The 57671-nt window shown below is 44.8% G+C and carries 44 protein-coding genes (1 of these 44 running past the window's edge); 29 read left to right on the top strand and 15 right to left on the bottom strand.

Annotated features, from left to right (window positions below; genetic code table 11):
- On the top strand, positions 1-2874 hold the 3' portion of the coding sequence (locus tag CLC91_RS13940) for an amidohydrolase family protein (RefSeq protein ID WP_095499582.1). It extends 303 nt beyond the left edge of the window; the window shows 2874 of its 3177 coding nt (coding positions 304-3177); the start codon falls outside the window, past its left edge; its stop codon occupies positions 2872-2874.
- 68 nt (positions 2875-2942) lie between these two features.
- Here CLC91_RS13940 and CLC91_RS13935 read toward each other — a convergent pair whose 3' ends face one another.
- Positions 2943-3521 carry a DNA-3-methyladenine glycosylase I gene (locus tag CLC91_RS13935; RefSeq protein WP_095499581.1) on the bottom strand — a complete coding sequence of 193 codons (579 nt, stop codon included), beginning with the start codon at positions 3519-3521 and terminating at the stop codon, positions 2943-2945.
- 116 nt (positions 3522-3637) lie between these two features.
- Between CLC91_RS13935 and glyQ the strand changes: the two genes are divergently transcribed.
- Positions 3638-4552, top strand: coding sequence for a glycine--tRNA ligase subunit alpha (gene glyQ / locus CLC91_RS13930; protein ID WP_408634235.1), 915 nt, complete (start codon positions 3638-3640; stop codon positions 4550-4552).
- Position 4553: 1 nt separating this feature from the next.
- Positions 4554-6617: a glycine--tRNA ligase subunit beta gene (glyS, locus tag CLC91_RS13925; RefSeq protein ID WP_095500562.1), complete on the top strand. Its 2064-nt coding sequence runs from the start codon at positions 4554-4556 to the stop codon at positions 6615-6617.
- Between the two features lie 94 nt (positions 6618-6711).
- Here glyS and gyrB read toward each other — a convergent pair whose 3' ends face one another.
- From gyrB to dnaA, 4 genes are read right to left on the bottom strand one after another with little or no spacing between them, the layout of a single operon-like run.
- Entirely contained in the window at positions 6712-9132 is a 2421-nt protein-coding gene (gene gyrB / locus CLC91_RS13920; protein ID WP_095499579.1) for a DNA topoisomerase (ATP-hydrolyzing) subunit B, read from the bottom strand.
- A 2-nt stretch (positions 9133-9134) separates the two neighbouring features.
- On the bottom strand, positions 9135-10235 hold the full coding sequence (gene recF, locus CLC91_RS13915; RefSeq protein ID WP_095500561.1) for a DNA replication/repair protein RecF: 1101 nt from the start codon (positions 10233-10235) through the stop codon (positions 9135-9137).
- An 11-nt stretch (positions 10236-10246) separates the two neighbouring features.
- The gene (gene dnaN, locus CLC91_RS13910; protein WP_095499577.1) at positions 10247-11347 is read right to left on the bottom strand and encodes a DNA polymerase III subunit beta; all 1101 of its coding nucleotides are present in this window, start codon (positions 11345-11347) and stop codon (positions 10247-10249) included.
- A 23-nt stretch (positions 11348-11370) separates the two neighbouring features.
- Positions 11371-12747 carry a chromosomal replication initiator protein DnaA gene (dnaA, locus tag CLC91_RS13905; protein ID WP_095499576.1) on the bottom strand — a complete coding sequence of 459 codons (1377 nt, stop codon included), beginning with the start codon at positions 12745-12747 and terminating at the stop codon, positions 11371-11373.
- 443 nt (positions 12748-13190) lie between these two features.
- Between dnaA and rpmH the strand changes: the two genes are divergently transcribed.
- The 20 genes from rpmH (at position 13191) to glmU (ending at position 30745) form a co-directional block, all read left to right on the top strand.
- On the top strand, positions 13191-13328 hold the full coding sequence (gene rpmH / locus CLC91_RS13900) for a 50S ribosomal protein L34 (protein WP_095499575.1): 138 nt from the start codon (positions 13191-13193) through the stop codon (positions 13326-13328).
- Between the two features lie 19 nt (positions 13329-13347).
- Positions 13348-13704 (top strand): ribonuclease P protein component, encoded by a 357-nt coding sequence (rnpA, locus tag CLC91_RS13895; RefSeq protein WP_095499574.1) that lies wholly within the window; start codon positions 13348-13350, stop codon positions 13702-13704.
- On the top strand, positions 13671-13925 hold the full coding sequence (yidD, locus tag CLC91_RS13890; RefSeq protein ID WP_095499573.1) for a membrane protein insertion efficiency factor YidD: 255 nt from the start codon (positions 13671-13673) through the stop codon (positions 13923-13925). Before rnpA ends, yidD begins: the two co-directional genes overlap by 34 nt.
- Before the next feature lie 3 nt (positions 13926-13928).
- A complete protein-coding gene (gene yidC, locus CLC91_RS13885) occupies positions 13929-15551 on the top strand; it encodes a membrane protein insertase YidC (protein WP_095499572.1) in 1623 nt (540 codons plus the stop codon).
- Between the two features lie 56 nt (positions 15552-15607).
- Complete coding sequence (mnmE, locus tag CLC91_RS13880; RefSeq protein ID WP_095500560.1) at positions 15608-16978, top strand: tRNA uridine-5-carboxymethylaminomethyl(34) synthesis GTPase MnmE; 1371 nt, start codon at positions 15608-15610, stop codon at positions 16976-16978.
- 12 nt (positions 16979-16990) lie between these two features.
- Positions 16991-17422, top strand: a complete 432-nt coding sequence (gene mioC / locus CLC91_RS13875; protein ID WP_095499570.1) for an FMN-binding protein MioC — start codon at positions 16991-16993, stop codon at positions 17420-17422.
- A 442-nt stretch (positions 17423-17864) separates the two neighbouring features.
- Positions 17865-19754, top strand: coding sequence for a tRNA uridine-5-carboxymethylaminomethyl(34) synthesis enzyme MnmG (mnmG, locus tag CLC91_RS13870; RefSeq protein WP_095500559.1), 1890 nt, complete (start codon positions 17865-17867; stop codon positions 19752-19754).
- 86 nt (positions 19755-19840) lie between these two features.
- Positions 19841-20479, top strand: a complete 639-nt coding sequence (gene rsmG, locus CLC91_RS13865) for a 16S rRNA (guanine(527)-N(7))-methyltransferase RsmG (protein WP_095500558.1) — start codon at positions 19841-19843, stop codon at positions 20477-20479.
- Positions 20480-20483: 4 nt separating this feature from the next.
- Positions 20484-21275, top strand: coding sequence for a ParA family protein (locus CLC91_RS13860; RefSeq protein WP_095499568.1), 792 nt, complete (start codon positions 20484-20486; stop codon positions 21273-21275).
- A gap of 6 nt (positions 21276-21281) precedes the next feature.
- A complete protein-coding gene (locus CLC91_RS13855) occupies positions 21282-22166 on the top strand; it encodes a ParB/RepB/Spo0J family partition protein (protein ID WP_095499567.1) in 885 nt (294 codons plus the stop codon).
- Positions 22167-22387: 221 nt separating this feature from the next.
- On the top strand, positions 22388-22774 hold the full coding sequence (locus CLC91_RS13850) for an ATP synthase subunit I (RefSeq protein WP_095499566.1): 387 nt from the start codon (positions 22388-22390) through the stop codon (positions 22772-22774).
- A gap of 12 nt (positions 22775-22786) precedes the next feature.
- Complete coding sequence (gene atpB / locus CLC91_RS13845) at positions 22787-23578, top strand: F0F1 ATP synthase subunit A (protein ID WP_095499565.1); 792 nt, start codon at positions 22787-22789, stop codon at positions 23576-23578.
- A 74-nt stretch (positions 23579-23652) separates the two neighbouring features.
- The gene (gene atpE / locus CLC91_RS13840; RefSeq protein ID WP_095499564.1) at positions 23653-23904 is read left to right on the top strand and encodes a F0F1 ATP synthase subunit C; all 252 of its coding nucleotides are present in this window, start codon (positions 23653-23655) and stop codon (positions 23902-23904) included.
- 38 nt (positions 23905-23942) lie between these two features.
- The gene (atpF, locus tag CLC91_RS13835) at positions 23943-24413 is read left to right on the top strand and encodes a F0F1 ATP synthase subunit B (RefSeq protein ID WP_095499563.1); all 471 of its coding nucleotides are present in this window, start codon (positions 23943-23945) and stop codon (positions 24411-24413) included.
- Positions 24414-24427: 14 nt separating this feature from the next.
- Entirely contained in the window at positions 24428-24961 is a 534-nt protein-coding gene (atpH, locus tag CLC91_RS13830) for a F0F1 ATP synthase subunit delta (protein ID WP_095499562.1), read from the top strand.
- A gap of 14 nt (positions 24962-24975) precedes the next feature.
- Complete coding sequence (gene atpA, locus CLC91_RS13825; RefSeq protein ID WP_095499561.1) at positions 24976-26517, top strand: F0F1 ATP synthase subunit alpha; 1542 nt, start codon at positions 24976-24978, stop codon at positions 26515-26517.
- Positions 26518-26561: 44 nt separating this feature from the next.
- On the top strand, positions 26562-27422 hold the full coding sequence (gene atpG / locus CLC91_RS13820) for a F0F1 ATP synthase subunit gamma (protein ID WP_095499560.1): 861 nt from the start codon (positions 26562-26564) through the stop codon (positions 27420-27422).
- A 34-nt stretch (positions 27423-27456) separates the two neighbouring features.
- The gene (atpD, locus tag CLC91_RS13815; RefSeq protein ID WP_095499559.1) at positions 27457-28845 is read left to right on the top strand and encodes a F0F1 ATP synthase subunit beta; all 1389 of its coding nucleotides are present in this window, start codon (positions 27457-27459) and stop codon (positions 28843-28845) included.
- Positions 28846-28862: 17 nt separating this feature from the next.
- Positions 28863-29288 (top strand): F0F1 ATP synthase subunit epsilon, encoded by a 426-nt coding sequence (locus CLC91_RS13810; protein ID WP_095499558.1) that lies wholly within the window; start codon positions 28863-28865, stop codon positions 29286-29288.
- A gap of 95 nt (positions 29289-29383) precedes the next feature.
- Positions 29384-30745, top strand: coding sequence for a bifunctional UDP-N-acetylglucosamine diphosphorylase/glucosamine-1-phosphate N-acetyltransferase GlmU (glmU, locus tag CLC91_RS13805; protein WP_095499557.1), 1362 nt, complete (start codon positions 29384-29386; stop codon positions 30743-30745).
- A gap of 66 nt (positions 30746-30811) precedes the next feature.
- Here glmU and CLC91_RS13800 read toward each other — a convergent pair whose 3' ends face one another.
- Positions 30812-32971 carry a TonB-dependent receptor gene (locus tag CLC91_RS13800; RefSeq protein WP_408634234.1) on the bottom strand — a complete coding sequence of 720 codons (2160 nt, stop codon included), beginning with the start codon at positions 32969-32971 and terminating at the stop codon, positions 30812-30814.
- Between the two features lie 143 nt (positions 32972-33114).
- Here CLC91_RS13800 and CLC91_RS13795 point away from each other — a divergent pair, with 143 nt between their 5' ends.
- The 3 genes from CLC91_RS13795 (at position 33115) to glmS (ending at position 36873) form a co-directional block, all read left to right on the top strand.
- On the top strand, positions 33115-34176 hold the full coding sequence (locus CLC91_RS13795) for a PepSY-associated TM helix domain-containing protein (RefSeq protein ID WP_095499556.1): 1062 nt from the start codon (positions 33115-33117) through the stop codon (positions 34174-34176).
- A 78-nt stretch (positions 34177-34254) separates the two neighbouring features.
- Complete coding sequence (locus CLC91_RS13790) at positions 34255-35013, top strand: DeoR/GlpR family DNA-binding transcription regulator (protein ID WP_095499555.1); 759 nt, start codon at positions 34255-34257, stop codon at positions 35011-35013.
- 30 nt (positions 35014-35043) lie between these two features.
- Positions 35044-36873, top strand: a complete 1830-nt coding sequence (gene glmS / locus CLC91_RS13785) for a glutamine--fructose-6-phosphate transaminase (isomerizing) (protein WP_095499554.1) — start codon at positions 35044-35046, stop codon at positions 36871-36873.
- 56 nt (positions 36874-36929) lie between these two features.
- On the opposite strand, the gene CLC91_RS13780 is transcribed toward glmS, so the two are convergent.
- From CLC91_RS13780 to CLC91_RS13755, 6 genes are all read right to left on the bottom strand, one after another.
- Entirely contained in the window at positions 36930-37400 is a 471-nt protein-coding gene (locus CLC91_RS13780; protein ID WP_095499553.1) for a hypothetical protein, read from the bottom strand.
- Positions 37401-37461: 61 nt separating this feature from the next.
- Positions 37462-39081 carry a guanitoxin biosynthesis MBL fold metallo-hydrolase GntH gene (gene gntH, locus CLC91_RS13775; protein ID WP_095499552.1) on the bottom strand — a complete coding sequence of 540 codons (1620 nt, stop codon included), beginning with the start codon at positions 39079-39081 and terminating at the stop codon, positions 37462-37464.
- A 152-nt stretch (positions 39082-39233) separates the two neighbouring features.
- Positions 39234-39902 (bottom strand): response regulator, encoded by a 669-nt coding sequence (locus CLC91_RS13770; protein WP_158220750.1) that lies wholly within the window; start codon positions 39900-39902, stop codon positions 39234-39236.
- A 130-nt stretch (positions 39903-40032) separates the two neighbouring features.
- On the bottom strand, positions 40033-47289 hold the full coding sequence (locus tag CLC91_RS13765) for a beta strand repeat-containing protein (protein ID WP_095500557.1): 7257 nt from the start codon (positions 47287-47289) through the stop codon (positions 40033-40035).
- Positions 47290-47384: 95 nt separating this feature from the next.
- Entirely contained in the window at positions 47385-49529 is a 2145-nt protein-coding gene (locus CLC91_RS13760; protein WP_095499764.1) for a tetratricopeptide repeat protein, read from the bottom strand.
- 80 nt (positions 49530-49609) lie between these two features.
- Positions 49610-50503: a LysR family transcriptional regulator gene (locus CLC91_RS13755; protein ID WP_095499763.1), complete on the bottom strand. Its 894-nt coding sequence runs from the start codon at positions 50501-50503 to the stop codon at positions 49610-49612.
- A 165-nt stretch (positions 50504-50668) separates the two neighbouring features.
- Here CLC91_RS13755 and CLC91_RS13750 point away from each other — a divergent pair, with 165 nt between their 5' ends.
- Together CLC91_RS13750 and CLC91_RS13745 are read left to right on the top strand one after the other, a co-directional pair.
- On the top strand, positions 50669-52915 hold the full coding sequence (locus CLC91_RS13750) for a heavy metal translocating P-type ATPase (RefSeq protein WP_095499762.1): 2247 nt from the start codon (positions 50669-50671) through the stop codon (positions 52913-52915).
- A 98-nt stretch (positions 52916-53013) separates the two neighbouring features.
- Positions 53014-53298 carry a YihD family protein gene (locus CLC91_RS13745; protein ID WP_095499761.1) on the top strand — a complete coding sequence of 95 codons (285 nt, stop codon included), beginning with the start codon at positions 53014-53016 and terminating at the stop codon, positions 53296-53298.
- A 6-nt stretch (positions 53299-53304) separates the two neighbouring features.
- On the opposite strand, the gene CLC91_RS15190 is transcribed toward CLC91_RS13745, so the two are convergent.
- Genes CLC91_RS15190 through CLC91_RS13730 form a run of 3 tightly spaced genes read right to left on the bottom strand, consistent with a single transcriptional unit; the run spans position 53305 to position 55946 of the window.
- Positions 53305-53832, bottom strand: coding sequence for a prepilin-type N-terminal cleavage/methylation domain-containing protein (locus CLC91_RS15190; protein WP_095499760.1), 528 nt, complete (start codon positions 53830-53832; stop codon positions 53305-53307).
- A gap of 14 nt (positions 53833-53846) precedes the next feature.
- Positions 53847-55598: an ABC transporter transmembrane domain-containing protein gene (locus tag CLC91_RS13735; RefSeq protein ID WP_095499759.1), complete on the bottom strand. Its 1752-nt coding sequence runs from the start codon at positions 55596-55598 to the stop codon at positions 53847-53849.
- Entirely contained in the window at positions 55599-55946 is a 348-nt protein-coding gene (locus CLC91_RS13730; protein ID WP_095499758.1) for a hypothetical protein, read from the bottom strand.
- 89 nt (positions 55947-56035) lie between these two features.
- On the opposite strand from CLC91_RS13730, the gene ccoG reads away from it, so the two are divergent.
- Positions 56036-57460, top strand: a complete 1425-nt coding sequence (ccoG, locus tag CLC91_RS13725; protein ID WP_095499757.1) for a cytochrome c oxidase accessory protein CcoG — start codon at positions 56036-56038, stop codon at positions 57458-57460.
- Positions 57461-57671: the final 211 nt, after the last annotated feature.

Raw genomic sequence — 57671 nt, 5'->3', positions numbered from 1 at the left:
TCAATTGCCTTCACTTCCGATCAAGGCGGCGGTGACAACATTTGGGTCATGAATGCTGACGGAAGTGACGTCCGAGCGGTTACGGATGAAACCTTCAGATTGTTAAACAGCCCAGCATGGAGCCCTGATTCTCAGTATTTGATCGCTCGTAAACACTTTACAGGAACTCGCAGCCTCGGCGCTGGTGAAGTTTGGATGTATCACGTACAAGGTGGCAGTGGCGTTCGCTTAACTGAGCGCCCTAATGAGCAAAAAGACTTGGGTGAACCGGCCTTCTCGCCCGATGGCCGATACGTATATTTCAGTCAAGATGCGACACCTGGAAAAACATTCCACTATTCGAAAGACTCCGTAAAGGGCATTTATAAAATTAAGCGCTATGATCGTCAAACCGGCGAAATAGAAGTGTTAATTGAAGGAACTGGTGGCGCTATTCGTCCGACCCCAAGTCCCGATGGTAAGCGTCTAGCCTACATTAAAAGAGACGGCTTCCAATCAACGCTTTACGTAATGGATCTAGCTTCTGGTAATCATAAGAAAGTTACCGACAAATTAGACCGAGATATGCAGGAAACCTGGGCCATTCACGGTGTATATCCAACAATGGCCTGGACACCCGATAACAAAGAAATCCTATTTTGGGGACAAGGTAAAATACAAAAAGTTATTGTCGATAAAGGCAATGTAGAGCAAGTTCCATTTCACGTGAGTGTTGAGAAAAAAATTCAACCGGCTGTGAAGTTCAAACAGAATATCGACAAAGATGTGTTTGACGTAAAAATGCTCCGTCAAGCACAAGTAAGCCCTAACGGCAAACAGGTAGTTTTTGAATCCTTAGGTAAGCTTTGGATCAAAGACCTACCCAATGGCAAAGCAAAGCGCTTAACCAAGTTGGATGATAACTACGACGAACTTTGGCCGCAGTGGTCTAGAGACAGTAAGTCGATTGTATTCGCCAGTTGGAATGATCAAGAACAAGGCGCAATCCGCATTGCTACAGTTCGCAATGGTCGTACCAGTACACTAACCAAAGAACCCGGTAAATACGTAGAGCCAACCTTCTCTCCCGACGGTAATACCGTTGTATACCGGAAAGCTCGAGGTGGCTATTTGCTGCCAAAGTCTTGGTCTCAAGACCCAGGCTTATACAAAGTTGCCGTTAAAAAGGGAAATCCTCAACGTATCAGCAACTCAGGTTTTCAACCGCAATTTGGTGCCGATAACGACCGAGTCTATTTTATGGAAGGCGGAAAGGAGCAAAAATTAAGCTCTATCGGCCTTGATGGCTATGAACCACGAACTCATTACAAAAGTGCACTTGCGACAGAGTTTAGAGTTTCTCCCGATGGTAAACACCTCGCTTTTGCAGAACGATTTAAAGTATTCGTCACGCCATTTGCAAAGCATGGAGAAACCATATCCATAGGTCCTGGCGCTAATAATTTACCCGTACGTCAGCTGTCTACCCGAGCTGGGGAAAGCATCAGTTGGGGCGGAGACAACAGTAGCCTGCATTGGACATTAGGCCCTGAGTTATACAGTGCTAAAGTTGATTTGAACTATGCAAGCGAGCAATCGGAATCGTCGCAACAGCCAAAGATAGTAAACATTGGCTATAGCGAAAAGAGCTATGTTCCACGTGGAACAATAGCGTTTACCGGAGGCCAAGTTATCACCATGGACGGTGATAAAGTTTACGCTAAGGGAACGGTTGTAGTTCAGGATAATAAGATTGTAGCGGTTGGTGATGAAACAAATACTCGTATACCAGCCGATGCAACTATCATCGATATTACCGGTAAAACCGTGATGCCTGGACTGTTTGATGCACATGCGCACGGTGGTCAAGGTCGAAACGAGATCATCCCTCAACAAAACTGGATTAACTATGCAGGTTTGGCGTTAGGTGTAACCAGTATCCATGACCCATCTAATGACACCACTGAAATTTTCGCCGCCTCAGAACGCCAAAAAGCCGGTAAGATTGTTGGGCCGCGCATATTCTCTACTGGAACCATTTTGTATGGTGCGCATGGCGCAGGTTATACCTCCCATGTTGATAGTTTAGAAGATGCTAAGTTCCACCTAGAGCGTTTACAAAAAGTCGGTGCTTTTAGTGTTAAAAGCTATAACCAGCCTCGTCGAAATCAACGACAACAAGTGATTGAAGCGGCTCGAGAATTAGAAATGATGGTGGTTCCTGAAGGCGGTAGTTTGTTACAGCACAACTTATCTATGATAAGTGATGGACACACAACCATAGAACATTCACTACCCGTGGCGGCCGTTTACAGTGATATCGAACAATTCTGGAATCAATCGAAAACCGGTTATACGCCAACCTTAGTAGTCGCATACGGTGGCATTAGTGGTGAACACTATTGGTACGACAAAACCGATGTGTGGACTCACCCTCGCTTATCTAAGTACGTCCCTAATGAAATCCTCAACGCTCGCAGCATGAGGCGAACCACTGCGCCTGATGAACATTACAATCACTTTAATGTTGCTCGCGTTGCTGAACAGCTTCGCAAGGTTGGCGTGGTCAGTGCCATAGGTGCTCATGGGCAGCGTGAAAGTTTAGGTGCGCATTGGGAAATTTGGATGTTCGAACAAGGTGGTATGTCTCCTTTAGAGGCGCTAAAAACTGCAACCATAAACCCAGCAATACATTTCGCAATGGATCATCAACTGGGTAGTTTAACCCCTGGTAAGTTGGCTGACATTATTGTAATCGATGGCGACCCGCTTAAGGACATTCGCCAAAGCGACCGAGTTACCCATACTATGGTGAATGGACGCTTATTTGATGCTGAGTCTATGAATGAATTGAACGGCGATAAGCAAAAGCGTAAGCCTTTCTATTTCGAATAATAGATTGAGCTGATTAAAAAAGGGAAGCTTTAGAGCTTCCCTTTTTTAATGTTCCACGTGAAACATTATTAGTCTTTTTTCAAAATCGATGCCTGATAGGCCAAACAGTCAACTCTATGATCGTTCACCATGCCCACTGCCTGCATAAACGCATAACAAATCGTGGGCCCTACGAAGTTAAACCCTAGCTTTTTCAGTGCCTTCGACATGTTCCTTGATGCCTCAGTTTCAGTAGGTAATTGCTCTTCTCTACTCCACTGATTAACGATTTGTTTGCCATCTACAAATCCCCACAGAAACTCCGAAAAATCTAATCCTTGCTCTTTTATCGCGATAAAACCTTTAGCATTTCGAATGATGGACTCAATTTTCAAGCGGTTTCTTATAATGCCTTTATCATTTAGCAACCGTTCTACTTTCTCTTGATCGTATAGGGCTATTTTGTAAGGGTCGAAGTTATCGTAGGCCAGACGATAACTTTCTTGTTTTTTCAACACCGTTAACCAAGACAGGCCTGCTTGCTGACCGTCCAAGCAGAGTTTTTCGAAAAGCTCGTATTCGTCGAAGACCGCTCTACCCCATACCTTGTCATGATATTCAATATAAATAGGCTCTTTGGTAACCCAACTACAACGACACATATCCAACCTTTTGAAAATAATGCTGTGACTTAAAAATTAACCTACATTCAGGCCGGTTGACAAGGTATACTTTGTCGGATCATACATTCAGAAATTGTCAGTCTAGAATTAGCAGAGCCATCATGCCGAAATACGATATAAAGACTTTCCAAGGTTTTATCTTGACGCTTCAAGATTATTGGGCCGAACAAGGATGTGCAATAGTACAACCTCTAGATATGGAAGTTGGGGCTGGAACCTTTCATCCACAAACATTTTTACGAGCTATTGGGCCTGAACCCATGAGCAGTGCATACGTACAACCGTGCCGTCGCCCAACCGATGGTCGCTACGGGGAAAACCCAAACCGTATGCAGCACTACTATCAGTTCCAAGTCGTTCTAAAGCCCTCACCATCCAATATTCAGGAGCTGTATTTAGGTTCTTTGAAAGCGTTAGGTGTGGATCCAGAAATTCACGACATTCGCTTCGTAGAAGATAACTGGGAAAGTCCAACATTAGGCGCCTGGGGTTTAGGTTGGGAAGTTTGGTTAAATGGCATGGAAGTAACCCAATTCACCTATTTCCAGCAGGTGGGTGGACTTGAGTGTGCACCCGTAACCGGCGAGATAACCTACGGTCTTGAGCGATTAGCCATGTACATCCAGGGTGTAGATTCCGTGTACGACTTAGTTTGGACAGATGGTCCTATGGGTAAAATTACCTATGGTGATGTATTCCATCAAAACGAAGTAGAGCAATCGACGTATAATTTTGAACACGCTGATGTCGAGGTTTTGTTTGCGACGTTTGATCAATGCGAGCAGGCGTGTAATAAGTTGCTAGCGCTTGAGCCAGCTTTACCCCTACCTGCGTATGAGCAAGTAATGAAAGCAAGCCACGCCTTTAATTTGCTAGATGCACGCCACGCAATATCAGTGACCGAACGCCAACGCTATATTTTGCGTGTCCGAGCTATGTCCAAAGGTGTAGCACAAGCCTATTATAATGCTCGTGAAGCACTTGGTTTTCCTATGAACTCAAAGGAAGAGAAATAAGATGCAGAACTTCCTATTAGAACTCGGTACCGAAGAGCTACCGCCAAAGTCACTTCGCCAACTTGCACAAAGCCTAAGTGACAATATTGAAACGCAATTGGACGCTGCAGAACTTTCTTTTGAGACGATAACATGGCACGCGGCCCCCCGACGCTTGGCCGTTACCGTTACTCAGCTAGCCAATACGCAACCTGACAAGGTCGTTGAAAAAAAGGGGCCTTCAGTAAAAGCGGCATTCGACAGTGATGGTAACCCAACAAAAGCAGCACAGGGTTGGGCTCGCTCCAATGGCATAACGGTTGAAGAAGCTGAACGGGTAGCCACAGACAAAGGCGAATGGTTGCTTTTTAAAGCAGAGGTCCAAGGAAAAACCGTTGCTCAACTGCTTCCAGAAATCGTCAATACGGCCGTTTCTAAACTGCCAATTCCAAAGCCAATGCGCTGGGGAAGCAGTCGTACTCAATTTATTCGACCTGTCCACACCTTAACAATGCTTTACGGTGACCAACTAATTCCTGCCAAAGTTTTGGATATCGAGAGCGGTAGAGTCATTCGCGGCCATCGATTTATGGGAGACCAAGAGTTAACCTTAACGCATGCTGATGACTATCTAACTAGCCTAGAGAAACAAGGCAAAGTGATAGCCGACTACGAATCTCGCAAAGCATTTATTCTAAACGGAGTTACTCAAGCGGCAAACGCTGTTGGTGGCAAGGCCGATTTAGACGACGCTTTGGTCGAAGAAGTAACTTCGTTAGTAGAGTGGCCTGTTATTTTAATAGCAAGCTTCGATCCGGAATTTCTTACTGTACCTAGCGAAGCACTGGTCTACACCATGAAAGGCGACCAAAAGTACTTCCCAGTATACGATGAAGCCGGAGAGTTACTGCCTAAATTTATTTTCGTTTCAAATATCGAGTCGAAAGATCCTAATCAGGTTATCGATGGAAATGAAAAAGTTGTGCGCCCACGACTTGCAGATGCTGAGTTTTTCTTTAAAACCGACCGTAAACATTCATTGCAATCGCGCCTTGAAAGCCTTTCAGGTGTCACCTTTCAGAAGCAATTAGGAAGCTTGAAAGCGCGATCTGAACGCATTTCCGCGATAGCCGGGCAAGTTGCCGAGTTATTGGGTGCGAACGTAGCCGATGCTCAGCGTGCTGGCCTACTGTCAAAGACCGATTTAATGACCGAAATGGTAATGGAATTTACCGATACCCAAGGCGTAATGGGTATGCACTATGCTCGCCTAGATGGCGAAAGCGAAGCCGTTGCGGTTGCTATCAGTGAACAATACTTACCTAAATTTTCTGGTGACCGAGTTCCGAGCCACCCAGTTTCAATAGCGGTAGCTTTGGCAGAAAAACTAGACACGCTCACTGGAATTTTTGGCATTAATCAACCACCTAAGGGCGATAAAGACCCCTTTGCACTTCGTCGCGCCGCCATTGGTACCCTCAGAATTATCGTAGACAATCAACTTAAGTTGGATCTACAGCCCTTAATTAAGTATTCGGTGGCGCAGCATCAATCGAACTTGAGTAATGAAAATACCGCAAATGAGGTTATCGATTTTTTGCTTGGTCGCTTTAGAAGTTGGTATCAAGAACAGGGAATTAGTGTTGACGTTATTCAAGCAGTATTAGCGAGACGCCCTACTTCACCTACCGACTTTGATCACCGTGTTAAAGCAGTGAACCACTTCCGCGGATTGGAGCAGGCAGAAGCCCTCGCAGCAGCGAACAAGCGGGTTGGCAATATTCTGGCTAAAAATAGCAGCGAATTAGGCGCTGAGTTAACTGCTAGCTTACTGCAAGAGCCTGCAGAAATAGCGTTAGCTGAGCAGCTGCAACAAGTTAGTAAGGGACTCGATGTGCTAGCAGCTAAAGGCGAATATCAGCAAGTGCTCACTAGTCTTGCTGAATTGCGAGCAAACATCGATGCGTTCTTCGATAACGTTATGGTTATGGCCGACGACCCGGCTTTAAAACAGAACCGATTAGCCTTACTTAATCAGCTCAGAAATCAATTTCTATTGGTAGCCGATATCTCTGTTTTACAGTAATTAACTCGGATCCGGTTCGATCGTAATCAACAAACTTATCCACAAAAAAAAGCCACTCTATAGAGTGGCTTTTTAGTGGCTAATACTTTGCTTATTAAACGTCTAAATTAGCAACATTTAGAGCATTAGATTCAATAAAGTCTCTACGGGGTTCAACCTGATCTCCCATTAAGCAAGAGAACAGCTGATCCGCAGCAATAGCGTCTTCTACGGTAACTTGTAACATTCTACGGGCTTCAGGATCCATTGTGGTTTCCCAAAGCTGATCCGGATTCATTTCTCCTAGTCCTTTGTATCGCTGAATGTACAGTCCTCGTTTAGATTCATTCATCAACCAATCAAGAGCTTCCACAAAGTTATCAACAGGCTTAGAACGCTCTCCACGGCGCACAAAGCCGTCTTTTTCTATTAAGCCTACGATTGCCTCTCCTAGGCTTGCTATGCGGCTATAATCGCCGGAGAGGAAGAAGTCTTGGTTGAATAAATAATTGCGATCGATGCCGTGCAAACGAATCGTTATTTGTGGAGCAAAACCACCGGTTTCAGAGGAAATAACCTCTCCGCGATAAAGGGCCCCATCGACTTCGCGCTCCTTAAGGTCGTTAACTAGGGTATCCACCCAAGTTTGTACAGAGCTTATATCGGTCAGATCCGACTCACTCATACGGTTTTGGTAGATAATTCTATCCATTACCTTGGCTGGGAATCTGCGATCCAATCGATTGATAATCGATTCAACCTCTCGGTATTGACCTACCAGTTGCTCTAATGGTGCTCCAGAAATTGCTGGAGAGTCGTTATTAGGGTGTATACCGGCATTATCCAGTGCCAAAGTTGTGAGGTATTGTGTTAACGCCGGATCGTCTTTCAAGTACTGCTCTTGTTTACCTTTTTTCACTTTGTACAAAGGCGGTTGAGCGATGTAAATATATCCACGCTCAATCATCTCCGGCATTTGACGGAAGAAGAAGGTCAACAACAAGGTGCGAATATGGCTTCCATCAACATCCGCATCGGTCATGATGATGATGTTGTGATAACGGGTTTTTTCAGGGTCGTATTCATCACGACCAATACCACAACCCATTGCGGTAATTAGAGTAGCGACCTCTTGAGACGACAGCATTTTGTCGAAACGCGCTTTTTCTACGTTAAGAATCTTACCTTTCAGCGGCAAAATAGCCTGGTTCTTACGGTTTCGTCCTTGTTTCGCTGAGCCGCCTGCCGAGTCACCCTCCACAATATACAGTTCAGATAAAGCCGGGTCTTTCTCCTGGCAGTCTGCCAGTTTGCCGGGTAACCCAGCGAGATCTAGCGCTCCTTTACGTCGAGTCATTTCTCGAGCTTTCCGCGCGGCCTCCCTCGCTCTGGCTGCATCCATTATCTTGCCGACAATGATCTTTGCGTCGACAGGATTTTCCAATAGAAAGTCATTAAGCTTTTCGCTCATGGTCTGCTCAACAGCGCCTTTTACCTCGCTAGAAACCAACTTATCCTTGGTTTGGGAGCTAAATTTAGGATCTGGAACTTTAACGGATATTACAGCAGTCAAGCCTTCTCGGGCATCGTCGCCTGTCGCGTTCCCCGACTGCTTATTTTTCTTGTTTAAGCCTTCTCTCTCTATATAAGAGTTTAGATTACGAGTCAGTGCACTTCTGAAACCGGCTAAGTGGGTACCGCCGTCGCGCTGTGGAATGTTGTTGGTAAAGCAGAAAATGTTTTCCTGGAAGCCATCATTCCATTGCATGGCCACTTCGACCGTAATACCGTCTTCACGCTCTTGAGTAAAATGAAATACCGATTTGTTAACGGCTGTTTTATTGCGATTTAGGTAGTCGACAAAAGCGCTAATACCGCCTTCGTACATGAAATGATCCGATTTGCCATCGCGTTCATCGTGGAGACGAATCGAAACGCCGGAATTCAAAAATGACAGTTCCCGCAAACGCTTCGCGAGAATTTCGTAGTGAAACTCGACATCGCTAAATACGGTTGGACTTGGCCAAAATCTTAGCTCAGTGCCGGTCTTTTCGGAATCACCGATTACCCCCAATGGAGCCTCTGGAACACCTAGCTTGTAGGTTTGTTGATGTACTTTACCCGCTCGGCCAATTGTCAGCACTAATTTGTCGGAAAGTGCATTTACTACCGAAACACCTACGCCATGTAGGCCGCCAGACACTTTATAAGAGTTATCATCAAACTTCCCGCCTGCATGCAGTACTGTCATGATAACTTCTGCGGCAGAGACACCTTCTTCTTCGTGAATATCGGTAGGAACACCGCGACCATCGTCTTTGACCGAAACGGAGCCATCACTGTGAATTGTCACAATAATATCTTCACAATGTCCGGCTAGCGCCTCGTCAATAGAGTTGTCTACTACCTCAAAAACCATGTGATGTAGACCGGTACCGTCATCGGTATCACCAATGTACATTCCGGGACGTTTGCGTACTGCATCTAACCCCTTTAGTACCTTAATACTGGACGAGTCGTAACTATTCTCAGACATATTCATCTCTCATTTGTTGATTCTACTTCTTCGACAATGCCGCGTTTCACGTGAAACATTTTTATCGGCACTTCATCGAGTGAGTCAATGATTGCTTTTGGATCGATAGCGGTCACTAAAAGCTGAGCGCCGGTATCTTGCAACTGTTTTAAAAGTAAACTGCGATGCTGCCTATCGAGTTCCGATGGAAGATCATCGACTAAATAAATACTATTTTTCTTCGTTTGTTGCGTTAACAAAAGTCCTTGGGCGATTCGTAATGCGCACACCAATAACTTTAACTGTCCTCTCGACAACGTATCATGGGCAGGCAAACTACCAACTCGCAAACGAAGGTCGGCCTTATGCGGCCCGGTCACCGTATACCCTAGATCAATATCTCTTTGATAACTATCGGTTAATACTTCTGACAGTGACTTATTTTTATCCCAGCCTTGATAAAAAGAAATACGAATATCTGCATCGGGTAAAAACTGACTTATTATACCTTTTAAAACGTCATTTAACGAGGCTACATATGCATTTCTAAACAAACTTACTTGCTCGCCAAATCTAATCAGCTCTTTGTCCCAAATAACAAGCTGCTGCCTATCTACTCGCCGTTTTAAGAGCACATTGCGTTGAGCGATAGCTCGACGAGTTGCTACCCAAACTTTGTGAAATTCCGAGTTGCTGTGGAACACGCCCCAATCAATAAACTGGCGTCTTGATTTAGGGCCTTCAAACAATAACGAAAAACTTTCGGGCGTTATCACCTGTATCGGCAATGACTCTGCCAGTCTAGACAGTTTTGCCTCTTTAACACCATCGATTTTTATTTCGGTATTACCTTTGTTATCTCTCTGAATTCCAATACTTTTCAAGCTTTTGTCTTGTGCTTGAACCTGCCCGAAAACAACCGTTTTTAAATGGTCATGTTGAATGAGGCGTTGACTAAGATGAGACCTGAATGAGCGGCCTAGTCCCAAATAATATATGGCCTCGAGGAGAGAGGTTTTCCCCGATCCATTATCACCATAAATAAGATTCAACCCATCGGACAAAGTCAGACGGGCTGATGTTATATTGCGGAAGTTATGCAGCGAAAGCTGGCTTAGGCTCATTGATTAAAAGGCTACAAGCGCATCGGCATAACCACGTACATAGAGTCGTCTTGATCATGGTTTTCAATCAATGCGCTGGAATTACCATCTATCAGTGTAATTCGAACGTCTTTTGAGGGAAGACTGTTCATAACATCCAACAGATAGCTGACATTAAAGCCAATTTCTAACTGAGTGTTTTGATAGTCCACATCCATAATCTCTTCGGCTTCTTCCTGCTCTGGATTATTTGCGGTTATTTTAAGAAGGTCGGTTTCTAGTTGAACTCGAACCCCTCGGAATTTTTCATTAGATAAAATTGAGGCGCGCAACAAACATTGTCGCAACCACTCTCTATCCGCGACCACAACTTTGTCACCCCCTTTGGGTAAAACCCGCCGATAATCGGGGAATCGGCCATCAACCAACTTACTGGTGAGTGTTGCCTTTTCTGTTACAGCACGAATACTGTTTTCGCCAATAGCAATGTGGATTAACGCGTCATCAGACTCAAACAAACGACTTAGCTCGATAACCCCTTTGCGCGGCACAATAACTTGCTTTTCTGGCAACGACGCTTCAATCATTCTGTAGCTCAACGCCAAGCGATGACCATCGGTAGCAACCGCTCGTAATGTATTACCTTCGGTCTCAAATAATAGCCCGTTTAGGTAATAGCGAACGTCTTGGTTAGCCATAGAGAATTGGGTTGAGTCGATCAAGGACTTCAAGGTCCCTTGAGTTAAATCAAACTCTACTTCTGGGTTCCAATCATCAACATTTGGATATTCTTCCGCTGGTAAGGTTGCCAATGAAAAACGACTGCGGCCACAACGTATGAGCAATCGGTTTTCCTGCTGCTCAACCTTAACCTCTGACTGATCGGGCAGCGAGCGAACGATATCTAAAAACTTTTTCGCTGGTACCGTAGTTTTCCCTTCTACTAATGCACCTTCTAATGGCGTTTGCCCTACAAGCTCTACTTCAAGGTCGGTCCCGGTGAGCCTAAGTTGGTTAGTACTTACTTCTACCAGGATGTTAGATAAAATGGGAAGGTTATGGCGTCGTTCAACGGCTCCCGAAACAAGCTGAATCGGTTTTAATAAACTGTCCCTATTAATTGTAAATTTCATGGTTTACCCATTCCCTATTTACGTTATGACGACAAAGTACGAATTAAGTTTGCGTAATCTTCTTTTATATCATGACTTTCTTCGCGAAGCTGTTCAATCTTGCGACAAGCATGTAAAACCGTTGTATGGTCTCGCCCACCAAATGCATCACCAATTTCAGGTAAGCTGCGGGTGGTCAACTCTTTAGCCAGCGCCATTGCTACCTGTCTTGGACGTGCAACGCTACGGGAACGACGCTTAGACAGTAAATCAGCCACTTTGATCTTATAGTACTCGGCTACGGTTTTCTGAATATTATCTATGGTAACTAATTTTTCTTGTAAGGCTAATAAATCTCTTAGAGCTTCACGCACAAAGTCGATAGTAATTGGGCGTCCGGTAAAATTAGCATTCGCAATCACCCTATTGAGCGCCCCTTCGAGCTCTCGAACGTTAGAGCGCAATCTTTTCGCAATAAAAAAAGCCACTTCATCGGGCAAATGAATGCCACTTTCTTCCGCTTTTCGCATCAAAATAGCGACTCTAGTTTCAAGTTCTGGCGGCTCAATAGCGACCGTTAATCCCCAACCGAAGCGCGATTTTAATCTATCTTCAACCCCTTCAATCTCTTTAGGGTATCGGTCGGACGTCAAAATAATCTGATGATTACCTTCTAACAAGGCATTGAAGGTATGAAAAAACTCTTCTTGTGTCCGGTCTTTCTTAGCAAAAAATTGGATATCATCGATGAGCAAGGCATCAACACTGCGGTAATACCGTTTAAATTCCTCAATGGCATTGGTTTGGAGCGCCTTTACCATGTCTTGAACAAAACGCTCTGAGTGCATATAAACAACTTTAGCATCGGGCTTTGCTTCCATAATGCCGTTACCGACAGCATGCAGTAAATGCGTTTTACCGAGTCCTGTACCACCATACAAGAACAATGGATTGTAGGCTCCGCCAGGATTTTCCGACACTTGCATAGCCGCTGCTCGGCCTAACTGATTCGACTTACCCTCTACAAAATTATCAAAATGATAAGTAGGGTTAATATTGCTTCTATGAGATGGTCTTTCTACTTTACTGGAAGCGTCTTCAGGTTGTTTTTGTTTTTGAACAACAGGCGCAACTCGACGACTTGGCATCGGCGTTGTTGCCGGTTTAACCGGAACGGGTCTACTACCAACTTCAAATTTAAGTAATGGCGCATCGCCACCCAAATTGGCAGTAAGAAACTGGTTGATGGTATTAAGGTATTTGTCTCGTACCCAGTCCAATACAAATCGATTAGGTGCATAAAGAACTAAACTGTCTTTTTCTAGTTCTGCTTGAAGTGGACGTATCCACATATTGTATTGCTGAGCAGGCAATTCATCCTGAAGTTGCTCGCAGCATTGCTGCCAAAGCGACACGGTCACTATTTTATCCCCAATAGGATCTTATTAATGTGGATATTCTATCTTGAGCGGGCGTAAATCACCATAGGATCACTGCATTTATCCCCAACTTGATCCAACTCTGTGATCCCTGCGATCGACACGGATCGCAACCGCGAACGTAAGCTATAATTATTCGCAAATACAGGGTAGGCTTGAGTTGTGATCGATCTCATTGATAACGAGTCAGATCGCAAGCGTTTCACAAAGAACCACTACATCTTGTGTTGATCCACAAACTTATCCACAAGTTTTATTCAAAAAATCGTGACCGAACCCATTAATCTCGATTTATTAGCGGATCTGAGCTCGTTTGTATTGACGTGCCTAAATAAAGTGATTACAATTCGCCCTCTTTTTTTGCCAAGACTAACTTTTATTAGGTTTTGGTGTGAACTTAACTAACCAAAGACGGATTGCCTCCAATGAGTAAACGTACTTTTCAACCAACGAACCTGAAGCGCAAGCGTACTCACGGCTTCCGCGCTCGTATGGCAACTAAAAATGGCCGCAAAGTATTGGCTCGTCGCCGTGCTAAAGGTCGTGCTAGCTTAGCTGTTTAAGCCGAGTCAGGTATAAAAGGTGGATCATTACACCTTTCCTAGGGAGTTACGTCTGTTAACTCCCAAAAATTTTCAAAAAGTTTTCTCCAAGCCTGTACGGGCTTCTACTCCAGAAATAACCCTTTTAGCGATCACAAATGAACAGGAACATCCACGCCTGGGACTGACTGTAGCTAAAAAACAAGTTAAACTCGCATGCAGACGCAATCGCATTAAAAGAATTATGCGAGAAAGTTTCCGGCAACATCAGCACGAACTGCCGGCAGTCGATATCGTTGCCATATGCAAGAAAGATCTACAACACATGGATAACGAAGCAATACATAAATTGGTAAGAAAGCTATGGCGCAAACTTGGTCGCCGCTGCAATGGCTAATTATTAAGTTTATTCGAGGATATCAATTGGTAATCAGTCCAATGATAGGTCCTCGTTGTCGCTTTAACCCGACCTGTTCGCACTACGCAATTCAAGCAATAAAAGTGCATGGAACATTAATTGGTAGTTGGTTAAGCATTAAACGCATATTAAAATGTCATCCTTTACATCCGGGCGGAGAAGACCCTGTCCCAGACAAACACAATAGGTGTAATAAATAGGCTATGGAATCACAACGCAATTTATTGCTGATAGGTTTGTTGCTTGTCAGTTTTTTCCTTTGGCAGCAATGGTCCGTTGAGCAAAACCCTCAACCCGCCCAAACTGCTTCAGTAGAACAACAATCAGGTATTGATTCAGCAAGTTCAGATGTACCAATGGCTGATTCGTCGATTGCCGACACACAAACCGTTAGCAAAGAAATCATTACCGTTGTTACTGACCAGTTTGAACTCCATATCGATCCCACTGGTGGTGATATTGTTTACGCCGCGTTACTAACGCATAAACAAGAACTTGATGGTGAAGACCCATTTGTATTGCTTGAACAAACGGATGGTTTTACCTACACAGCACAAAGCGGTTTGATTGGTCGAGATGGTATCGACTCAAGTGTTAATGGCCGTGCCGTTTTTGCTTCTGAAAAGACTCAATATCAACTTGTTGATGGCCAAGATACTCTGGACGTAGATCTTACTTACCAAGCAGCTAATGGTGCTTCTTACATCAAACGATTCTCCTTAACTCGTGGACAACACGACATTAAGGTTAGCTATATTATCAACAACACCACCGATAAATCATTGCAGATGCAAATGTACGGTCAGCTAAAGCAATCGATTTCATCAGAAAGTAAAAATTTGATGATGCCTACTTACCGTGGCAGTGCTTTCTCAACCACCGATACTCGCTACGAAAAATATACCTTTGAAGATATGGCGAAAGCTAATCTAGATAAGCAAACGTTAGGCGGTTGGGTTGCTATGTTGCAACACTACTTCGTTTCAGCGTGGGTGCCGCCAGCAAACGAGCAGAATAAACTTTTTACCAGCGTTGTATCAGGTGGTTTGTCTAATATCGGCTATCGCGGCAGCTTGGTAGATGTAGCTCCAAATAGCCAAGCAACCATAAGTGCTGATCTGTTTATTGGACCTAAAGATCAAAAAGCGCTTTCTGCTCTGTCAGAAACGTTAAACCTAACCGTTGATTATGGCTTTCTTTGGTGGCTTGCAGTGCCTATCAACAAAGTACTGATGTTCTTCCAAAGTATTGTTATCAACTGGGGCCTTGCAATCATTTTGGTTACGCTTACGGTACGCGGTCTTTTATACCCGTTGACCAAAGCGCAATACACCTCTATGGCGAAAATGCGCCAACTACAGCCTAAGTTGCAAGAACTTAAAGAGCGTTATGGCGAAGATCGTCAAAAGATGGGTCAAGTCATGATGGAGTTGTATAAGAAAGAAAAAGTAAACCCAATGGGAGGTTGCTTTCCTATCTTATTACAAATGCCAATTTTCATTGCTCTTTATTGGGTGCTTCTTGAAAGTGTCGATCTTCGCCATGCAGAATTCCTATGGCTTGAAGATCTCTCGGTAATGGATCCTTACTTCATAATGCCTGCATTGATGGGTATTTCCATGTATGTAATGCAGAAACTACAGCCGACACCAGCAACGATGGACCCTATGCAACAAAAAATGATGCAATGGATGCCCATGATATTTGTCGTATTCTTTATATGGTTCCCGGCAGGTCTGGTACTCTACTGGCTAGTTGGTAACTTGGTAGCAATCGCCCAACAATTGATTATCTACCGAGGCCTAGAGAAAAAAGGCCTTAAATAATCACCAAAAAGGCGACCAAACGGTCGCCTTTTTTAATTGTATTTTTGAGACAGCATATGACCCCAAATCAGCAGGATACAATCGTTGCTCAAGCCACCGCACCAGGACGTGGTGGCGTTGGTATCGTTCGAGTTTCTGGCCCACAAGCGACCACGGTCGCCACCAATATACTCGGATTATGCCCAAAACCGAGAATGGCTGAATATTTGCCATTCAAAGACAGTCACCAGCAACTGATAGACCAAGGCATCGCTCTATTCTTTAAAGGACCAAATTCCTTTACCGGCGAAGATGTGCTTGAGCTACAAGGCCATGGTGGACAAGTGGTTATGGACCTATTAATCCAAGCTGCGCTAGCAACTGCCAATGTCCGACCGGCTAAACCTGGCGAATTTAGTGAGCGTGCCTTTCTAAACGACAAGTTAGATTTGGCTCAAGCTGAGGCAATAGCCGATCTCATTGATGCGACCTCTGAACAAGCGGCAAAAAGTGCGCTTAATTCGTTGCAAGGGGAGTTTTCCAAGCAAGTAAATCAGTTGGTTGAACAAGTTACTTTGCTTCGTATCTATGTAGAGGCGGCCATTGATTTCCCTGAAGAAGAAGTCGACTTTCTCTCAGATGGCAAAATATCGTCAGATCTAAACGCAATAATTAGCAGGTTGTCTGAAGTGCAGCAACAAGCCAGTCAGGGAGCGCTAATCAGAGAAGGAATGAAAGTAGTGATTGCCGGTCGCCCTAACGCCGGTAAATCGAGCTTACTCAATGCGTTAGCGGGTAAAGAATCGGCTATTGTAACCGATATTGCAGGGACTACCCGTGACGTACTAAGAGAACAAATTCACTTAGATGGAATGCCCTTACATATTATTGATACCGCTGGTTTGCGAGATGCGCGCGATGCGGTAGAACGCATAGGAATCGAAAAAGCTTGGGAAGAAATAGAACAAGCCGATCGCGTTCTATTTATGGTTGATGGCACAACCACCGATGAATTAGATCCCGTGAAAGTTTGGCCTGAATTTATAGCGAAACTTCCCAACAATATTGGGTTAACCGTCATAAGGAATAAAGCAGACATTACAGGAGAAGAATTGGGGGTTGTAACAGACCATGGCCACCCGGTTTATAAATTGTCGGTTAAAACAGGACTCGGTCTGCAAAGCTTACGACAGCATTTAAAAGACTGTATGGGATATCAAGGCTCAACCGAAGGCGGCTTCAGCGCTCGACGCCGTCATATTGATGCGTTAAACGAAGCCGAAGAGCACCTACAACTAGGAAAACAACAACTCGAGATATACCAAGCCGGTGAGCTACTTGCCGAAGAACTTCGTATGACTCAACAAGCGCTTAGTGAGATAACGGGTGAATTTACATCTGACGATTTACTTGGCCGTATTTTTACCTCGTTTTGCATTGGGAAATAGGAAGTTTAATTTATGGAAATTATTGTAGGCAGTACCCTAGGTAACGCCGAGTTTATCGCGGATGAAATTAGTGATTTGTGTAGTCAATATGACATTTATAATGAAGTTCACACGAGTCCGAACCTTTCAGAACTGTCACTTGATACACCTTGGTTGGTTATAACATCTACCCATGGAGCAGGCGATTTACCCGATAATTTGCAGCCCTTTTTTGACCATTTAACTCAATCAAAACCGTGTTTAAGCAAGCTTAAATTTGCAGTTATTGCGATAGGTGATTCCAGTTACGATACCTTTTGCTACGCTGGTAAGAAAATGGAAGGTTTGCTTCTCGATCTTGGTGCTAAACCCATTGTGGATAAGATCGAAATAGATGTACAAGTACATCCGACCCCTGAGGATATCGCGACATCATGGGCTTCTCAGTGGATCCCCAACCAATAAAATGAGCATAATTTATTAATTATTCACAACATTAACTCAATTTACCCCCAAATAACGTTATTAGCGATCATTTCCTGTGAATAAAAAAATTTAACTCTCACCTATCAGTTGAATAGATCTGTGGATAGATCCTCTTCAAATTTTGCCTGTGCATAAAAGTGCTTTTTGATCCCAAGTTTAAGGCACTTTGATCCAAGCTTATCCACAGCATAAATTCTCTGTAACTTAATGTATGTATTGATTTTTTTAAGTTACTAACAGAAAAACACCTCCTTAATAGGAATAATAACAAAAAGATCTATATAAAGATCTTAAGATCTATTAGCTGATCCGGCTTTGATCTCAAGATCTTATTCTGCGATCAGAAGATCGTGCACCCCGATGAGGTTAAGTGCTAGAATAGCTCCCTTATTTTATTGTTGTGTTTTTTATTGAGGATCTTATGCAGTTTCATGAGCATTTTGATGTGATCGTTGTAGGTGGAGGGCATGCTGGTACAGAAGCTGCACTTGCCGCATCTCGCATGGGATCAAAAACTTTATTGTTAACTCAAAATATAGACACGTTAGGACAAATGTCTTGTAACCCCGCCATTGGTGGTATTGGTAAAGGACATTTGGTCAAAGAAATTGATGCGCTTGGCGGGGCGATGGCTACCGCAATCGATCACGCAGGGATCCAATTTAGAACGCTTAATTCATCGAAAGGACCAGCCGTTAGAGCCACCCGTGCTCAAGCCGATCGCGCTTTGTACCGACAGGCAATTCAAGATCTGCTCCAACAACAGGAAAATCTTAGGATTTTTCAGCAAACAGTTGAAGACATAACACTGGATGGCGATCGCGTCAGTGGTGTTGTAACTCAAATGGGGCTCGCGTTCTCTGCTACCACGGTTGTTCTAACTGCCGGTACTTTTTTAGCCGGACAAATTCATATTGGCCTGGAAAATTATCAAGGCGGTCGTGCGGGTGATCCCGCTTCAATTGGACTCGCGGCCCGATTACGGGAATTGCCAATTAGAGTTGGCCGTTTAAAAACAGGGACTCCTCCAAGAATTGATAGCAAGTCCATTGATTTCTCTGTGATGCAGGAACAACCTGGCGATAATCCTACACCTGTATTTTCTTTTATAGGTAATCGATCACAACAGCCTCGACAAATCAGCTGTTTCATTACCCATACGAACGAACAAACTCACGATATTATCCGCTCTGGCTTAGACAGAAGCCCTATGTATTCTGGTGTGATTGAAGGCGTTGGACCGCGTTATTGCCCTTCCATAGAAGACAAAATAATGCGTTTTTCAGAGCGCAATTCCCATCAAATTTTTGTTGAACCCGAAGGGTTAACTACCTGCGAAATTTATCCAAATGGAATATCTACAAGTCTGCCATTTGACGTGCAGTTAAACTTAGTTCGTTCAATTAAAGGTTTCGAACAGGCCAATATAACTCGTCCAGGTTACGCCATTGAGTATGATTTTTTTGATCCAAGGGATCTGAAAAATACTATGGAAACTAAGTCCATCAAGGGGCTATTCTTTGCTGGACAAATCAATGGTACCACCGGTTATGAAGAAGCCGGTGCACAAGGACTGCTTGCTGGACTCAATGCGAGCTTACAAGCTCAAGATAAAGACAGTTGGAGCCCTCGTCGTGATGAAGGCTACTTGGGCGTTTTAATCGACGATTTATCGACACTCGGGACTAAAGAGCCTTATCGAATGTTTACCAGCCGAGCCGAATATAGATTACTACTTCGGGAAGACAATGCTGATTTACGATTAACTGAAATTGGTCGTAAATTAGGTCTTGTTGACGATCATCGTTGGGCTAAATTCAGCGAAAAACAAGAGCAAATAGAACTCGAATTACAACGTCTGAGAGCTCACTACGTTCATCCTAATTCACCTTTGGTTGAGCCTTTAAATCCTCACCTAACAAATAAAATATCGAGAGAAGCCAGTTTTGAAGAGCTGTTAAGGCGTCCTGATTTAGATTATCAACAATTGATGGCAATTGAAGGGTTTGGACCTGGGGTTGAAGACGATAAGGTGGCCGAACAAGTAGAAATTCAAGTGAAGTATGCGGGTTATATACAACGTCAGCAAGACGAAGTCGACAAAGCCATGCGTAATGAACACACTGGACTTCCACTGGATCTCGATTTTCAAGCTGTGCCTGGGTTATCAAATGAAGTGATAGCAAAACTTAATGAACATAAACCGGAAACCATAGGTCAAGCAAGCCGAATATCGGGAGTTACTCCGGCTGCAATTTCTATTTTGCTGGTTCATTTGAAAAAAATGGGTTTATTGAAGAAAGCGAGCTAGCGCAAACCTTACTGTTTTGCGCTTTCTTTCGGCGACGCTCAAGGTCATAATATTATGTTAGCTTAAATCAATTGAGTGTCGTTGCTTTGGAAAATATTTTAAAAACTGGCTTATCAGAGCTTTCTATAACGCTTTCAGGGAACCAACAACAGCAACTGATGGATTTCGTTGCATTGTTGGATAAATGGAATAAAGCCTACAATCTAACCTCGGTGCGCCAGCCGAAACAAATGATGATTCGCCATATTCTCGACAGTTTAGCCGTTTCAAAGCATTTACAAGGCGAACGCTTTATTGATGTAGGCACTGGTCCTGGTCTACCTGGGATCCCATTAGCCATCGTTAATCCAGAAAAACAATTTGTGTTGCTAGATAGCCTCGGCAAACGGGTTCGCTTTCAAAAACAAGTAATACACGAATTAAAATTGAACAATGTTGAGCCAATAAATTCAAGAGTGGAGCAATACCAGAGTAACTTGGGGTTTGATATGGTATTAAGTCGAGCATTTGCTTCTCTGAAAGACATGCTTGAGTGGTGTCAACATTTACCTAATGAACAAGGGTGCTTTTTGGCCTTGAAAGCCAACATAGAAGAACAAGAATTAACTGCAATTCAAGAGGAATTCAAAGTAAGGGAAGTCATTCCTTTACAAGTACCTTATCTTGATGAGCCAAGGCATTTAGTATCCATAAGCCGAAGCTCGGCACAATCCTTAGAAGGATGATTAAGTGGGAAAAGTCATAGCAGTTGCCAATCAAAAAGGCGGCGTAGGTAAAACCACGACATGCGTGAATTTGGCGGCATCGCTTGCGGCTACGCGTCGTAAAGTGTTAGTTATTGATCTGGATCCTCAAGGTAATGCCACCATGGGCAGTGGTGTGGATAAATATCAAACCCCGACAACAGCCTATGAATTATTGATCGATGAAAAACCGATCCACGACGTCGTTATCAAAGAAACTTCCGGTAAATATGATTTAATTGCTGCCAATGGAGATGTAACCGCGGCAGAAATTAAATTAATGGAATGTTTTGCGCGCGAGGTTCGGTTGCGAAATGCGCTAGCGCCTGTGCGTGATTACTACGATTTTATTTTCATCGATTGCCCACCATCATTGAATATGTTGACTGTTAACGCGATGTCCGCCGCTGATTCCGTGCTGGTACCTATGCAATGTGAATATTATGCTCTTGAGGGCATAACAGCTTTGCTCGATACCATAGGAAAGTTGGCGAGTGTAGTGAATCCTGGGTTAGAGATAGAGGGAATACTTCGCACCATGTATGATCCCAGAAATCGATTGGCGAATGACGTTTCCGATCAGTTAAAAGGGCATTTTGGTGATAAAGTATATCGTACCGTGATTCCCAGAAACGTACGTTTAGCTGAAGCACCGAGTTTTGGAGCTCCTGCTATGTATTATGAAAAATCCAGTGCGGGAGCTAAAGCTTATCTCGCTCTAGCGGGTGAAATGTTGCGCCGTTCTGAGCAAAAATTTGAATCCACAGAAGCTGAGTAAATAATTATGACAGTTAAGAAAAGAGGCTTAGGAAAAGGACTAGAAGCACTGCTAAGTACTAGTCATGCTGCTCATAAAAAACAAGTTGAACTCTCTAACTCTGAAAGGCAAAACTCAGCGGAAGTTTTAATAAATTTAGACATTGAACAACTGCGCCCCGGTAAATATCAACCGCGCAAAGATATGTCAGCAGAAGCGCTTGATGAATTGACCGAATCGATTAAAGCGCAAGGTATTATTCAGCCTATTGTTGTGCGCCAAATAGGCGATCAAAGCTACGAAATTATTGCGGGTGAACGACGTTGGCGCGCCGCGCAAGCGGCCAAGCTCAGTTCAGTACCGACCATCGTTAAAGCGGTGGAAGACGAAGCCGCTGTAGCCATTGCCTTAATAGAGAATATTCAACGAGAAGACTTAAATGCGATGGAAGAAGCCATAGCATTGCAACGCTTAATGGATGAATTTTCAATGACGCACCAGCAAGTGGCTGAAGCAGTTGGTAAGTCTCGTTCGACAGTTTCAAATTTATTACGCCTAAATGCGTTAGAAAGTAATGTAAAAGTAATGCTGGAGCATGGCGATATTGAAATGGGGCATGCTCGCGCGCTACTCGCGTTAACTGGAGTTGAGCAGGAAGATGCCGCTAGGCAAGTGGTTGCGAAAGATTTGAATGTTCGAGAGACAGAACGATTGGTTCACATGATTCAAAGCCCGTCGGTTAAATCGGCCAAAGCGGAAGCGGATCCAGATATTTTGAACCTACAAACTAAGCTTTCCGAGCAATTTGGAGCAAAAGTGCAAATAAAGCACACAAAGCGCGGTAAAGGCAAGTTGGTTATAGACTATGCTGATCTCGCCCATCTTGACGGTATTCTGTCTAAACTCTCTTAATTTCAGGATTATTAGATCCAGTTAAAAGGTTACACCCAACAATGTGTGACCTTAATCCAACTATTCTCTACAAATATTGACCTATATATGATTTTTTCACCCTGCTAAAGTTGCATAAAAGGGCTGAACAGGTATACTTTCGCATGCTTTTTAGCTGTGTCTTTGAAACAAAACGACAATATTTTTAAAGACTAAAAAGTACGATTTCGGAGAAGTGGATTTTGACAAACAAATTGGCTGAAAGAGGCCGAAAATCAGCATATAAGCTGGTTTTTATCCAAACTATAGCAGTCGCGATTGTCAGTGTCGGTTTTTTCGTATTAATGGGAGTTGATGCAGGTATTTCGGCCTTTTGGGGCGGGATAATTGCAGTAGTTCCTAATTTTATATTCGCGACCTTAGCTTTCGCCCATGCGGGTGCAAGTTCGGCCAGTAAAGTTGTTAAGACGTTTTACTGGGGGGAAGCGTTGAAGCTAATGCTGACTATGGCACTGTTTAGCACTGCATTTATCACATTCAAATCCATAGGGTTTATGCCTTTATTTGTGTGTTATGTTTGCGGCTTACTTGTGCACTGGACAGCTCCTTTATACTTCAAGCAAAAGTAAGTGGGATGAATCATGGCTGCAAATGGTGAACTAACACCGCAGTACTACATCGAACATCACTTGACTAACCTTAAGGTTGGTGAAGGATTTTGGACGTGGCACATTGATTCATTGCTCTTTTCGGTTGGCTTAGGTGTTTTATTCCTGTGGCTTTTCTATTCTGTTGCTAAAAAAGCGACCACCGGCGTTCCTGGCAAACTTCAATGTTTTGTCGAAATGATCGTCGAATTTGTCGATAGCAGCGTGAAAGAATCGTTTCACGGTAAAAATGCGCTAATTGCTCCGCTTGCACTAACAGTGTTTGTTTGGATTTTCCTAATGAACCTGATGGATTTGATACCGGTTGACTATTTGCCAGAATTGGCAATGGCCATGGGCGTACCATATCTTAAAATTGTGCCAAGCACCGACTTGAACATCACCTTCAGCTTAGCGCTAGGTGTGTTTGTGCTGATTGTTTATTACAGCATTAAAGTCAAGGGTATTGGCGGATTTACTAAGGAATTGACATTGCAGCCGTTTAACCACTGGGCAATGATTCCTGTTAACTTCATTCTGGAGACTGTTACTTTAATTGCGAAGCCAATTTCTTTGGCACTTCGTCTTTTCGGTAATATGTATGCAGGTGAATTGATCTTCATCCTTATTGCGCTGATGTATTCTGCCAACTATGCGATTGCAGCTCTAGGTGTAACTTTGCACTTAGGTTGGGCAATCTTCCATATTTTGGTAATTACGTTGCAAGCGTTTATCTTCATGATGCTGACTATCGTTTATTTAAGTCTGGCTCACGAAGATCATTAAGGATTGCTAGAAGATTTTTTATTGTTTAATTACTAAATCATCAACAAACAAAGATTTAGATACTGGAGATACTGATGGAAACTGTACTGGGCTTTACTGCAATTGCTGTTGCTCTTCTAATTGGTATGGGTGCGTTGGGTACTGCAATCGGTTTCGGCTTACTAGGTGGTAAATTCCTAGAAGGCGCTGCTCGTCAACCTGAAATGGCTCCTATGCTACAGGTTAAAATGTTCATTGTTGCGGGTCTATTGGATGCTGTAACTATGATCGGTGTTGGTATTGCACTATACATGCTATTTACCAACCCTCTTGGTGCAATGCTTTAATAAACGCTGCTGTCTTAACCTAACATAGGAGGTGCTGTGTGAATATCGGAGCAACCTTACTCGGTCAGACGATAGCTTTTGTCCTTTTCGTATGGTTCTGCATGAAGTTTGTGTGGCCACCATTACTGGCTTCTATTGAAGAACGCCAAAAAAGGATTGCTGACGGTCTGTCTGATGCAGAACGTGCAGCCAAGGACCTAGAGTTGGCTCAGCAGAAAGCGACTGAGCAACTTAAAGAAGCTAAGGTTCAAGCGGGTGAAATTATCGAGCAAGCGAACAAACGCAAAGCTCAGATAGTAGACGAAGCAAAAACCGAAGCGGACGCTGAGCGCGCTAAAATTATCGCGCAAGGCCAAGCAGAAATTGAAGCTGAACGTAATCGTGTCAAAGAGGAGTTGCGTAAGCAACTAGCTACTCTCGCTGTAACCGGCGCAGAGAAGATCCTTGAACGTTCGATTGACGAAGCTGCACACAACGACATAGTTGAGAAACTTGTCGCTGAAATTTGATGAGGACTTGAGTTATGGCTGAATTAAATACCATTGCTCGTCCATACGCAAAAGCAGCTTTTGATTTTGCCGTTGAGAACAAGTCGGTAGATGAGTGGCAGCAAATGCTGACATTCGCCGCCATGGTATCGGAAAACGACGCCATTGCTGGAATGCTATCTGGCACTATCGCCGCCGAAAAATTGGCTGAAATTTTCAACCAAGTTTGCGGTGAGCAAGTCAATGAGCACGGTCAAAACCTTATTAAGGTAATGGCTGAAAACGGACGTTTACAAACGCTACCTGCTGTTGCAGAGCTTTTTGCGGATTACCGCAATGAGTGGGCCAAAGAAGTAGAAGCCGAAGTGGTTTCCGCTACTGAATTAAGTGCCGCACAACAACAGCAAATTAGTGACTCTTTAGAGAAACGTTTAGCACGCAAAGTTAAGCTGAACTGTAGCATTAATGCTGAATTGGTCGCCGGTGTTGTCATAAAGGCAGGTGACTTAGTAATTGATGGTTCGGTACGAGGCAAACTAGAACGCCTCGCCGATAATCTGCAGTCGTAATTGGGGATTTGAGCATGCAACTGAATTCCACTGAAATCAGCGATCTGATTAAACAGCGGATTGAGCAGTTTGATGTTGTGAGCGAAGCTCGCAACGAAGGTACTATCGTTGCCGTAAGTGACGGTATTATTCGCATCCACGGCATGGCTGACGCTATGCAAGGTGAGATGATTGAACTGCCTGGTAACCGCTACGCAATCGCGCTGAACCTGGAACGTGATTCCGTCGGTGCAGTAGTAATGGGCCCTTACGCCGATTTGGCGGAAGGCACTAAAGTAAAAACTACTGGCCGTATTCTGGAAGTTCCAGTCGGTAATGGTCTTTTAGGCCGCGTAGTAAACACCTTGGGTGAGCCAATTGATGGTAAAGGCCCAATTGAGAATGATGGCTTCTCTCCTGTAGAAGTTATTGCTCCAGGTGTTATTGACCGTAAATCGGTTTCTCAACCGGTTCAAACCGGTTATAAAGCCGTTGACTCCATGATCCCAATCGGTCGTGGTCAACGTGAATTGGTGATTGGTGACCGTCAAACGGGTAAAACCGCATTGGCCATCGACGCCATCATTAACCAACGTGATTCTGGCATCAAGTGTGTATACGTTGCGGTAGGCCAAAAAGCTTCTACCATTGCAAACGTTGTACGTAAACTTGAAGAACACGGTGCACTGGACAACACCATTGTTGTTGTAGCCTCTGCTTCAGAAGCAGCTGCTTTACAATACCTAGCGCCATACTCTGGTTGCTCAATGGGTGAATACTTCCGTGACCGTGGTGAAGATTCATTGATCGTATACGATGACTTGTCTAAGCAAGCTGTAGCGTATCGTCAAATTTCACTATTGTTGAAACGTCCACCAGGCCGTGAAGCCTACCCAGGTGATGTTTTCTACTTGCACTCACGTTTGTTAGAGCGTGCTTCACGCGTAAACGAAGCGTATGTAGAGAAGTTCACTAACGGTGAAGTGAAAGGCAAGACCGGTTCTTTAACCGCTCTACCTATCATTGAAACTCAAGCGGGTGACGTATCAGCATTCGTACCAACCAACGTAATTTCGATTACCGACGGTCAGATTTTCTTGGAAACTGACTTGTTTAACTCTGGCTTACGTCCAGCGGTTAACCCAGGTATCTCGGTATCTCGTGTTGGTGGTGCAGCTCAAACTAAGATCATCAAGAAGCTGTCTGGTGGTATTCGTACTGCATTGGCTCAATACCGTGAATTGGCTGCGTTCTCGCAGTTTGCATCGGATCTTGATGAAGCGACTCGTGCTCAGCTAGAGCATGGTGAGCGAGTTACCGAACTGATGAAGCAAAAGCAATACGCTCCTATGAGTGTTGCTGATCAGGCTGTTTCTATTTTTGCGGCTGAAAAGGGTTACCTCAAAGCTGTTGAAGTAGCAAAAGTCGGTGATTTCGAAGCCTCTCTACTGTCTTACATGAACAGTGAGCATGCGGAACTGATTTCAACTATCAATGCCTCGGGTGATTATAACTCGGACATCGAAGCTCAGTTGAAAGCCGCACTCGATAAGTTTGTGGAAACCCAAACCTGGTAAGACATAATGTTGAATAAACGTTATGTCCGAATTGGAGAGTAGAGATGGCCGGCGCTAAAGAGATTAAGACAAAGATCGCGAGTGTTCAGAACACTCGTAAGATCACGTCCGCCATGGAAATGGTTGCTGCCAGTAAGATGCGTCGCGCTCAAGAGCGTATGGCAGCCAGCCGTCCTTATGCGGATAACATGCGTAAGGTGATTGGTCACGTAGCTCACGGTAATCTGGAATACAAGCATCCGTATCTTGTAGACAGAGAAGTGAAACGCGTTGGATACATCGTGGTTTCAACCGACCGTGGTCTTTGTGGCGGCCTCAACGTTAACCTATTTAAAAGCTTGGTTCGTGAAGTCAAAGAATATGATAGCCAAGGTGTCGAAGTGGAATTTGCCACTATCGGTAACCGTGCTGCATTGTTCTTTGATAGCTTTGGCGGCAACGTTAAAGCGCACACAGGCAATTTAGGTGACGCACCATCACTAACAGATCTTATTGGTACTGTTTCTGTGATGCTTGAGGCTTTCAACGAAGGCAAGCTGGACCGCTTATATGTTGTTTACAACCGTTTTGTAAATACCATGAAGCAAGAACCAGTGATCGATCAGCTGCTACCTCTGCCTAAGTCCGATGAAGAGGATATGTCTCATCATTGGGATTACATCTACGAGCCCGATCCAAAAGAACTTTTGGATCAGTTGTTGGTTCGCTATGTAGAGTCACAGGTTTATCAAGGCGTTGTAGATAACGTTGCATCTGAAATGGCTGCCCGAATGGTAGCGATGAAAGCGGCAACCGATAACGCTGGAGATCTGATTGATGGACTGCAATTGGTTTACAACAAGGCCCGTCAGGCTGCGATTACGCAAGAGCTGTCGGAAATTGTAAGTGGAGCCGCCGCAGTTTAGGCAAGGTAACTAATAAAGGTTTAGAGGATTAATCATGAGCACAGGTACTGTCGTCCAAGTTATTGGCGCGGTTGTGGACGTAGAGTTTCCACAAGATTCCGTACCTCAAGTATACGACGCGGTGAAAATCACTAGCGAAGGTGCGTGCCAAGGTCTAGTGCTGGAAGTCCAGCAACAGCTAGGCGGTGGTGTTGTACGTACGATTGCTATGGGTTCTACCGATGGTATGCGTCGTGGCCTGAACGTTGAAAATTCAGGCGCCCCAATCAGCGTTCCTGTTGGTACCCAAACTTTGGGTCGCATTATGAACGTATTGGGTGAACCAGTTGATGAAGCTGGCCCAATTGGTGAAGAAGAGCGTTATCAAATTCACCGTGAAGCCCCTTCATATGAAGATCAGTCTAATGAAACTGAACTTCTAGAAACCGGTATTAAGGTTATTGACCTAGTTTGTCCATTCGCTAAGGGTGGTAAAGTTGGTCTGTTTGGTGGTGCTGGTGTTGGTAAGACCGTTAACATGATGGAACTTATTAACAACATCGCTAAGGCCCACTCGGGTCTGTCAGTATTCGCCGGTGTAGGTGAGCGTACTCGTGAGGGTAACGACTTCTACTACGAGATGGAAGAATCTGGCGTACTAGACAAAGTAGCCATGGTATACGGTCAGATGAACGAGCCACCAGGCAACCGCTTGCGTGTAGCGTTGACCGGTCTAACAATGGCTGAGAAGTTCCGTGACGAAGGTAAAGACGTATTGTTGTTCGTTGACAACATTTATCGTTACACCTTGGCCGGTACCGAAGTATCAGCATTGCTAGGTCGTATGCCGTCAGCGGTAGGTTATCAGCCAACATTGGCAGAAGAAATGGGTGTTCTGCAAGAACGTATTACTTCTACCAAAACCGGCTCTATTACCTCTGTTCAAGCGGTATACGTACCAGCGGATGACTTGACTGACCCGTCTCCAGCAACAACGTTTGCTCACTTAGACGCGACCGTTGTATTGAGTCGTGACATCGCCGCACGTGGTATTTACCCAGCGATTGACCCATTGGATTCTACTTCACGTCAGCTAGATCCATTGGTTGTTGGTCAAGAGCACTATGAAGTTGCTCGTGGCGTTCAGAACGTAACTCAGCGCTTTAAAGAGCTAAAAGACATTATTGCCATTCTTGGTATGGATGAACTATCTGATGAAGATAAGATGGTTGTATCTCGTGCCCGTAAGATTGAGCGTTTCTTGTCTCAGCCGTTCTTCGTAGCTGAAGTATTTACCGGTTCACCTGGTAAGTACGTATCATTAAAAGACACCATTGCTGGCTTTAAAGGTCTGCTTAATGGTGATTACGATGATATTCCAGAACAAGCTTTCTACATGGTTGGTACCATTGACGAAGCTTTGGAAAAAGCGAAGAAAGCTTAACCCGATAGGAGATGGAGATGGCAGCTATGACTGTACATTTGGATGTGGTAAGCGCTGAGAAGGCTATCTTCTCTGGTCGTGTTGAACACCTTCAAGTGACTGGTAGTGAGGGTGAAATTGGTGTTAAGCCAGGTCACGCTCCATTGCTGACTACCATCAAACCTGGAATGGTGCGCCTTGTTAAACAAAACGGAGAAGAAGAAGTTATCTACTTGTCCGGTGGTGTTTTAGAGGTGCAACCTTCATCTGTAAGCATTCTTGCAGATGTGGCATTGCGTGCCGATGAAATCGATCAGCAAGCAGCAGAGAAAGCCAAGCGTCAAGCTGAAGAAGCAATTGCGAATGCAGGTGCGGACTTCAACTACGCTGAAGCTGCCATTGAGTTGGCTAGCGCGGTTGCTCAGTTGCGAGCTATCGAACAAATCAAGAAGCATACCAGATAATTGACGGTAGACTGATGAAGGCGACCTTAGGGTCGCCTTTACTTTTTTAAGCGCATATAATTGCCGCAATTACTTATTTTGCAGTAGGCACTAATATGACATTAAAGGTCGTTATTCTGGCAGCGGGTAAAGGTACCCGCATGAAATCTAACCTTCCTAAAGTTCTTCATCCCGTTGCTAAAAAGCCTATGGTCGAACACGTTATTGATGCGGCCAATCAGCTCAATGCAGAGCAAATTCTACTTGTTTATGGTCATGGTGGTGAACAAATGCGGCAGCGTCTGTCGCACCGACAAGTTAGTTGGGTCCATCAAGCACAACAGCTAGGTACCGGCCATGCAGTTGCTCAGGCGCTTGAGCATATTAATGATGACGACCAAGTGCTGGTGTTATACGGCGATGCACCACTGATTACAGCAGCGACTTTACAACGTCTTCTAGCTTCTCAGCCAAGCGGAGGAGCTGCTTTGCTGACAGCTATTATGGACGATCCAACGGGTTACGGTCGTATTATTAGAGAAAATGGCAAAGTGGTGGCAAACGTTGAGCAAAAAGACGCTTCACCTGAACAGGCAGCCATCAAAGAGGTTAATACCGGCTTTGTTTGCGCCGATGGCAAATCCATGCATGCTTGGTTATCTAAATTGTCTAATAACAATGCCCAAGGCGAATACTATCTCACTGACATCATTGCCATGGCCCACCAGCAAGGAAATGGTGTTGTGCCAGTCACTACAGACGACTTAATGGAAGTTGAAGGCGCCAATAATCGCGTGCAACTGTCCGCTTTAGAACGAGCTTACCAAGCTCGACAGGCAAACACTTTAATGCTTAATGGCGTCACTTTAGCAGACCCTGCTCGTATTGATGTTCGCGGCGAAGTTGAAGCGGGACAGGATGTATTTATTGACGTCAACGTCGTTATCGAAGGTAAGGTTATCCTGGGTAATAATGTCTCCATTGGTACCGGAGCTGTTCTGATAGATTGTACTATTGCTGATAATGCCGTTATTAAGCCTTATTCCATTATAGAGTCTGCAGAAGTGGGCCCGAGTTGCAGTGCTGGTCCTTTTGCTCGCATGCGTCCGGGAGCTGTGTTAGTCAAAGACAGTCATATTGGCAATTTCGTTGAAATGAAGAAAGCAACCTTAGGAGAAGGCTCAAAGGCAGGTCATTTAAGCTACCTAGGGGATGCCACCATAGGGAATGGGGTCAATATTGGCTGTGGCACTATTACATGCAATTATGATGGCGCAAATAAGTTTCAAACCGTCATTGAAGATAACGTGTTTGTCGGCTCTGACACCCAACTCGTAGCACCGGTTACTATCGGAGCAAATGCGACATTAGCTGCCGGTTCAACCATTACTAAAAATGTAAATGCTGGGGAATTGGTGCTAACGCGAGTTAAACAGCGGCACATTCAAGGTTGGCAACGCCCCATAAAACAAAAGTAAAAAAAGGCCCACCAAAACGGTGGGCCAACGCTAAAAAGTTAGCAAGAGTAATACTAAATATTGGGTTTAGAAAGCCACAGAGTAGCTTACCGTCACCAACCTACCCCGACCTTTAAAGTAACGGCTATCGTTACCTACGGTTTGCGAGTAATAGGTGAAGTAGTCGGTATTAGTTAGGTTCTGCACTGCCAGGTTAACTTGGCCATATGACAAGGGTATTGCCAGAGATGCATCGAAAGTGGTGTATCCATGAAATGATGCCGTTACCGCATTATCTTTGTCTTTAAAGTCGCGGCTAAGAAACATATTGGCTTGAAGTCGCAGCGACATATCATTATCAAACATGCGAGCCCAGTATAAGTTAATCCGGTTTGGCGATATGTTGCTACCATCGAGATCGGTATCTAGAGTTCCGTCTTTATTAGAGTCGTATTTACCTTCGGTAAAGGCCATATTTACGCCCAAGTCATCTTGATCCGTAACATACCAAGTAGCAGACGCTTCTATGCCACGAATTTGATTTTCTTCACGCTTCACCTCATAAATGCCATCATCATTGCGTTGTAAGCGAGAACCAAAATCAGAGTGACTCACAAAGTAAGCGGCTTTAATCAACCAATCACCACCGGAATAGTCGAAACCAATGTCATAGTTGTCCGTTACAATCGGAGTAATCGATAGGTTGTCATCAATAGACGGGTTATTAATGAAGTTATTACCATCACGCAGCACTCGGCCTATATCGGGCATGCTAAAGCCTTGCGAGAAATTGGTATATAGACGCCATTGCTTATTCAATTGATAGTTCAAACCAAGGTTACCCAAGGTTTTAGAGAAATCAGGCGAGCCGCCTTTTACATCGACATAGCCACTGCCCCAAAGCGTCTTATAGTCATCCACAACCAACTTGGCGTGTTCATATCTAAGGCCACCGCTAACCGTTAGCTTAGAGGTAATGTTGTAATCAGCTTGAGCGTATCCAGCGATGTTGTCATAGCGGCTCTCTGGTACCCATTCGTATCCGGTAACGTATAGATCTTGTTTGGTGGTATCGCGAAATACGTCAACGCCGTAAGCCAATTTTACATTGCTATCGAACAAGTTGCGATTTAGAAAAGATACTTTAAGCCCAAGTTTGTTGGAGTGGTTTTGTGATTGCTCGTAATAAAGCGTCTCACCATTGTCGCCTGTACCACACGGGGTTACCTGGTCGCTGCCTTCAAACTCTGGGTTGTAAAAACTCGCCCAACAACCACCACCATACAAAGCTTTAAAGTTTTGGCTAAAGGCTTGGATGTTCATTTGTTGGCCAAAAATATCTTGATGGCTGTAATCAAGGCTTGCGGTAGTTACGGTATTGTTAGCCGCTTCCCATGGTTGAGGAGACTTTTCGGCTCCCGTAGGGATTCCGTTATCTTTGTCGCCATTAACGGTCATCCAATCGCCATTATTTTTTATTTGATAGTGGCTGGCCATGAATTGTAAGCGAGATTCGTCAAAATCTTTACCGACTTTAATAAAGCCATTGGCACTTTGACTGTCCGCTGATTCGCCTTGAGTAGTGTCCATACCGATTGGATTACCTTTGGCATCGTAATAAATACCTTCGTTACGATAGCTTATGGAACCCAATACATCGGTGCTATCGCCAGCAGCGGCAAAACTGTAGGTTGTAGCAAAACCAATACCATCAGAGCCGCCATCAGTGGGCGCAGAGGCTTCTAACGTAATGCGGTGCTCGGTTTCACCTTCAGCTTTTTTGGTGATGTAGTTAATGATACCGCCTTGAGCACCCATTCCATGCATGGCATTGGCACCGTGAATGATTTCAATGCGTTCGATCATTGCAGGGTCAATGGTTTTACCAGACCGTCCGCCATCTCTTAATGGGTTAGATTGAGGGACGCCATCGATCATGATCAAGGGCTTACGGCCGCGCAGCGTTTCACCGGTAGAGCTCATTTTTTGGCGGCTGGGAGAAAAGCCTGGCGCTAAATTTCCGATAATAGTTGAAAGGTCATTGGATACCGCAAGTTGCTGTTGCAGCTGTTCTTGGTCGATAACAGTAACCATATTTGGAATACTGCTAACCGGCTTATCCATTCGAGAAGCGCTTACCGTAATTCGTTCAATATGGCTATCATCAACTTGAGTTTCAGCGCTAACCGGCGTAGAAATTACCAGCACGGTTGCGACAGCTAGGGCTATTTTTGAATATTGTGACACAACTACTACCTACATCTTTATTTAAAAATGGATAATGGTATGGCAGTTAGTGAAATTACTACTGATAACCATTATCATTTGCATCGGAGTTTATCAGGGCATGAAATTAGGTTCTTATACATTGATCACAATTTGTAGTTCTTATGCTTAAACGGTTACATCGATGGTTAGGGTTGCTTCTAGTGGCGCCTTTTGTGGTTATATGCTTAAGCGGCTCACTCTTATTGTTTAAGAGCGATTACCTGAGTATGGCCTATCCACAGCTGAAGCCAGACGCTGGTCAGCCCCTAGATTCGAGTCTTGCACTCGAGCGAATTTCTAAAGATTTTTCGGCTGATACAATCAGCTATTTGCGCTTAGCGGATGAACAGTACCCTTATGTTCAGCTGATAACCAAAAGAGATCATCGTTACTATTTCAACATTAATGCCGAACTCGTGGTAATTATGTCAGACAGCAGTCCGTGGGTATGGTTATCCCATCTTCACGGCAATTGGTTGGCGGGGAAAAACGGTAAGGCGATTAATGGCTTTTTAGCTCTGACCGTTCTGTTTATAACGATCATCGGGGTGCTACTCATAGCCAAAGAGTTTGAGTGGCGTAAGGTATTCAGAGGTTTTAAAGGTGAGCAGCAACCTCTTAAACGAAGCTTTTTTCGGCACTATGGATTAGGGGTTTTAAGCCTACCCGCATTATTGTTGTTTACCGTAACCGCGGTGATGTTTATCTATCGCTCAGAAATACTTAAATTAACCGACAGTCATAAAACAGAACTTGCAAGAACGGTCATTTCAACAGAGCAAGTACACTCATCAAGTGCGATGGCGCTTTCGCAACTGCGATTTGCTGAAGTGCTAACAGCCCTTTCAATTTATCAACCAAGGCTGCAGTTTACCTTTATTAGTTTCTCCCATTGGAACGAAGGCAAGCTGGTGGTTACAGCAAAACAAAGAACGGGATTACACCCTAATGGGCGCTATCGCTTACTCGTAAGCTTAACGAATGATGGAGCTGTAGCGACTATTGAGGGTTCTAAGCCTTCAAACCTTGAGCAACTGCTAAGCAGCGCCTTCGCCATACACGCAGGTTATTATTGGCTAGAGGTTACTCCTCTTCTCTACTTTATTAATGGCCTTGTCATTATCGCTTTGTGCGCAGTAGGTATTCAGTTGGCTATTCGTCGCCGTCAAGCGAAGTGGCCATAAACCGGCCTAGTGGCAGCATTATTGATATTTGCTTCATTTTAACTATAATATCTTTCGATTTGAAAGATTGGTGGTTACATGTCAAAACGGAATACGCAACAAAGGCGTCGCAATATTGTCGAAAAAGTGAATGACTTAGGCGAACTTAGCGTAGAAGAGCTTGCACTTCATTTTGAAACATCGGAAGTAACCATTCGAAAAGATCTGACGGAACTCGAGCGCAGTGGCTTACTATTACGTCGCTTTGGTGGGGCAGTTAGAGTACCTCAAGAGTTTGTTACCGATCAACGAGTCTCCAAGGCAAAACAAGCCATTGGCGCGTTAGCTGCGAGTTTAATCTCAGATCATAATCGGGTGCTTATTGATAGCGGACGCACCACATCAGCAATGATTCCACATCTATCGCAAAAAGAAGGCCTGGTGGTGATGACCAATTCTCTATCAGTAGCCAACGCCATACAAGGGCTGGAGAATGAGCCTACTTTATTAATGACCGGCGGTACTTGGGATCCACATTCTGAGGCGTTTCAAGGTCGAGTAGCGGAACAAGTGTTGCGTTCTTATAACTTCGATCAATTATTTATAGGCGCCGATGGCATCGACATTGAACGAGGCTCTACTACGTTTAATGAGTTGTTCGGCTTATCGAAAGTGATGGCCGCAGTCTCACGAGAGGTGATCGTGCTGGTGGAGTCTGAAAAAGTTGGCAGAAAAATGCCGAATCTCGAATTACCCTGGGCGCAAATCAGTGCTTTGATTACCGATTGCGAACTGGAAAAAAACTATCAACAAGCGATTAAAGAACACGGTGTACAGCTTTATTTAGCAGAGCTGTAAGCCAGCAATATTGATAATAGGACATAAGTTATGTGTGGAATTGTAGGCGCTGTGGCACAGCGTGATGTAGCGGAAATTTTAGTCGAAGGCTTGAAGCGCTTAGAATATCGAGGATACGACTCAGCTGGCGTGGCCATTGTCGATGGCAGTCAATTGAGCCGCGTGCGTCGTGTTGGCAAGGTTGCCGAGTTACAACAAGCTCTTGCAGAGCAGCCCTTAAGCGGCGGAACCGGCATTGCTCATACTCGCTGGGCCACTCACGGAGAGCCAAGCGAGCGTAACGCCCACCCGCACCACTCAAACAATGACATTGTGGTGGTTCATAATGGAATTATCGAGAACCATGAGTTATTGCGCGAAGAGCTCACTCAGCTAGGCTATATTTTTGAGTCCGATACCGATACCGAGGTTATTGGCCATTTGGTACACCATTTGCGCCCACAACACGAGTCTCTATTAGCCACGGTGCAAGCCGTAGTTAAACGCTTAGAAGGGGCTTATGGCACTGTTGTTGTGGATCGTAATGATGCGCAGCGTATGATTGTGGCTCGTTCAGGCAGCCCATTGGTGATTGGCTATGGTGTAGGAGAGCACTTTGTTGCCTCCGATCAATTGGCTTTGTTGCCAGTAACTCGACGATTCGCGTTTCTTGAAGAAGGTGATGTAGCGGAAATTACTCGCCGTGAAGTTAAGGTATTCGATGTAAACGGCGAGCCGGTTGAGCGCGAAGTCAGTGAATCGGAAGTGAGTCATGATGCTGGCGATAAAGGCCAATATCGGCACTATATGCTTAAAGAAATATATGAGCAACCTACAGCCATTCAGCGCACCTTAGAAAATCGCTTAAGTGGCGGTCAAGTGGTGGCCAGCGCCTTTGGTGAGCAAGCCGAAGCCTTATTAAAAGACATTCAACACGTACAAATTATCGCATGTGGCACGTCTTACAATGCCGGGTTAGTTGCACGCTACTGGTTAGAAGAACACGCAGGCGTGAGTTGTAATGTTGAAATTGCCTCTGAGTTTCGTTATCGCCGCTCCCACGTATTTCCCAACTCATTGCTAGTCACCATTTCTCAATCCGGTGAAACCGCTGATACCTTGGCAGCGCTGCGATTAGCCAAAGAAATGGGTTACATGGCAAGTCTAACCATTTGTAACGTACCGGGCTCGTCGTTGGTGCGAGAGTCGGATATGGCGTACATGATGCAAGCCGGTGCAGAGATTGGCGTGGCTTCAACCAAAGCATTTACCGTGCAGTTAGCGGGCTTGCTTATGCTCACCGCTGCCATCGGCCGACATAATCACATGGGTGCTGCAAAAGAAGCGGCAATTGTGCAGTCTTTGCAATCGCTACCCACCAAAATAGAGCAGTGTTTGAGCATGGCTGAGCCCATTGAGAGCTTAGCGGAAGATTTTGCTGAAAAGCATCATGCGTTATTTTTAGGGCGTGGAGAACAGTCACCAATTGCAATGGAAGGGGCTTTAAAACTCAAGGAAATTTCTTACATTCATGCAGAAGCGTATGCAGCCGGTGAGCTAAAGCATGGGCCTTTGGCACTTATCGATGCCGACATGCCGGTGATTGTGGTGGCGCCGAATAACGAATTGCTGGAAAAACTAAAATCTAATGTCGAGGAAGTGCGTGCCCGCGGTGGGTTGATGTATGTCTTTGCCGATGTGGACGCTAAGTTTGAATCCGATGACACCATGAAGGTCTTAAATGTACCTCATTGTGACGAATTTATTGCGCCCATCATTTATACCTTGCCATTGCAGTTACTAAGTTATTACGTGGCCTTAATTAAAGGTACCGATGTTGATCAGCCAAGAAACTTAGCGAAGTCAGTAACGGTAGAGTAAAAAATTAAGTTAGTGAAACAAAGCCCTAATGATTCATTAGGGCTTTTTGTTGCTCGTTACTCTACAGCCAGCAACCTTCCTTGCTCAATATCGTGCTCGCTGACTTCATCATGATGGTGATGATGGCTGTGATTGTGCTCGTCTACCGAGGCTCCACCTCGCTCGAACAGCGACTGCGGATTTTGATAAACCGTTGTAAGCTCATGGCAATAACTCTCATCCCACAGTTGTCTGCCCTGCTCATCACTCATGATTTGCTCTGCTTTGGCGCCGAGCTTGTCCATGTAATACAAGCCTAACTCTTGACCGGTAACACCAACATGCTCAACCAAGTTTTGAAAAGCGACCTCTTGTTGGCTGTCACTCATATGACCGTTTTTATAACAAACCGTAAAGCCGATAATATCGCTGCCTAGAGCTTCAAGTTTTGGGTTGTAATGGTTATGACTGTGGTTATGTTCCGCTGCTGTTATCGAGTTGGAAAAAGCAACGAGGGTTGACAACATCAATGCGTTTACGAATTTCATATTAAATGCCTCAAATGAAGCTGGGTGCACTGGGCACCCAGATTAAGATTATTAGGTAGCGTTATTTCTTATCACTGCCAGCGCCAGGGCTTGGCTCTACTGGGCGAGTAACAGACTCTCGCTCTAAACCGTGGTATTCGCGCATTCTATCCATGTACTCTTGCTTGCTGTTCATACCTTTCTTCATAGACTCAGGAACCTCTTCCGCTGGCATTACAATGTCGCGTTCCACAGGCCACTCGGTCATAAGCTCAGGGTGGTAGCCTTCTGGGTAGTATTTCGCTGGGTCAATTTCCAGGTCGCGGATTTCTTGCTCTTGGATGTCTTCACGCTGGTTTTTAGGCATAGGCACTCTGAATTCAGAGCCGTCAGCCATATCAAATTGGGGTGCACGAGCGTTAGGGAAGTCTGGCAAGATACCTTCACGAACCCAAGCGTTGTCTTTAGTCATATTCACAACAATGCCATCTGGCGCTCCAAAGTGATAAGGTCCCTTCCAATGTTCCCGCACCTCTGCAACCGTCTCTTCATTGAGATAAGGGTCAAAGGTCATGTGGGTAGTCATGAACAACCTAGGTTGCACTTCGTTAGCTACATAGCCCGCAGCATAAGCAGGCGTGTGGTGTGTATCAACCGTATATCGCGCTAAGAATGGCGGCACACCTTGGATGATGGAAGACACCCCAAATAACTCGGTTTGCAATTCGGTGATGAATAAATCGGCTCCTTTAGCATACTTTAAGTCCAGCTCTGTAGGACGGCCATCTCCCGTCCAAACCATGGACAATACTCGACCGTCTTCTTGGGTCCAGTTTAAGCGGTACCCTGAGGCACCGTCTTTGGCATGGCTACGACGCCAATGAATAATCTCAACGTTGTCTTTGCTGTATACCACACCACCATCATCGCGGTAATCAAACTCGTGAACCACAATATCGTTGCCCGAAGGGAATACATCGAACGCATCGGTATGCCAGCGCAACATTTGCTGCATGCCTTCTACCATATGGCGAGTTCCATATTCTGGAGAGGCGCCACTTGGGCCATAGATGTTAAGCGGTTTTTCCCAGCGACCATTCCAGCCACCAAATTGGTAGAGGTAAGGCAGCGAGCCGTAATGATCGACGTGTAAATGGGTAATGAAGATATGATCCAGCTCGTTAAGCGCAACGCCAGCCGCTACGTAATTGGCAATGGAGCCTTCACCCATATCGAACACAAAATTAGAACCATTACCCAGTTCAACATAAATTGAAGTGTTAGCTTGTCCAGGGCGGATCATCGGGGAAGTACCCATAAAAGTGACGCGCATTTCGTTTGGTTGCACTTCTTCGGTACGAGGATACCAGTTAGCACCAGAAACCATGTGATCGCCATAGGGTGCAATGCCTTCAAACATGAGGCCTTCTTTCCAGCCTTTAGCTCCGTGAGACGGGTGAGTATTCACGCCACCAGCAAGAACGGACAAAATTTCAGCTTCGGAAGAGTACATTTTAGCTTCACCGACACTCTTCTTATATTCTTCTAACGTTTGGCCTTCGTGGTACTCGAATTTTTGCGAGTTGTTGACCTCGGCTTGGGTTGCGCGGGTGTTGTACTCCATGAGCGGATCGTTAGCGTAAGCTGAACTGGCTAGAACCAGAGCTGTGGTGACTGCGGATAGTTTTGCAAAAGTTTTCATAATGTTACCTGTCATTGATTAGTTGATGTGTTTCAATGACGGTAATTATGAGACTGTTAAGCATGTTAATAAATAATGTTTATAGCATACAAAACATATGTTTTATTTATATTTAAAAGTTTAAGTTTGCTTTGGGCGTACAAATAGAGTTGTCAAAGCGCGTAACGATAGCCCGCGCCATATACCGACTCAATTGGAGACTCGTCGATGCCAGCTTCTTTGAATTTTTTACGAATCTTTTTTACATGGCTATCAATGGTGCGATCCGTTACATAGCGCTCATTGGTATATGCGAGATCCAACAGTTGTTCTCGGGAAAAAATGCGTTTTGGCTGATGATAAAAAATATTGAAGAGGTTGTACTCCAGAGCAGATAACTCTAACGGTTTTCCTTTAAATAGCACTTGAGAATTTTCGGTATCATTGGACAGCGTGGAGAAGGTCACTGTTCCGGCGGTGCGCTCTAGCTTAACCTTACATCTAAGAATGAGCTCTTTGATATCGAAGGGTTTGCAAAGGTAATCATCTGCGCCAACGCCTAACCCCAAGTTTTTGTCGTCTTGAGTTACTTTCGCAGTCAACATAATAATGGGGACATTGCTAAATTGGCGAATCCGTTTACAGCACTCGATCCCGGATAAGTTAGGCAATGTAATATCGAGTATGATTAAATCAGGTTTGAAATTTTTAACCGCATCAATGACTTTATCACCATCGTCGATTGCGAGAGTTTTATAACCTTGAGCTTGCAAAAACAGAAGTAAACTTTCTGATATATCGATGTCATCTTCAACAATAAGTATCTTCTGCTTATTTGTCACTGTGCTACTTCCTTTCGAACAAATAGTACCGGTGCTTATAATTCTCCAATAATTCATCCTATCATTAAAATCATTTAATAAAAAAACCGATGCTTTGTTCAAAGCATCGGTTTTTTGTCCGCTTTCTAATTTATGCGGTGTATTTCTTTCGTGAGCGCCTTAAAGAGGTCACCGCATACAGTACAAACAGTATCCAACCCAAAGAGCCACCGCTTTCGACTGTCTTAGGCTCAACAGGGCTTGCTGGATCCGCTTGATTGTATACCGTAACCTCCATAATTGCGGTTACAGAGTACTCTCCATCGCTCACGGTAACTTGAAATTGAAGGGTCTCTTCAGCAGTTACTTGTGGGAGCGTTACTTCTAACATCTCAGTTGCACTATCCTCAAAGGTGGCCGCTGTGCCTGATACTTGTTGCCAATGATAAACAAGCGCATCGGCATCAGAGTCGATAGCATTTGCGAACAACTGGATGATCTCGCCTTCCATTGCTTCCGATTGCTCGGTTTCTACCGATACCACAGGCGCTTGGTTCACTTGCTTAACAAGTACGCTCACTTCAGCTCGGCTTGACAGCTCTCCATTAGAGACAATTACCTCAAACGTCAGTAAAGTATCATCGATAACTTCTGGCGCAGTGAACAGCAACTCCGACTGCTGAGTGTCACCTAAATCAATGTCATCACCGGTCAGCTGTTGCCATTTGAATGACAGTGCAGCGTCAGCCAAGTCATAGCTGTTTGATGCATCTATACGTACTTGGTTTCGTTCACTAACTTCGAGGTAGTCGATAAGCTCGATAACCGGAACCAAAACGTCACTTTGCACCACGACAAGACCTGGGTCTTCTATCGAGGCATTAATGGCATTATCGGTATCGTTTGGACCGCCATCCTCAATGGTCAATTGAATGCAGTTGTCACCTTCACTCAAACCGGGTGTATAAGCGCCGTCATTGACTGTCGGGCAATTACCATTAACATCCGCAGCGGCAGAGCTAAGGCTGTTTCGAGCATCCTCTACAAAATTGAACCAACCTTCTGAAGCGCTGTATTTTCGATACATAGCGGATGCAGGAAGTGTAAAGTCTTGCACCATTGGGATGACCACACTAACCGAGTCTCCCGCTTCAAAACCATCGCTAATCACGAAATTGTAGACCGGAGTTAATGGTACATAGTTGATATCAGAAACATCGGCATCTCCATCACTTACGAGCGCTGCTAACATGTCAATGGGGAAGCTTGCGTGAGTAGCATTGTTGCGGTAAAGCGCAGTTACGTATCCACCTAATGCTAAGCCATTTGCAGCACTTACATGCAGTGGCTGAGCATTTAGAGCACTTGGCAACGTATTGACTGCATCATCTGCATCAAGATAATCAGCGATTCCATCACCATCAACATCGCCGAAACCTTCATCCGCATCTCCTACTCCATCGTCATCTGCATCGTTGTCGCTACTTAGCTCGGCTAACTGTTCAACAAAGAGTTGTATTGAGTGCGTTACAGATAGCGCTTGTTCCGTATTGTTTTCAATAGCCGTAGCTTGAAGTAAATACAAACCTGGCTGTAGGGCGTCGGGGTCTATTTGATAGCTGGTGGAGTTGGACATATCTGCAAGTTGGCCATCTAAAGATACCCAGTTGACGGTATGAGTATCAATGCTATTGGTATCCGAAACGGTGGCAACAATGTCGACCATCCCGGCATCAATATCAATCACGCTTACCGCTTTGCCATTTTGACTCATGCCAATATCCAAACGAGGCGCTTTATTATCCGAAACCACAACCATCATTACGCTGTTATGCTCCCCAATGAACGCGTTTGTAGCTTCTTGTAAGGTTAGCGATAGGGTATCGGATGGTTGCACTTCATCAGGCACTGTTAGAGCAATAGAGCCATTAACCGAAGCCGTTATATCGATGCTTCCGCCATCTATGACTTGACCGTTGTGGGTAAATTCATACCTGACGCTAACTGGGTAATTTGGCGCGTGCCCACTGAGTACAACCGGTACTTCAAGTTGTAAGTTAGGACTTACAAAATTAACAGAGCTTGTTGCCACCGAAGGTAGAATCGAAACATCCGTCACATTCACGCTTGAGTTTCCGCTAGCATCTGTTGCAACCATTTCTACCTGATGAGCACCCGACTCTAAGCGAGTGTCGCCATTAATGGTTGCTCGCAACTCACCATCTACGAGATCATTGGCAAATACGGTGAGCAATGAGCTTATGTTTGTTATACGGCCGGCAGCGTTGATTGTTAAGGTTTCGACGACATCAAACTCAGGTGCTGTCGCATCCACAATGGTAACAAGCTGAGTTGCTGTCGATTGATTGCCAGATACATCAGACGCAGTCCAAGTCACTACATGCTCGCCTAATGACAAGTCGCTAGTAGAGGTTGAAACAATACTTGGGTTTTCATCCATATCATCTGTTACTGACGGCGCAGGCAATTCTATTGATGTTAACTTTCCGGTTGCTTCGAATGTTACACCAATCAGCTCACCAATAACGGGCGCTTGCGTGTCGACAACAATAGGTTCGTCCGGCGTTAGAGGGTTGTTATCTTCCACGTCAGGAATGCCATCGTTGTCGTCATCGGTATCTTCATTGTTGCCGATACCATCGTTGTCTGAATCCACGGTTTCGTTGGGATTGGTTGGGAAGGCGTCGGAATTGTCACCGGTGCCGTCGTTATCCGAGTCCGCAGTTTCCGTTGGATCGGTTGGGAACGCGTCGGCGTTATCGCCAGTACCGTCGTTATCCGAGTCCGCAGCTTCCGTTGGATCGGTTGGGAAGGCGTCGGCGTTATCGCCAGTACCGTCGCTATCCGAGTCCGCAGTTTCCGTGGGATCGGTTGGGAAGGCGTCGGCGTTATCGCCAGTACCGTCGTTGTCTGAATCCACGGTTTCATTGGGATCCGTTGGGAAGGCGTCGGAATTGTCACCGGTGCCGTCGTTGTCAAAGTCACTATGCTCAGTAGGGTCATTATCAAATAGGTCTTGATACTCCCAATAGCCATCTTTGTCGGTATCTCGGTACACGATTGAATTCAGAACGATTGCTGGATATTGTTCGGCGGTTCCAAAATTCCATACATCTGTTGACCAATCATTGGTATATGCGGTGCTGCCGCAGACTCCGTCAAAAGGTGTTTGTGGGCATTGCAGCTCTTCGGTCGAATAAGAAGCTCCGCCGCTCGCAAACGTAGTATCAACACCAACTGCTTCACGATCCCAAAGAGCATAGTTGTATGACAGATTTGAGTCAGCACTGTAACCTAAAATACCGCCAACATTGGTATTCAGACCATCACTACTTGTTATTAACCCATGTGCAAGAACTCGAACAAATGATGAGTCGGCATCCAAGTTGCCAACAATACCGCCAAGCTCTGATTCACCATTTAGTTCCACGTTGGACTTTGCATCGGTGATTGTTGTTGCACCCTTGACGTGGCCTATTAATCCGCCCACGTTTGAAGAAGCTTGAATCTCACCCAGTGCAAATACCCGAGATAAGGTATTGGTGCCTTCTGCTGAGCCAATCAAGCCGCCCGCGTTGTTTAAGTCCAGCTCAATACCAGTATCATCGATAAGCGTTATATAGGCATGGGCGTAACTGTCGTTAATGTTTACCCCTTCAGCATCTCCAATTAGACCTCCAGCGGAGTTAGTGCCCTGAATATTCCCTTGGAAACTTACAAAGTTTAAGGTCGAGCTGTTGGATAACTGACCGAATAATCCACCAACATCGGAGCCTGCATCGTCCTCGCCGTCAGAATCAACGACAGAAATCGCTGTAATATCACCTTTTGCGTGAACTTGATTGGCTGTTAAGTTGTAAAGCCTACCTGCTACCAAACCACTATCGTCGTTTCCAAGAACTTGGCCACTCACGTTAACATTGGTCAGTATTGCCGTATAACTGCCGCTATTTCTGGCGATAAGCATTGCAGAGTTATTGAGGCCAGTGACGCTTGTTAACTCTCCACCAATATTAAGGTTCCTAACTTTGATGTTTTTTACATAGCCAAATAAAGCCTGGTAATCACTGTCTGGACGATTGATGAAGAGGTTGCTAATGGTATGGCCATTCCCATCAAAAGTTGCAGAAAAGCGGGCATCTAGAGAGCCAAGGGGAATCCAACCCTCACCATCGTTGTAAAAGGCTTCGTCAGATAAATCAGCGTCGCCATTGCTGTCGAAATCAAGATCGGCCATTAACTCGTAGCCCAGACAGCCTGTACCGTCACTCGAACCAGCGCAACCGGCGGTGCGGCCGTTAAAGCTAGTGCCCGTCAAATCGTTACGCATGGCATCTAAATCGTCGAGCGTATAAAGTTCGATAAGGCCATCGTCGTCTAAATCTACATCATCATCCGGTGATACGCCGGTAGCATCTAGCGGATAAAAGTCAGCCTCATTTTCAACACCGTCGCCATCAATATCGGGATCAGAGTTATCTCCTATTGAATCGCCGTCAAGGTCTGAGGTTTCGGTTGGGTCATTGGGAAATGCATCACTGTTATCACCAACACCATCTTGGTCTGAGTCCGTATCTTCATAGGGGTAATCGGGGAAGTCATCGTAAGCATTGGGGGTGCCGTCATCGTCGGTGTCTTCGAATAAAACGCCGTTAATGACGACCGTTGGGTATTGTGTTGATGAGCCAAAGTCCCAGTAATCAGTATCCCAATTATTGTATATACCGCTAGCATTGGTTGGCGCTTGAAGCTCAGAAGTTGAGTAACCTACTCCGCCATCACTCACACTTAAGTTGCTCGTATCAGTATCCCAATAAGCATTCATGGTAAAGAGATCGCCACCGCTGCCTAATACACCACCATTATTAAAGCTGCCGGTAACCCTGCCGGTGCTGATGCTAGCAATAACATTGCTGTATAAACCACTGAGATTACCAATAAGCCCACCGGCGGCATTATTTGCCTTTATATTGGCGTGAGAGATAACATTCGTAATTGTGGAATCGAACGCGGAGCCAGCAATGCCACCCGCTGTGCTGCCTATTGGAGACTCTACATTACCGGTGACTAAACAGTTATTAATACGGCTACTCAACAGGTCGCCGGTAATGCCGCCGGCATCATTTTGCGCCGACAATTCTACGATAGCGACACACTCAGTTATTGAGCGATAGTCCATTTTACCGGCAATACCGCCGGTGCTTCCGTTTGCTTGAGTACTATTAATATCACCGATAAAAGAAACGTTACTCATTGTTGTGCTGACGGCATAACCTACAAAGGAGCCAAGGTAGTATGCTGAGCCTGAAATGCTGCCTTGAATATGGAGATTACGAATGGTGCCTCTATTCGTTTCACCGAATAGACCTAAGGTATCGTTTTCATTACTAAGGGATGTGTTGTTGATGTATAGATTCAGTAATTTGAAATTGTTTCCGTCAAAGGTTGCTGTAAATGGCGCGGATCGATCGCCAATGGGTACCCAGCCTTCACCGGAGTTGTAACGGTCATTATTGGATTTATCGCCGTTTTCATCAAAATTTAAGCTGTTTGCTAATTCATAGCCACTGCAAGCCAATACCGAGCTGTTATTTCCACAACCTTTGCTGCTGTCGCTGTAACCATCGTTATAGGAGGTGCCGCTTAGGTTATTTCTAATATTGTTTAACGCAACCAATGACCGTATTTCAATTAAGCCATCACCATCAATATCCACGTCCAAGTTGTCGTCGATGTCGTCATTGTCAGTATCGAGCGCGTCAATGTCGGTGCGACCAGCATTGTAGGGAAAGTCATCAAAAGCATCCTCAACCCCGTCGTTGTCGTCATCCAAATCGGTATTGTCGCCAATACCATCTAAGTCAAAATCGGCCCACTCATTGGGGTTATTTGGGAATGCATCACTGTTATCGCCAACGTTATCCTTATCTGAATCAAGGTGTTCGTTTGGGTCGTTATCAAAGGCATCTTCAAAGGCCCAGTATCCGTCGTTATCGGCATCACGATAAACATTACCATTGAGTATAAGGGCTGGGTATTCAGAACTGCTTCCAAAGTCCCAATTCAATGTCGACCAACCTTCGTAAATGCCACTGTTGGTGGTTGGAGTTTGCAGTTCTGCGGTTGTGTAGCCAACGCCTTGATCATTTGCACTTGTCGTTTGGCCTGTGCTTTCGATATCCCAGTAGACGTTACTTTCTGTGAACGGCTCTGGATCTAAATCAGCGACAATACCACCGGAATCAGGATCGATTTCAATACTGATATCGATAGTTCCTGTCGCAAAGCTGTTTGTAATTACCAATCCGTATTCGCTGTATGCAATTAGACCTGCAGAGTAATCCAGTGAAGTAATTGCGCCAGATGTAAAACTATTAGAAATAGTCGCGGTATCACCGTAGCCAATAAGCCCGCCAGCATATCTTATACCGGCATGCACTGAAGCGGTGACAAAGGAGTTTTCGATGATGGGATAAACAGAAGCACCAAAGATGCCGCCTACGTAATTATCGGATCCGGTAACCGAACCGGTAGCATAACTGTAAACAACTTTTACAGAATTCGCTTCACCAACCAAACCTCCAACGTTTCTTGTACCTGAGACACTGCCTGAAAAGCTGCTGCCCGATATTAAACTCACATCAGAATCACCGCCGAGCCCGATAAAACCACCGATGTTTTCATTCGTGGCAGAGATCATCGTTGATGCATGAGAATCCGTAATACTAAAAAGGCTAGCTCGGCCCTGTATTGCGCCAACTACCCGGTTTCCGAAAACAGAGCCAGCAAGGCTCAGTCCGCTGAATTTTGATTCATTTGAAGACGCTTTATTTCCTGAAAGGATCGCAACTCTGCTTTTACCGGTGACAGAAAGTAAGTCACCAGTAAACGATACATTGCGAATTTCTGCGCCATCTAACGCCGCAAAGAAACCTACGTCGTCGGTTGTGGGTCGATTAATAAACAGGTTTGCAATTGTGTAACCGTTACCTTCGAAGGTACCGGAAAAAGCCGTTAAAGTAGAGCCGATAGGCTCCCAGCCATCACCAGAATTCCAATAAGGATCATCACTTAAATCACTATTTTTGTTTGCATCAAAGTCGAGATCGTTGACCAGCTCATAGCCACTACAAACCAAAATGGTGGTGCCGTTACCGCAGCCAGTGCTGTTATTAGAGCTGCCGTCGTTGTAGCCTGAGCCGGCTAAATTATTGCGGATATTATAAAGTTGCGTGAGCGTCGATATTTCGATTAAGCCATTACCGTCTTTATCAATATCTATGCTGTCATCAACAGAATCGTTATCGAGGTCAGCGGCCATAGCCGGTGCAGAATAATAAGTTAGAAAGAGTAAAACAAACAATAAAGGTAAGGACTTTTGCAACATAATTGATACCTGAACGCAGTGATATTTGCGAAGGTATCAATGAAATGTGCAAGAAATGTGATTTGCATCAATCTTTTGTTTTGCAACGCTCTTAGTTAAAACCTGAATACAATTTTTAGTCCACCTAACGCGCTCTTTTCTGCGTTAATTGTTCCACCGTGGGCATTAATTAAACTTTCGCAAATGGCGAGCCCCAATCCGGATCCACCCGTTTGACGATTTCGAGACGATTCCACTCGATACAAGCGAGAGAATATTTTTTGAAGTTTGTCGTTATCAACGGTCGGGGCTGAGTCTTCAATACTTACTATTAATTGCTCTTGATGCTGGCGAGCGGTTAACAAAATGGTACCCGGTTTGTCAGTATAGGCAATCGAGTTTGATAGCAAATTATCAATGACTTGTTTGATACGTTCAGCATCCATTTTTTTGCGAACACTGGTTAAATTGACTTGATACATCCACGTGAAACCATTTTTCTCTACCACGGTCTGCCAGTCATTACGCCAAATGCCGAATAAGGAGTCGACATCCTCCTCTCGATACGTCAAATTTAGGTTGTTGGTGTCGGCCTGAGCAAGCTGGTAAATATCTGAAATTAGACTATTGATTTCATTAACCTTGCGATCTAACTTGTCGTAACTGTCTTGTACATCACTGACAATGTCGAACTGTAACGCTTGTATTTGAAGTTTTAAGGCAGAGAGCGGAGTTCGAAGTTCATGAGAGACATCTGCAAATAATTCCTGCTTTTGCTTAAGAGATTGCTGCAATAGGTTTGCTCGTAAGTTTTCTAACTTTCTTCGCTGCACTAATAAAAAGGTTAACGCCGCGAAGACAAAGGCTCCAGCTATCAGTAACACGTATAAGCGCTGTTTTTCAGTCTGTTGAAGCTCTAATATTTGAGCTTGCTGTGCTTCTATTTTTTGCAACTCACTGACTTTAAGTTGTTCTTCAAGAAGGTTTACATCACGTTTATAGCGTTCCGATTTCTCACGTCTATCTTCTGTGTTTAACTGATCATCGAGGATTACGCTTTGATTCAAGTGAAACAATGCTTGCTGGTAATTTCCTAGTGACTGGTAAGCGTTGGCGAGTAATCGGTGAATGTCCATTAAATTTTGATCAAGAGATAAATCCGCAGCAACTTGCAACGCATCCGTTAGCTTTTTCAAAGCGTTGTTGTCGTTGCCTCGTTCTAGCTCGTATTTGCCACGCTCAACCTTTACCGACATGATTTGGTAGGCAGATCCCGACTTTCTAGCGGTTTGCTCTGCAAGCAGTAAATAATCCAACCGATAATTTTCATTGCTCAGCAAGCTGTATATTTTGGAATGCTGAAGGTAAGCTTGCGATAGTTCTTCAGGCGCGTCTACCTTAAGCAGTTGCTGAATCGCCGCATCATTATTTTCCAGGGCTTTCGTGTAGTTTTCTAGTGAGATATAAGCGCTAGCGATGGAGCGGTAATCAGATGCGAGACTGGCAAAATCTTTGAGTTCAAGATCGATTTTCAATGCTTTGTTGAAGTACTCTATGGCCTTATTAGGTTCTTCGGACTTCAGAAAAATATCGCCAAGGTTGTAGTAGATTGCGCCTCGGTAGCTTACACTGCCGACCTCCTCTACAGCTTCTCGAGCCTGTAATAGATACTTGGTTCCAAGTACAAGATCGCCACTGTTTTTGAACATCAATCCTAAGCTATTCAATACCAGTAATGTGCCCTTTTTGTTGCCATTTTTTTCGAAAGCCGTTAGTGCTAGCTCATAGGACTGCTTGGCTTCGAGCCGTTTTCGTTGATATTGCAAGGCGTTGCCTAGCAGATAATAGGTGTTACCGAGTAATTCCTGATGGGACGATTGCGCTACAACTAATGCTTTTCGCGTGTACTCTTCAGCCGCAACGTAATTATTACGACGAAACTCCAAGGTTGACCATGTCAGTAAACTTTCTACTTTGTATTGAGGAGGAAAGCTTTCATACGCTTGGGACAGCTCCTTGAGAATTTCTTCTGCGTCATCGTAACGCCCCGTTTTCCAATACAGAGCCGCTAATCGTTGCTTGGCACTGTTGCGCACACCAAGATCAGAATGGTCAAACAGCTTGAATAACCGAGCTTCATTTTCAGGGGAAGGAATATGGGTTGCTACAATTTCTGCTAAAAGGGTTTTGATGTCATCGTCTGCCGCAGCACTTTGCAGCGATATTATTGCAAACAATATAACTATAATGACTGTTCTCATTGGGTGTACTTTCTACTCAGAGTTAGTTTGCCGAAATTAATTATTAAAAGATTACGAAGAACATTTCACCGTATCTAAAATCAACGAATGAGCTCAATTAACGTGTCTCTAAGCCAGCGATTGGCTTCAGAGTGCTGATTTCGTTTATGCCAAATTAACTTATGAACAACCGGGTTCGTGTCGAATGGGCATGGCAACACGGTCAGTCCCAACTTGCTGGCATAGTTTTCAACAAGGGATTTAGGAATAAAGGTAACCAGCTCGCTTGAGGCTGCGAGCACCAAACCGGCTACCAACGAATCACACTCCACCATCACTTTACGATGTTGCAGTGGTGTTGAAGTAAATAAGTTGATGGCGTATTGCTGGTTTCTTCTGGCTTTAATACCAATATGATGCTGCTGAAAATACTGTTCTAAACTAAAGTTCTCTCCAATACTCGGATGGTTTGACGCTATAGCGATGTGAACACTGTCTTGATAGTAGGGCTGGACTTCAAATGACGCTCTATCAACTTGACCGTAATCGATGGCCAGATCCGCCTTTTGCATGGTAAGCGCATCCAGCAGTTTGTCTTGTTGGTGTGGAGTTATTTCGAATTTGATTTTGCAATTGCCGAGCTGAGTAGACTTCTCTACTAAAGGCTGTAGCAGCATAAGCATTGGCTCGTTGCAGTACACCAAGAAATCTCTGCGTTGTTGAGGATCGAATTCGTTTAGATTTTCAACGGCACTGTGCAAAGTGTCTAATGCGGGGCCGACTTCCTTGGCAAGCTGATGCGCGGCGGGAGTGGCTGCAATGCCGCGCCCTTCCCGTAAAAACAACTCGCAATTAAGCTGTGTTTTAAGTCGCTTCAATGCCGTACTGATTGCTGGTTGAGTGGTATTTAAATTGTCGGCAGCTCGAGTAATCGACCGCTGCCGATATACCTCGTAGAACACTTGCATCAAGTTAAGATCAAAGTCCTTTCGCATCTTACTGCCTCATTTTTTAGTAAGTATTATGACTGACCTACCTCACATTGGAAGTACTTTTCCCCACAAAATCTCGTGATTTTAGGGTTGACCTTGGAGTTAGACCGAGTTTCAGACTAAAGGCAACTCTTCGTCATATCGACCCAGAGATTTGAGGAGAAAACTATGAATTCGCATCATCAAACAAGTCAACAACCTGTGCAGACACTCATTATTGAAGGTGCCAGTTGCGCCAGCTGTGTCGCCAAAATTGAGTCTGCTCTTAATGGTGTTAAAGGGGTTTCCAGTGCCCAAATGAACTTTGCTAATCGAACCGTCGCGGTTGTGGGAACGGCAAAGGTCGAACAGCTCATTGAAGCGGTACAAGCGGCAGGTTATCAAGCTAACCGGTCTCAAAGCGATTCTTTGCAAGAGCAAATGCAACAGCAGAAACAGTCCGAATCAAACCATTATCGGCAGCAGCTTATTAAGGTAGCCGTGGCGCTTGCGGTTGGGATTCCGCTAATGCTGTATGGGATCATCAAGGGAGACATGACGGTGGCTTCTCGGTCTCAGCAGTTAGTCTGGTTTGCTGTTGGTCTGTTAACCCTATTGGTCATGGCTTTTAGCGGTAAGCACTTTTATAAAGGCGCATTAAGTAGCCTAAAAAATCGCAGTGCCAATATGGATACCCTGATCGCACTGGGTACGTTGGCGGCATGGATATACTCTATGGCTGTGGTCATCTTTCCTAATTGGTTTCCAGAGCAAGCACGCCATCTTTACTTTGAAGCGGCTGCCATGGTCATCGGTTTAGTGAACCTGGGGTTAGCGTTCGAAATTAAGGCTCGAGGCACAACGGCAGACTCCGTTAAACGGCTTATTGGGCTTCAACCTAAAATGGCTCGAGTCGTCATTGACGGCAACGAACAGCTGGTGGCTGTGGAGCAAGTAAAAGTCGGCGATCGCATAAAAGTTAAACCCGGTGAAAAAATTCCAGTGGATGGTTTGATTTTAGAGGGGGCCACAAGCGTCGATGAATCCATGTTGACTGGTGAAGCAATGCCCATAAAAAAAGGCATCGCTGATAGCGTTGTCGGCGCAACCATTAACGGCACAGGTAGTTTTGTTTACGAAGCCACTACATTGGGTGAACAGGCTAAGCTTACCCAAATCATTGAATTGGTGAAATCGGCGCAAAATGCGAAACCGAGCATTGGCCGTTTGGCGGATAAAATAACGGCTTATTTTGTTCCAGTTGTTATCTTAATCGCTATTGTGACCGCGGCTCTTTGGCTGTTTTTACCGCAGCAGCCCAACGTTTCATTAGCGTTTGCATCGGCCATGACGGTACTCATCATTGCTTGCCCATGTGCTTTAGGGCTTGCGACCCCAATGTCGGTCATGGTTGGTGTTGGTAAGGCAGCCGAAAACGGCGTGCTAATTCGCAATGGCGAAGCTTTGCAGAGTGCTGCAGCGATTAACATCGTGGTGTTAGACAAAACCGGGACCATTACTCAAGGTAGTCCTTTAGTTACTGACATTTGGCATCGCCCTGGGGTAAATGAGGACGACTTACTAAGCCTTGCAGCCAGCACCGAACATCACTCAGAGCACCCTCTTGCACAAGCTATCGTAAGCAGCGCCAATAATCGTGGCTTAGCCATCACTGACAGCACCGATTTTGAGGTAAGTGTTGGCCAGGGTGTCAGTAGCAAGGTTATGGAAAAGAACGTCAGTGTTGGCAATCGAGCATATATGGACACACTTGGAGTTTCATTAGGAGAAGCAGTGTCGATTGCGCAGGGCTATCAACAACAAGGAAAAACCGCGGTTTATTTGGCCTTAAACTATGAGCTAGTTGCCATTTTGGCCATTGCAGATCCGATTAAAGCGGACTCAAAAGATGCCATTGCAGCCATGAAAAATGAAGGGTTACGAGTCGTTATGCTCAGTGGTGATAACGAAACGACGGCGAATGCGATAGCGTCACAAGTTGGAATTGACGAGGTAATCGCCTCCGTACTACCGGAGCAAAAAGCTCAGCATATAGCCTCCTTGCAATCTCAAGGGCTGCGAGTTGCTATGGTGGGTGATGGTATAAATGATGCGCCGGCACTGGCGTTAGCTGATGTTGGCATGGCGGTAGGCAGTGGAACAGACATCGCCATAGAAAGCGCCGACATTACTATCATGCACAGCTCTCTTCGCGGAGTGCTTGATGCAATTCGAATCAGTCGCGCTACCTTGTTAAACATCAAACAAAACCTGTTTGGGGCGTTCGTCTATAACGGCTCTGGTGTGCCCATTGCCGCAGGCGTGTTGTATCCGGTCACGGGCTTGCTATTGAACCCGGTTGTTGCAGCTACAGCGATGGCGCTCTCGTCGTTAACCGTAGTTCTCAATGCCAACCGTCTGCGGTTTGTAAAATAACGATATCGCTAACGAACTCAAGTGATAAAAGCTATAGCAACATCTCGGGGCTCAGCGATATACTGGGCCCCGTGTCTTTCTTTGTGAGGAGAATGGTCATGTCATGCCATCGAATCGACGAGTTATTAGAGTTACTAACGCCTGTTTGGCAGAAGAATCAACAGCTTAACCTGGCTGAAATGTTACAGAAACTCGCAAATGAAGCGGGCTTTGATAAGTCGCTAAACGAGTTGACCGATGATGTTCTTATTTACCATCTTAAAATGCAGCCATTGCAAAACAACGAGATGATTCCCGGCATCGAAAAAGACTTTGTTGAAGATTACGATTTTAAAAAAGCGCTATTAAAAGCCCGTGGCTTTACGGACGAAAATACCGATTAACCGCTACTAACAACCGCTAGTGACCACTTGATACGTTGGTTGACTGGCGGTTTGATCGTTATTGCATGAGGATGGGTTGGTCGTTCCCCAGGATTGAACATACATAAAATAGCATTGGCTCGCCTTAATAGAACCATTATCCGACTCAAATCCAAAATACGTTTTATCAACGCCTTCGTACTCGAATTTAATCTGATCGTCAGAATAGTTCATTTGCTTTGCAACGTCAGTATTATCTAAGAAGCCACATTTTAGTCGGGTGTCGAATTGGCCGTCGTTGTTTAGGTCTACATCGGTCAGATCCGGCCGTCCGTTAACCGGTTTTGCGCTGTAACTGCCCATTTTGGACTTTACATACACCTGGTCATTAGCGGCTTTGGCAGCAACAGCGATTTGCTCTATGACTTCAATGCGCGCGTCGCTGCTTAGATCCACAAATCGTGGTATCGCAATGACCGCTATGATAGCGATTACGATTAATGCAACAACTAACTCTATTAAGGTAAAGCCTTGTGATGGTCTCAATCCTGCCATTGTCTTGGGCCTTCTTAGGTTAATAGTTGTAGTTCAGCCAATTTACGGTAAGTTTCGTTATTGGCAACTAAATAATCGTGGCTACCACTGGCGCTAATGGTTCCATTTTCTATGAGTAATATTCTGTCAACATTACGGACGGTTGCAAGTCTGTGGGCAATAATAATACTGGTGCGGCCTTGCATCAGGTTATCTAAAGCTTGCTGAACTTTACTTTCACTGACGGCATCCAGTGCGCTGGTGGCTTCATCCAGCAACAAGATGGGACGATTGCTTAATATCGCTCGAGCAATTGCTATGCGCTGTTTTTGGCCTCCAGATAAACGGGTTCCTCGCTCGCCGAGTTGAGTTTCATAGCCGTCGCTTAAGCTACTAATAAATTCGTCAGCGCGAGCGGCGATACAGGCTTTCTTAACCTCGTCTAGTGTGGCGTCAGTTCTGCCGTAGCGAACGTTTTCGAAAACGCTGGTGGCGAAAATAACGGACTCTTGCGGGACAATGGCAAATTGTTTGCGCACCGATTCATTTGAACACTGGCTAATGTCTTGTGAATTAATTGAGACATAACCGCTATTGGGTAAATAGAATCTAAGTAACAGCTGAAATAAGGTGCTTTTTCCTGCCCCGCTGGGGCCAACTAAGGCGACTCGTTCTCCCGGTTTTATGGTCAAATTTATATCTTGTAAAACTGGAGAGAGCGCATCATTAGGGTAGCTGAAACAGAGATTACTGATTTCGATGGTTGAGTTGGGATTATCCGACAATTCGTTTGCAGGCTGGCTCTTGATTAAGTTGTCATTGGCAAATTGCAACTCCATCATGCGCTCGGATGCGCCAACAGCTCTCAGAATATCGCCAATAACAGCGCTTAACGTAGCAACGGCGCTGGCCACCATAACGGCATAAAACAAAAACGCAGTGAGCTCACCGGCTGAGATATTATTTTGCACCACTTGCAAGGCCCCATACCAGCTAACCAAGGTTACCGCCGCCAAGCTGAACGCCATTACTACCGTTATGAGCAGTGAGCGATAAAAAATTCGACTTTCTGCTGCGTTCATTACTGAAGCTATTCGCTGCCCAAAAAGCATGCGGTCTTGATATTCGTGGGTGTAAGATTGAACCGTATGAATCTCGTGAAGGGTTTCGTCGAGATGAGCACCGACATCCGCCACTTTATCTTGGCTGTCCCTAGCAAGCGTCTTAACTTTCTTTCCAAAAATGGCAATGGGAGCCAACACTAAAGGCACGGCTATTAATGCCAATGCGGCAAGCTTAAAGCTGGTAAACAGCATCATTATAATGCCGCCAAATGCGGTGACGCTTGACCGTAAAGCCATTGACAAACTCATGCCAACAACGGTTTGTAAAAGTGTAGCGTCGGCAGTAAAGCGAGAGATTATTTCGCCGGTTCGCTGTTCTTGAAAGTAGTGAGGACTTAAACTCAGCAAGCGATTAAATACGGCTAAGCGAATATCAGCACTCACTCGCTCACCCAGCCAGGTCACCAAATAAGCTCGAAAAAAGGTCGCGATGCAACCAACCATTACAATTGCCAACATGAGACCTACTAAGTGGCTTAAGGTGTCGGATTCACCACTAAGAAAGCCGCTGTCGATGAACAAGCGAATTCCTTGACCTAACGCCAACCAAGTGGCTGAGCCTAAAAAGAGTGCGATACCCGCAAAAAATACCTTCTTCTTGTACGGGGCTAAAAAGCTGATAATCCAGCCCAACACTTTTTTCGTTGACGGTTTTGCTGTCATTTACAGCACCAAGTCGCAAATATAGCGAAGATTGTCTTTGCTCAATATCGGATGGCTGTTTGTGGCACAGCTTGTTTGTTTAAAGGCGTCGAAAGATTCTTTGGATTCGGTAATTGTTCGGTAGAACTCAAGCTCTGAGCGAGTCAGCCGATCAGAAAGATTAGGAACGTTAAATTCAAATTTATTGACGTTCTTTTTGATTTTTATATCGGTCGTTTCGTCGAACTTCTTTTTAATGGCGTTCCATTCAGTGGCAACGTAGTGCTTTTGGTCGGCAAAGTAGTCGTGCTCGCTATCTAGGTAATAGACAATGCCAGCGACGATGGCCAATACAATCCACCCCTTCATATATAATCCTTTTTAGGTCTTTGTTGGTGCTTTCTGTTACCATAGTAGCCCAGTTACACAACAATTTGATAGCACCAAGGCATGTAGTAATGAGCGAATCCAACCGAAAGGACTTTGAGCGCGCCGAACGAATCGACATTCGCCAACCGGATCAAGCTAAAGCCGATCGTTTTGACCCAAGAAACCGCATTTATGTTCGAGCCGTAACCGGAGTTTGGACTCAGTTGCGTCGTAAAATGGGTTGGGTTGCATTGAGCTTCTTTCTGTTATTACCTTGGATAACTTGGGGCGACCGTCAAGCGGTTTGGTTCCACTTGAGTGAGCAAAAGTTTCATATCTTTGCGCTTACTATTTGGCCTCAAGATCTTACCTTACTTGCGGCTGTATTTATGATTGCGGCTTTTTCTCTATTTTTCATTACGACTTATTTAGGTCGAGTTTGGTGTGGTTATACCTGCCCACAAACCGTTTGGACCTTTATTTTTATGTGGTTAGAAGAAAAAATTGAAGGTGCACGAAACAAGCGCATTAAATTGGATAAAATGCCTTGGTCTGCTAATAAGCTCATGAAAAAAGCGGCTAAGCACGGAAGCTGGATAGCGATTTCCCTTCTAACCGCCCTTACCTTCTGTTCCTATTTCGTTCCGGCAAAAGCGCTGTACATAGACTTCTTTACGGGTAATGCGAGCGCGACCGTTTATTTTTGGGGAATATTCTTGACTCTCGCCACATACGGCAATGCAGGGTGGATGCGAGAAATTATGTGCACTCACATGTGCCCATACGCTCGTTTTCAATCGGTAATGTTTGACAAGAACACCTTTATTGTTGGATATGATAGCAAAAGAGGTGAAACACGAGGGCCTCGAAGTCGCAAAGCAGACCCTAAAGCCCTCAACCTTGGCGACTGTATTGATTGCGATCTCTGTGTTCAAGTTTGTCCCACCGGCATCGACATTCGTAATGGATTGCAATACGAGTGTATCAATTGCGGCGCTTGTATCGACGCTTGTGACAACACCATGGAGCGCATGGGGTATCGTAAAGGCCTTATTAGCTATACCACCGAAAATAGATTGGACGGTGTGACCGAGAAAGTCAGACGACCAAAGTTAGTGGGCTACGGTGTGGTGTTAGTTGTAATCATCTCCGGCTTTATTTACAACATCGCCAACCTTGATCCACTTCGGTTAGATGTTATGCGCGACCGAAACGCATTATATAGAGAGACCTCTGATGGTTTAGTTGAAAACACCTACACGTTAAAGATACTCAATAAAACGGATCAGAATAATCAGTATCAGCTGGCGGTATCGGGACTCACAGACTACCAATGGAACGGCCCGAAGGTATTGACCATTCGTGCAGGAGAAGTCGCAACGCAACCCATATCGATAGCGGTGGATCCCTATGACCTCAAGAGTCCAATTACGCCTATTGAAATAACCTTATCTGTTAAAGATGACCCTTCGGTTAGCTTTACTCAAGAGTCTCGCTTCTTTAGCGGCGGCTAAGTTGCCGCTAAAGTGTGCATTATGTAGTTTTTTTACACATCTGAGTAAAAACTTTAAAAAACCCCTTGCGCTAAATAATCAGCGCCCTATAATGCGCATCCACTGACACGGCACAGGGCCAAACAGCCACTGATTAAGCCCGAGTCAGTCGGCCCAATAAGCGCCTTGAAAAAAGTTTTCAAAAAGCACTTGACGGTCGAAGGGAAACGCG

The sequence above is a fragment of the Paraferrimonas haliotis genome, assembly GCF_002282895.1.
Classification (GTDB): Bacteria; Pseudomonadota; Gammaproteobacteria; order Enterobacterales; family Shewanellaceae; genus Paraferrimonas; species Paraferrimonas haliotis.
The sequence above is the reverse complement of the archived record's forward strand: the minus strand, read 5'-3'. Positions and strand labels throughout refer to the sequence as shown.

Excerpts from the sequence above, each read along its gene's own strand:
- CLC91_RS13735 (WP_095499759.1), bottom strand. The coding sequence starts at position 55,598 with ATGACAGCAAAACCGTCAACGAAAAAAGTGTTGGGCTGGATTATCAGC.
- atpD (WP_095499559.1), top strand. The coding sequence starts at position 27,457 with ATGAGCACAGGTACTGTCGTCCAAGTTATTGGCGCGGTTGTGGACGTA.
- CLC91_RS13730 (WP_095499758.1), bottom strand. The coding sequence starts at position 55,946 with ATGAAGGGGTGGATTGTATTGGCCATCGTCGCTGGCATTGTCTATTAC.
- gyrB (WP_095499579.1), bottom strand. The coding sequence starts at position 9,132 with ATGTCTGAGAATAGTTACGACTCGTCCAGTATTAAGGTACTAAAGGGG.
- gntH (WP_095499552.1), bottom strand. The coding sequence starts at position 39,081 with ATGAAAACTTTTGCAAAACTATCCGCAGTCACCACAGCTCTGGTTCTA.
- dnaN (WP_095499577.1), bottom strand. The coding sequence starts at position 11,347 with ATGAAATTTACAATTAATAGGGACAGTTTATTAAAACCGATTCAGCTT.
- yidC (WP_095499572.1), top strand. The coding sequence starts at position 13,929 with ATGGAATCACAACGCAATTTATTGCTGATAGGTTTGTTGCTTGTCAGT.
- CLC91_RS13790 (WP_095499555.1), top strand. The coding sequence starts at position 34,255 with ATGTCAAAACGGAATACGCAACAAAGGCGTCGCAATATTGTCGAAAAA.
- CLC91_RS13755 (WP_095499763.1), bottom strand. The coding sequence starts at position 50,503 with ATGCGAAAGGACTTTGATCTTAACTTGATGCAAGTGTTCTACGAGGTA.
- CLC91_RS13795 (WP_095499556.1), top strand. The coding sequence starts at position 33,115 with ATGCTTAAACGGTTACATCGATGGTTAGGGTTGCTTCTAGTGGCGCCT.
- mnmE (WP_095500560.1), top strand. The coding sequence starts at position 15,608 with ATGACCCCAAATCAGCAGGATACAATCGTTGCTCAAGCCACCGCACCA.
- atpE (WP_095499564.1), top strand. The coding sequence starts at position 23,653 with ATGGAAACTGTACTGGGCTTTACTGCAATTGCTGTTGCTCTTCTAATT.
- CLC91_RS13765 (WP_095500557.1), bottom strand. The coding sequence starts at position 47,289 with ATGTTGCAAAAGTCCTTACCTTTATTGTTTGTTTTACTCTTTCTAACT.
- recF (WP_095500561.1), bottom strand. The coding sequence starts at position 10,235 with ATGAGCCTAAGCCAGCTTTCGCTGCATAACTTCCGCAATATAACATCA.
- CLC91_RS13760 (WP_095499764.1), bottom strand. The coding sequence starts at position 49,529 with ATGAGAACAGTCATTATAGTTATATTGTTTGCAATAATATCGCTGCAA.
- glyQ (WP_408634235.1), top strand. The coding sequence starts at position 3,638 with ATGCCGAAATACGATATAAAGACTTTCCAAGGTTTTATCTTGACGCTT.
- CLC91_RS13855 (WP_095499567.1), top strand. The coding sequence starts at position 21,282 with ATGACAGTTAAGAAAAGAGGCTTAGGAAAAGGACTAGAAGCACTGCTA.
- atpA (WP_095499561.1), top strand. The coding sequence starts at position 24,976 with ATGCAACTGAATTCCACTGAAATCAGCGATCTGATTAAACAGCGGATT.
- atpB (WP_095499565.1), top strand. The coding sequence starts at position 22,787 with ATGGCTGCAAATGGTGAACTAACACCGCAGTACTACATCGAACATCAC.
- glmS (WP_095499554.1), top strand. The coding sequence starts at position 35,044 with ATGTGTGGAATTGTAGGCGCTGTGGCACAGCGTGATGTAGCGGAAATT.
- atpH (WP_095499562.1), top strand. The coding sequence starts at position 24,428 with ATGGCTGAATTAAATACCATTGCTCGTCCATACGCAAAAGCAGCTTTT.
- yidD (WP_095499573.1), top strand. The coding sequence starts at position 13,671 with ATGGCGCAAACTTGGTCGCCGCTGCAATGGCTAATTATTAAGTTTATT.
- rpmH (WP_095499575.1), top strand. The coding sequence starts at position 13,191 with ATGAGTAAACGTACTTTTCAACCAACGAACCTGAAGCGCAAGCGTACT.
- CLC91_RS15190 (WP_095499760.1), bottom strand. The coding sequence starts at position 53,832 with ATGGCAGGATTGAGACCATCACAAGGCTTTACCTTAATAGAGTTAGTT.
- mioC (WP_095499570.1), top strand. The coding sequence starts at position 16,991 with ATGGAAATTATTGTAGGCAGTACCCTAGGTAACGCCGAGTTTATCGCG.
- glyS (WP_095500562.1), top strand. The coding sequence starts at position 4,554 with ATGCAGAACTTCCTATTAGAACTCGGTACCGAAGAGCTACCGCCAAAG.
- glmU (WP_095499557.1), top strand. The coding sequence starts at position 29,384 with ATGACATTAAAGGTCGTTATTCTGGCAGCGGGTAAAGGTACCCGCATG.
- mnmG (WP_095500559.1), top strand. The coding sequence starts at position 17,865 with ATGCAGTTTCATGAGCATTTTGATGTGATCGTTGTAGGTGGAGGGCAT.
- ccoG (WP_095499757.1), top strand. The coding sequence starts at position 56,036 with ATGAGCGAATCCAACCGAAAGGACTTTGAGCGCGCCGAACGAATCGAC.
- atpG (WP_095499560.1), top strand. The coding sequence starts at position 26,562 with ATGGCCGGCGCTAAAGAGATTAAGACAAAGATCGCGAGTGTTCAGAAC.
- CLC91_RS13750 (WP_095499762.1), top strand. The coding sequence starts at position 50,669 with ATGAATTCGCATCATCAAACAAGTCAACAACCTGTGCAGACACTCATT.
- CLC91_RS13780 (WP_095499553.1), bottom strand. The coding sequence starts at position 37,400 with ATGAAATTCGTAAACGCATTGATGTTGTCAACCCTCGTTGCTTTTTCC.
- CLC91_RS13745 (WP_095499761.1), top strand. The coding sequence starts at position 53,014 with ATGTCATGCCATCGAATCGACGAGTTATTAGAGTTACTAACGCCTGTT.
- CLC91_RS13810 (WP_095499558.1), top strand. The coding sequence starts at position 28,863 with ATGGCAGCTATGACTGTACATTTGGATGTGGTAAGCGCTGAGAAGGCT.